The organism is Bifidobacterium kimbladii, assembly GCF_032193675.1.
Lineage (GTDB): Bacteria > Actinomycetota > Actinomycetes > Actinomycetales > Bifidobacteriaceae > Bombiscardovia > Bombiscardovia kimbladii.
In genome coordinates this window covers 576717-634387 of record NZ_JASTZZ010000001.1, presented here as the reverse complement: position 1 = coordinate 634387, position 57671 = coordinate 576717, and the positions used below count along the sequence as shown (strand labels likewise).

The window sequence follows — 57671 nt, the reverse complement described above, 5'->3', positions numbered from 1 at the left end:
TCTGATTGCGCATCTGGGCTGATTGCGTGGCATGCCCAAAGTGTCCTGTGCATCTCCTGAGCATGGGATGACCGGCTCTGCCAGGCCTCGTCTGTCTGATGGCTTTCATGTAGGGTCAGCCCTGCTTGGCCTTTGCTCGGCTCGAAACCTGTGAGGCTGGTCCGCCTGATCCCCTCTGCCGTCGATCCAGCTCAAGTATTCCCTGGGCCGTATCGCGGTCGGTGGCCAGTGCTGAGATAAGCCCGGCTCGCAGACAGGCGAGGATGCTGGCGACTTTTTGCGGCCCCCAGGCCACGCCTATGACCAGGGGGATCCGCTTCAGGCGTTCGAATTCAATCGATATAGTGCGTTCGCACAGGCTGGTTCGGATGTGGCGGCCCTGGGCATCGATGTGGTGCCCGCAGATGTGTCCCACAGCCTTGAGCTCGGTCACCTCCTTGATGAAGGCCGCATTTTCGTAGTCCTTGAAAATGTGCCCCGATCTTCCCGCTTTGACCGATCCCACTCCCACCACCGCAACGTCGGCATGTCCGCCCAGGGTCAGGGTGTCGGCTATCTGGCGTTCTTTGCGCATGGCTTCAGCCACAGGGGTTGAAGACAGGATCATGGGCACTGGCAGCGTGGAATAGCTGCCGCCCAATCGTTGGGCCAGCATGCGGCATATCTCCGGTGAATCCGTCATGGGATTGGTCGGCGACAGGGAGCCGATCATCTGCACGACCTTGGACTTTGTCCAGTTTTGCAGAGGAACTTCGCGAACCGTGTAGGCGACCGCGTTGCCATTGGAGACGGTTATCAAAGAGTCGGGCCTGGTCTGCTCAACCAGGAGAGACGCCGCGCTCCGGGGCACGACATCATACCCGGTGCATCCCTGCGGTGGCTCCGAGACCCGGGCGCAACGGAGATTGAATTGTCGGATCAGCCTGGACTCCAGGTCTTCAAGCCGTTCCAATGGATTCTCGATGGAGATCCTTACCAGCCCTCGCTCCTGGGCCTCTTTCAGCATTCGGGAGACGGAGGGGCGGGAATAGCCTGTCGCTTCGGCGATCTGGGACTGCAGCATGTGATCCTGGTAGTACATGCGGGCTATGCGAAGAAGCAGCTGAACCCGCTTGCGGGCATCCGAAGTGGTCATCATCTGTAAATCGCTGAACATATGTACATTTTATCAGACTCAGTAAAAACTGCTTATTTGCCTTTAAGTGTCAAAAAATACTTGTTTTCATGGGTGAAAATGCAATCTATCTGGGTTTTAACCCATGGTTCAAGTACATATGTTCATCAATATCCTTGTTGTTTATTTACTGCTCACATAGTCTGTCTCCTGTCAAAGGCACCGGAAGAAAAGCCTGAAGACCGGTGCCGCGAAGTCGCAAAGTACAAACAACAAAGGAGTTCACATGGCATTCGCACGAACCATTCTGGGAGATGTCGACCCGAGCACTCTTGGCGTAGTCAACAGCCACGACCATCTGATCCGGGTGGGAGCCGGTGAGGTCTACCTGGACAAGGACCATCAACTGGATTCGGTCGAGAAGGCAGAGACCGAGGCCGGCTATTTCGCCAAGGCCTCGCTGAAGTGGAGCAAGCAGGGCGGCACCGTGGTGGATATGTGCCCCATCAACTGCGGCCGTGACATCGAGAAGCTGGCCGAGGTGGCCCGCTCGGTGGAGAATCTGCAGATCATCGGAGCCACCGGCTTCCATCGTGAGCATGTCTACCTGGAGACCCAGTCACACTGGATCAACCGCTACAGCGTGGATCAGATCGCCGATTTGGTTATCGCCGATATCCGCGAGGGCATCGACCGCAACGACTACACCGGTCCCTTGGTGGATCGCAGCCCCTATAAGGCAGGCGTCATCAAGATCGGCACTGCTTACGGAGAGATCACGCCCTTCGAGCACAAGTGCATGGAGGCTGCTGCCAAGGCGGCCATCGAGACAGGCGCGCCCATCAACACGCACACCACCTATGGAACCTGTGGTCTGGAACAGGCCCAGACCCTGATCGGACTGGGGGTCCCCGCGGACCAGATCGCCATCGGCCACATTCAGCGCAATGCTGATGTCTACTACCTGGAGGAGATCCTGGATCTGGGCGTCTATCTGGAGATCGACGGTACCAACAGGATCAAGTATCAGCCCGATTCCAACAGAATGATGGAGCTCAGGGCTTTCAAGAAAGACGGCTATGAGGACCGGATCCTCCTGGGCACGGACTCCGGCAAGCGCTCCTACCAGAAGGTCTACGGCTCTGTGAGCGGTGTGGACTACAACCCGGCGGTGGACGGTCCCCGCATGATCGCCGAAGGCTTCGATCCCGACTACGTGGACAAGCTGCTCATCCGCAACGCCCACAACTTCTTCTCCTTCCGTAAGGAGGCCTGAGCGCAATGGCAGCAGACAAGACCCTGGAGCGTCCCCAGCTGCAGATCGCGCTGGACACCTTTGACATGCCTTCGGCCCTGAGGCCCCTGAACGCGGCCATCAGCCAGGTCGACGTCATCGAGTGCGGAACCGTCCTGATCATCGCCGAAGGGCTGAGGGCCGTGCGCGAGATTCGTGCCCTCTACCCCACTAAGACCATCCTGGCGGATGTCAGGATCGCCGAGGCCGGAGCGGTCATCTCCCGCGCCTGCTTCGAAGCGGGTGCCAGCTGGGTTTCGGTGGTCGCCGGCGCCAGCATGACCACGGTCGATCAGGTAGTCAAGGTGGCCCAGGAGTTCGGCGGCGAGGTCCAGATTGAGCTTGGCGAGACCTACGATCCCGAGCAGGCGCGCGAATGGCGGCGACTTGGAGCCACCCAGGTCATCGTCCACCGTTCCCGCGACGCTGAAGCGGCCGGAAAGCTGACTTGGGGGGAGGACGACAAGGACCGCATCCGCCAGTTGCATCAGATGGGCTTCAAGGTCACTGTGACCGGCGGGGTCACGGCCAAGGATCTGCCCTTCTTCCAAGGAGTTCCCGTCGGAGTGGTGATCTCGGGTCGAGGCATTGTCAAGGCTGACGACCCACTGGCCGCTGCGACCGAGCTGCGGGAGACCATCGGCAGGGTGTGGCCGCAATGAGCGGCAGCATCACCCTGGGCATCTATGAGAAGGCCCTGAAGTCCCCCGCCGAGCCGGATGATTGGGATGCGTTCATGTCCCAGGTGGCGGCCGATGGGTTCACCTTCATGGATCTGTCCATTGACGAAAGCGACAAGCGGATGGCCCGCTTGGACTGGACGGCTGCCCAGGCTTCCGCCTTCCGTCAGGCCGCTGACCGCCAGGGCGTCCAGGTCGGAGGGATCTGCCTGAGCTGCCACCGCAAGGTGGGCCCCGGCTCGGCCGATCCGGCCATCCGCCGTCAGGCCTACGAGATCTTCCTCAAGGCAATCGATCTGGCTCATGAGGCGGGCATTCCCCTGATCCAGGTAGCCGGTTATTACGCCTACTACGAGAACCCTGATCCTGGCCAGCGCGCCAGGTATGTGGAGGTTCTGGCCAAGGCAGCTGAGTATGCGGCCCAGGCCGGCGTCATGCTGGGCATAGAGAATGTGGACGGCAATGACATCACCTCCATCACCAGGGGACTGTCCATCTGCGACCAGGTCGGGTCCTCCTGGTTGAGCATGTACCCGGACATCGGCAACCTTTATGAGCAGGAGCTGGACGCCGTGGCTGAGCTCAGGGCTGGAGCCGGCAGAATGCTGGCCATCCACGTCAAGGATGTGCTCCCGGGGCAGCCGCGTCGGATCACCATGGGCGAAGGCTGCGCCGATTTTCCCACGGCTTTCGCCGAGCTGGCCCGGCAGTCCTGGTCGGGGCGGATCATGCTGGAGATGTGGAACGATGATTCGGATCAGGCCGATCAGATCGTCACGAATGCAAGGAAGAAAGTGGAAACCTGGTTGCGCGGGGCCGGCATGGAGGTGCTTGCCCCCAGAGGCTGAAGTAAAGGTCGCAGCCGTCACAGCTGTGATCTGGGGGTGGTTGTGCCGATCCTCCACCCCCTTGCCATCGGCAGGGAGGCTATGGCGCCAGCGGTTGTCCCTGGAAGGGCCGGCCCGATCGGTGCGAGTTTGAATGCAAAAGGTCGTAATACGGACTGAAACGGACGTCGTGGTCCATGCTGGAAAACGACCGTGTAGACAAGGAGCGAATGATGGCAGAACATGCATATGACCTTTCGACCATAGGAGAGGGGCAGATCAGGCTCACGGTCAGGAGGGGAGAGCGGCTGATGAACGCCCGGTCGGTCCTGATGAATCCTGCCTGTTCCGAGGCCAACGTAGCCGGAGTCCTGGCTCAGCTTCAGCGCAGGACCCTGTGGACCTCCTCACTGCCGGAGGGGGATTTGGGCGAATACATCCTGAGCGAGTACAGGTCTGTGGGCGTTGATCTGAGCACCATGGTCCGCAAGCCGGCCAGCCGGATCGCCCTCTACTTCATGGAGCCGGGCGAGCCCCCCATGCCGGCCAACGTCATCTATGACCGCGAGTACACCCCCTTCAGGTCGACGGGGATCGAGGATTACGACTGGGACCGGATGCTGGATACCCGCCTGCTCTTCCTGACTGGCATCACTGCGGCCCTGACCGATACCACGGCCCAGGTGGTGGCCTATGCTGCCGAGCAGGCGGAGAAGCGCGGCATCGACATCGCCCTTGACGTGAACTTCCGCAGCAAGCTCTGGACCGGCGACCAGGCCAGAAGGGTTCTGGAGCCCATTGCTCACAAGGCCCGCATTCTTTTCTGCTCCATCAAGGACGCCAAAAGCGTCTTCGGAATCGAGGGGACTGGCGAGGAGGTCTGCGAACAGCTCTACCAGCGCTTCGGCAATGAGTACATCGTTTCCACCAATCACCTGGATGGTCCTTACCTGAGGACCTCCAAAGGAATCAAGAAGTACGTCACCACCCCGGTTCCGGTGGTGGACCGTCCCGGTGCCGGGGATTCCTTCGTAGCCGCCACCCTCCATGGCTTCCTCTCCAATGATGTGGAGTGCGGTGTCAGGTGGGGACAGCGGGCCGCCGAGTACGCCCTGACGCATATGGGCGATCTGACCCGTATCCGCGCCCAGGAACTGGATATTCCGCTGGGCGGGGATATCAACCGTTGACCATTCCTTCATGATCCAGGTTTGCTGCAGCATTCTCCAAGGACGGAGAAGGCGGCCTGGACCCTTCCGCCAGACCCATAGCGTGGTCGAGCCGCCGTCATCATGATCATCCGAGAAAGAAAAGCAACCCATTATGAGTGATACACGTGTCACACAGGCCGGGGAAGTGCTGACCGCTTACGAGCAGATAGACGCTCGTCCCCTGACCGGACATCAGAAAAGCGTCATCGGCCTGGCCATAGCCGGCAACATATCCGAATTCTTCGATATGTTCCTGATCGGTTTCGTGGTCTCCCTTCTGACTTCGGCCTGGCACCTGACCGGGGTCTCCGCTGGAATCATCCTTGCCTGCTCCGGGCTGGGCACAGTCATCGGATCCATCCTCTGGGGACGTTTGGCCGATCGCTTCGGCCGCAAGCATGCCTTCCAGTGGTGTGTTCTCTGCTTCGTGGTCTTTACGGCCCTGTCGGTCTTCCTGCCTGACGGTGCCTGGATCCTGCTGGCCATCCTGCGCATCGGCGTGGGTATCGGCGTAGGCGGCCTGAACATCATCTCTGTCCCCTACGTCCAGGAGTTCGTGCCGGCCAGACAGCGCGGCATGCTTTCCGGCCTGGCCTCGGTCTTCATTCCTATGGGACTGCTCCTGGGATCCGTCTCGCAGAGCCTGATCGGCGACAATTGGCGCGTGCTGGTGGCCCTGGGCGTTATCCCCGTCCTTCTGCTGTTCTGGTTGGCTACCGTGCCCGAGTCCCCCCGTTTCTACCAGAGCGTGGGCCGTGACGACGATGCCCGCAAGGCCTTGGCATGGGCTCTGGAGCTTCCCGCGGACCAGGTCGGCGCCCTGCCCAAGGTCGAGCAGGAGCAGAAGGCCAGCTATCGCCTGCTCTTGTCCAGGCATTTGAAGCCGCTGATCATCATTTCGGTCGGCTCCTTCTGCTTCATTCTTGGTTCCTTCGCCATCCAATCCTGGGGTCAGACGCTGATGAAGGATGCCTTCGGCTTTTCAACGCAGATGGTGGCCTACCTGTTCATGGGCGTCTCCGTGGCCGACTGCATAGGCAGATTCGGCTCTGCCTGGCTGGCTGACATCATCGGCCGGCGCTGGACCATGTTCTCCTTCGGCATCATCGGGGCCTCGGGATGCTTCTACGCAGCCTTCTTCCATAATTCCGGTTGGCAGTTCTACATCGCCGTCCTGGTCATCATGACTTTCGCTGACGGTGTTTTCGGCATTCTCAACGCCTTCGGCGGCGAGCAGTTCCCCAACGATGTCCGCTCCACCGGGCTGGGGCTGGGATACGGCATCGGCGCCACGGCCAAGATCGTAGGGCCTATATTCATGGGGCTCCTGGTGGGCGGCGACTATGTCTCCCAGCACATCAACATTGGCGTTGTCACCACGGCGTTCACCTTCTTCGGCGTCTGCCTGGTCATCGGCGCCGTCGTATACCTCTTTGCCCAGGAGACCAAGGGCAAGGATCTGGAAAGCCTGTGAGGATGCGCAGCAAGGTCTGCACGCGCAGGTAAGCAAACCGGGCCGGCTTTTCGCAGGAAGATCCGGCCCCATATTGGAAATGGTGGTGGTTCTTATGACGTCCTTGGCTGATTTTCCTGACGAGGTGCGTGTCGAGGTAGGTCTGGTCCGTGAGCATGTTGCTGCCCTGCATGCGCAGTTGATCAAGTGGGGGCTGGTGGTATGGACGGCGGGGAATGTCTCACAGCGTCTGCATTCAGCCGACTTGCTGGTGATCAAGCCGTCCGGGGTGCGCTATGAGCAGTTGACGCCGGAATCAATGGTGGTCACGGATCTGGAGGGGCACGTGGTGGACGGATCCGCCGCCCCATCCTCGGATGTGTTTTCGCACGCTTACATCTACCGGCACATGCCCGAAGTGTTCGGCGTGGTGCATACGCATTCGACCTTTGCGACGGCCTTTGCTGCAGTGGGCCGGTCGATTCCATGCGTACTGACGATGATGGGTGACGAGTTCGGCGGTCCGGTGCCGGTGGGTCCCTTCGCCTTGATCGGTTCGGACCAGATAGGCCGCGGGGTGGTCGAAACCCTGGCGGAACATCCGGGCTGCCCTGCAGTGCTCATGCGCAATCACGGCCCCTTCACTGTCGGCGCTGATGCTGAGGCTGCGGTCAAGGCGGCGGCGATGACGGAGGAGGTGGCGCGTACGGTGTGGGCTGCTGAGCAGATTGGTACGCCCGTGCCCCTGTCCGACGAGGATGTGGCCAGTCTGAACGACCGCTACCAGCACGTGTACGGCCAGCGCTGAATCTCAATGCGATGTCCCGCCCCGGCAGGCGGGTATGGACAGTGCAGGTGCTTGCCGCGGCAGATTCGAATTAGACTGGAGGCCATGACCAGATCTTCCCAAGAAGTGCAGCGGCAACTGGATCGGATCGTGGCCCTGGGCTATCCGGATGTGGCGGACATCAGCGCCGCCGCCTTCAGAGCCTTGGCCCAACCCCTGATTTCCGCGCTGGAGTCCACTGAGCTGGGCGAGCAGATCCTGCTCATCCCCACCAGAGAGCTGGTCTCGCCCGAGTCGCTGATCGCCCGGACCAGCATCAACCGCATGGCCGGCTTCACCACCATGCCGCCGCGTGACATCGCCAGCTTCCTGCCGCAGAACGGGTTCGAGCCTCCCGAGGGTCCCTTTTACATCGTTCTGGAGCCCCATACCGGCACCTGCTACACCAACCGCGAGCCCGACGTGGCCCGCAAACTGATCGATTCCGACGACCGTCTCCCTCTGACCTTGGAGGAGGGTCTGGCCATCGCCACCCAGCATCCCGACTGGCTGGCGGTCAAGAACGGCTTCAACCTGCTGGGTTCCCACAGCGCCGATGGGCGTGTGCCCAGCATCTGGATGAGCCAGAACGCCCCCCGCCTGGGTTCGGTCTGGCCCAACTCGCGTCACACCTGGCTGGGCAACGCCTACTGCGAGGGCCGTCGCGGCGTCTCCCTCTTCCAGTGAATCCTGTCCACTGAATCTTATGAAGTGAGCACTCTATCAGCGCTTGCATCGTGTGGTATTTGCATCCTTGGCAACCTCGCGAATTATGCCAGCCTCCGCGCGCTCGCCTTCCGCTGCGTCGTAATGCGGACCCGGACCGCATGTCCCGGCCCTCCTCCGGTAAGATAATGACACCCCCGGTGCGGTTTCGACATGCCCGAACGCCTATAGCCGGGCGACATTGTGGTTTCCGACGAACGAAAGAAGGAGGAGAGATGGATCAGGATCGTGCATCCGTGTTTGATCTTGCGGCCCAGGCCGCGGCGTCCAATGGAGGGAACAACGATCTGCTGCTGCCTCCCCCCAGGTTTGTGGGTTCGCCGCAGAAGCCCAGCGCCATGCCTTACACCAAGTATGTGGCCTACAACAAGCAGGTCCCCTTTGACTATCCGCAGCGCACCTGGCCAGGCAAGACCCTGAAGCGGGCGCCTCGCTGGTGCTCGGTGGATCTTCGCGACGGCAACCAGGCCTTGGTCGATCCCATGGATTCCGAGCGCAAGCTGAGATTCTGGAATCTGCTGATCTCCATGGGCTTCAAGGAGATCGAGGTGGGCTTCCCCTCGGCCTCCGAAACCGATTACGACTTCATCCGCCTCCTGATAGAGCGCGAGCTGATCCCTGACGACGTGACCATCGTGGTCCTGACTCAGGCCCGCGAGCATCTGATCCGCCGTACCTATGAGGCCCTGCGTGGAGCCAAGAGGGCTGTGGTCCACTTCTACAACTCGGTCTCGGTCCTGCAGCGGGAGGTCGTCTTCCACAAGGACAAGGCCGGCATCAAGCAGCTGGCCACCGACGCGGCCGAGCTCTGCCGCTCCCTGGAGGCCGATGCCGGGAGCACCGATCTTTCTTACGAGTACTCGCCCGAATCCTTCTCTGGCGCAGAGCCTGAGTACTCCCTGGAGGTCTGCAACGCGGTCATCGACGTGATCCGGCCTACGCCGGAGCACCCCATGATCATCAACCTGCCCAACACCGTGGAGATGACCACCCCCAACGTCTTCGCCGACGAGGTGGAGTACATATCCACCAACCTCAAGGACCGGGATGCGGTGGTGCTCTCCCTGCACCCCCACAACGATGAGGGCATGGCTGTGGCCGCCACAGAGCTCAGTCTGCTGGCCGGGGCCGACCGGGTCGAGGGCTGCCTGCTGGGCAATGGCGAACGCACCGGCAATGTCGACATTTGCACGGTGGGGCTGAACATGCTGGTCCAGGGGATCGACCCCCAGCTGGACTTCTCCGACATGCCCGGCATCCGTCGGACGGTGGAGTACTGCAATCAGATCGCCGTCTCCGAGCGTCACCCCTATGTGGGCAACTTCGTCTTCACAGCCTTCTCCGGCTCCCACCAGGACGCCATCAAGAAGGGTCTGGATGCCAGGCAGCAGGCGGCTCTGCGTGCCAACGCCAACCCCGACGACTTCCTCTGGCTGGTGCCCTACCTGCCCATCGATCCCAAGGATGTGGGCGGCAACTACGAGGCCATCATCCGGGTCAACTCCCAATCGGGCAAGGGCGGCATGGCCTACCTGCTCAAGGCCAACCACCATCTGGATCTGCCCAAGCGCCTTCAGGTGGAGTTCGAACGACTGGTCCAGAGCTATGCCGACAGGACCAAGCGCGAGGTCAAGGATGCCGACATCTGGCGGCTCTTCAAGGACGAGTACCTGCCCGTGGAGGCCGGCGGAAGCGTGGTCGGCGGCGAGTCCATGGCCGATCAGCGCGACGAGACCCTGCAGCAGTGGGGACGCTTCAAGCTCCTGAATGTGGCAGTCACCTCCGGCGAGGACGGCTCCGACACTGTTCTCGATGCCACCCTGCTGGACCGGGGACTTGCCCCAGGCGATCCTGAGGAGCGCCGTCGTGTTCAGGGGCATGGGAACGGTCCTATTGCGGCCTTCCTGGATGCACTCAAGTCCCTGGATCAGACCGTTTCGGTTCTGGATTACGCCGAGCACGCTATGACCGGAGGCACGGATGCCCTGGCCGCCTCCTACGTGGAATGCCGGGTGGGCGAACCGGCCAGGTCCCGGGTGATCTGGGGCGTGGGCATCGATTCGTCCATCTCCACCAGCTCCCTCAAGGCCATCATCTCGGCCCTCAACCGCTTCCAGCGCGGCTAGCGGTCATAGGGGATAAAAAGCAACCCCAGACCAGCTAGACCAGCCTTACGGTCCGATCCGAGCGCAGCTGATTCGTCCGGATCGGACCGGTCTGCCCGGACAGCCTTACTGTTGGGATGACTCTGACCCGGAGTTGCCCTCGGTGGTTCCGCCGTTGCCGCCTTCGGCCCCGCCTCCATTGCCTGAGCCCGAGCCGCTGCCGGCTCCTGACTCCTCCTGCGGGACTATCTGCTGCTGGTTGCGCTGCTGAGGCACGTATTCATAGTTGTAGTTGCGCCTGGGCGTATAGGAGTAGCTCGGCTTATACCCGGTGCCCCAGCTGCCGTCCGGTCCGCCGATCTTGCCATGGTCCTCGGCCGCAGGGAAGCGCTCCACCGGGCTGTTGCCCAGGGCCGACTTCATGTACTGGGTGAACAGCTGGACCGGATAGAACTCGTTCTGATAGACATCAGGCACCTTGAGGGCACTGCCATCCTGACCTTGGTTCCAGACGGCGAACGTGGTCAGCAGCGAGGGGGTGAATCCGATGAAGGAGATGGCTGTCTGATCGTTGGCTGTACCTGTCTTGCCGGCGATGGGCCGGCCCAGGGAACGTGCGTAGGAGGCGGTGCCGTACTGAACCGTGGTGGTCATGGCTTTCTGCAGCAGGGCCACCTGGTCGGCATTGAAGACCTGGTCCGACTGGATGGCCGCGGTGTAGAGCTCCTGATCCTTGGCGTCCTTGACCTGGGCCACCAGATGCAGCAGGGGTCGCTTGCCCCCGTTGGCCAGAGTGGCGTAGCCCTGGGTCACGTCATAGACCGAAAGAGCATCCAGACCCAGGGTGTCGAAGGTGGTCGTGTCGTCGATCTTGCCGGTGATGCCGGCCGTATGTGCCAGCTGCGCCGTCTTCTGGGAGGTCACGTGCTCGCCCAGATCCATGAAGACCGTGTTGACCGAGTTGGCGAAGGCCGAGTAGAGGTTGATGTACCCGTAGCTGACCTGCCCGGCATTAGCGACGGACTTGCCCACGCTGGAGAAGGTGCGTGGAGAGTTGCCATTGAAGACCGTGTTGAGGCTGACCCCATCCTGGATGGCTCCCAACAGGGTGTAGGCCTTCATGGTCGAACCCACCTGGAAGGTGGCCTGGTCCACATTGTTGAGCTGGTGGGTCAGATAGTCGTCCCCCGCGTACAAGGAGATGATGGCGCCGGTCTTGGGGTCGACCGAGAGCCCTCCGGTCTGCAGGGTGGGCGGCTGGTGCTTGTTGCCGGTGGTTGGACTGGCCACCTGGAACATCAGATCCTGTTTGTCTTTCTGAATGGTGGTGATGATCCGGTAGCCGCCCGTGTCCAGGTCGTCTGCCGTGAAGGGGGCCTTTTTGCCGGAGGACAGCTCGTTGCGGACCATGCGCAGCAGGTAGCCGTTGGGCCCCTGGTAGACGTTCTCTGGCGAGTACTTGATGGTCTGCGGCATCTGGGCGCCGACCCGGTCTTTGTGGCTGATGTAGTGGTCCTCTTCCATGATGCCCAGCACCCGGTGGAAGCGCGATTCGGCCTGCTTGGGGTTGATCGCCGGATCCCAGGAGGCCGGGGCGGGGATGATGCCGGCCAGCATGGCCGACTCGGGCATGGTCAGGTCCTTGGCGTCCTTGCCGAAGTAATTCTGGGCGGCGGCCTGGATACCGTAGGCGCCACGGCCGAAGTAGATGGTGTTCATATAGTTGCACAGGACCGTGTCCTTATTCTCGGTCCGGGAGATCTTCAGGGAGAGGATGGCCTCGCGCAGCTTGCCCTTGTAGGAGGTGGTCTCGCCCAGATAGTAGCGCTCGGCATACTGCTGGGTGATGGTGGATCCGCCCTGCCGGGTGCCCTTGGTCACGTTGTTGAGCAGGGCCCGGCCGATGCCCTTGAGGTCGATGCCGTTGTCCTTATAGAAGGAGCGGTTCTCCGAGGCGACGACCGCATTGCCCACATATTTGGGAAGGACCGTGCAGTCGATGATTTGCCGGTTCTGGTCGGCGTAGGTGCCAATGGGGGTGGTGCCGTCCGCATAGTAGACTGTGGTCTTTTGCGCCAGGGCCTGCTTCTCAGGTGGGATGATCTCAGTGGTCAGGTACAGATAGGCGAAGGCCGCCGCCCCGGCGACCAGCACCAGTCCCAACAGGGCCAGGATCCACTTGAGCACACGATGTGACTTGCGGCGCTGTCCGCGGCGGGGCCCGTTACCCCGGGGGTTCCGGTCGGCATGCCGTGAGGTGGGTCTGTCGGTGCGATTGCCGCTCCCGCGCGACCCGGACTGGGCCCTGCGGGTGGGCGAGGTCGAACTGACTGAACGAGTCTGATTGGCCATGCCAACCACGCTATCCGGCAGGGCTGAAAACTGTTCGACCTAGGGCTGAACGTTCATCATTTTCGTACGTTTGTGCCCTCCCTGGTGGTCTGTCCTGCCAGCTGGCACGCATATGAGGCTCCATGCCACCATGCAATCCATCGGGAGAAGGTATGCTTAGGTTGGAAATAACTCAGTAAATCAGAGGAGTTTGTATGAGCATCCGTGTAGCTATAGCGGGCGTGGGCAACTGCGCTTCCTCGCTGGTACAGGGAGTCGAATATTACAAGGACGCCAAGGATGATGACAAGATCCCTGGCATCATGCATGCCAACTTCGGAGGCTACCGCATTCGTGACGTGGAGTTCGTGACCGCCTTCGACGTGGATTCCCTCAAGGTCGGCAAGGACCTGAGTGAGGCCATTTTCGCCTCGCAGAACAACACCTACAAGTTCTGCGACGTTCCCAACAAGGGCGTGGAGGTCCTGCGCGGGCCGACCGGCGATGGACTGGGCGAGTACTACAGCAAGATGATCACCGAGTCGGATGCGGAGCCCGTGGACGTGGCCCAGGTTCTGCGTGACAAGAAGGTCGACGTGCTGGTCTCCTACCTGCCCGTCGGTTCTGAGCAGGCTGACAAGGCCTACGCCACCGCCGCCATCGAGGCCGGGTGCGCTTTCGTCAACTGCCTGCCTGTCTTCATCGCCTCCGACCCCGAATGGGCCCAGAAGTTCCGCGATGCCGGTCTGCCCATCGTGGGCGACGATATCAAGAGCCAGGTGGGCGCCACCATCACGCACCGCGTCATGGCCCGCCTCTTTGAGGACCGCGGCGTGCGTCTGGACCGCACCTACCAGCTGAACGTGGGCGGCAACATGGACTTCATGAACATGCTGCAGCGCTCCCGTCTGGAGTCCAAGAAGGTTTCCAAGACCCGTGCGGTCACCTCCATCGTTCCTCACGATATGGATCCCCACAACGTCCACATAGGTCCCTCCGACTATGTGGCCTGGCTGGATGACCGCAAGCTAGCCTTCGTGCGCCTGGAGGGCACCACCTTCGGCGATGTCCCGCTGAATCTGGAGTACAAGCTGGAGGTCTGGGATTCGCCCAACTCGGCCGGCATCGTCATCGATGCCCTGCGTGCCGCCAAGATCGCCCTGGACCGCCACCTGGCCGGCCCGGTGCTGGCACCCAGCTCCTACTTCATGAAGTCCCCGGCTGTTCAGCATGAGGACAACGAGGCCCGCCAGCTGGTCGAGGATTACATCGCCGGCAGGGTCGAGGGCGACGAGAGCGCCCTGGATGCCGATGTCAAGGCCGCCAAGGAGAACGGCAAGGACGTCTGGCACGCCTGAGCCTGCAGATTCTGCCTGATTGATGTCTGGGGCGCCTCTTCCAAGGTCGTCCCGGAGGCATGAGTGGCAGATGCTTGGTCTGGAAAGAGGCCGACCGCTTTTCAAGGGCGGCCGGCCTCCTTGTATTCTGAACGGAGCAGTGGCTTCGGATTTGCTGGCTCAACCTGGCGCTGGACTCTTCAGTCTCAGACTCCCTTCAAGGATTCCCTCTGAATTGCCCCTGGAAGATCGTCAGGAGTGCAATCAGGGTTTCAGTCCTTGGTGTGGCCTACCAGGGGAGCGATCCGCTTGTCCCAGGCATCCAGGGCCGAGTTGATGACCTGGTGCATGTCATAGTAGGCGTAGGTGCCCAGGCGGCCGCCGAAGACCACCTTCGGCTGCTGGGCGGCCAGCTGCTTGTACTGGGTGTAGAGGGCGCGGTCGTCGCCCGTGTTGATGGGGTAGTAGGGTTCGTCTCCCTTGCCGGCGAACCGGCTGTACTCCTCCCAGACCACGGTGCGCTCATGGTTCTGGCGGTCGTAGCGCTCGGGGTTGAAGTTCTTGAACTCGATGGCGCGGGTGTAGGGCACGTCGGGATCGGAGAAGTTCATGACCGGGCAGCCGAAGTGGTCGTCCTCGTCGTAGCGGCGCTCCTTGAAGTCCACGGTCCGCCACTTGAGCTCGCCCAGACGGTAGTCGAAGTAACGGTCGATCGGGCCCGTGTAGACTACGGGTACCTGCCCCACCAGAGCATCCCGGTTCCAGGGCTGGGAGTCGTCGAAGAAGTCGGTCTTCAGGCTCACCTGGATGTGTGGGTCGTCGATCATCCGCTCGAACCAGGCCGTGTAGCCGTCCTTGGGCAGGCCCTCCCAGGTGTCCTTGAAGTAATGGTTGTCGTAGTTGAATCGCACTGGCAGCCGCTTGATGATGGAGGCGGGCAGCTGGGAGGGGTCGGTCTGCCACTGCTTTGCTGTGTAGTTCTTGATGAAGGCCTCATAGAGGGGCCGGCCGATCAGGCTGATCCCCTGGTCGTTCAGGTTGCCCGGGTCGGTTCCGGCAAGTTCGCCAGCCTGCTCCCGAATCAGTTCCCGAGCCTGCTTGGGGGTGTAGTGGGCGTGGAAGAACTGGTTGATGGTGCCCAGGTTGATGGGTAGGGGATAGACCTCGCCCTTGTGGGTGGTGTAGACCCGATGGGTGTAGTCAGTGAATTCGGTGAAGCGATTGACGTACTCCCAGACCTTGCGGTTGGAGGTGTGGAAGAGGTGTGCGCCGTACTTGTGAATTTCGGCCCCGGTCTCCTCGTCCATGTAGGAGTATGCGTTGCCGCCGATGTGGTCGCGCACGTCGATGATCTGCACTCGGGCTCCACTGTGCTCGACCGCCTGCTGGGCCACGGTCAGGCCAAACAAGCCAGCGCCTACAATCACCAAATCAGCATCCATGTCAGCCATTCGTCTTCTGCCATCCATCCCTTGTCGCTGTGATGCCGGGGTGCCTATTGTCTATTGTCAGGGTCCGGCATGATCCGTGATCAACCGCTGGAGTACGGCGATCCTGTTGTTTACATGCTAGCGGACGGGCCTGGTTGGGGAAACGGCGGGCGGTGATGTCAACTGAATGTGCACCTGGCACGGAGGGTTCGGTGCCTTTTAGTGGACAAGTGGAATCTGTCTGCTATCATGGTGACTTGCTCTCACGTGGCGTTATGTCACCCAATCCCCCCAGGGCAGGAATGCAGCAAGGGTAAGTGGCCTCTGGCGGGTGCGTGGGAGTTTTTCATAGCTGTTCGCCGGATGGGGTAATTATCTAGGTGTCGCACCGGGAATTCGTGCGTGTGTGTGCACGAGCGATGCTACCGATTGAGTCCTATTCCCAGCTCTCATCCCACGCTCGGTAGTTGAGCTTTTCTTGTTTGATGTTTACATCCTGTGATTGAATAATGAAGAGTTTGCTCTAGGCTGATTAGCAGCCTGGGGAGGGGAAATCAGAGGAGAGTGACGAATCATGAAGAAATGTACTTCATGCCAGGCCGAAAATCCGGATAGCGCAAAATTCTGCAGAAAGTGCGGCAAGCCCTTTGCGAAGCAGGAGCAGGATGCACCTGCCCCGGGTGCTACTACTGATTCGACTGAGCAATCGGAGGCTCAGCAAAAGCCTGGCGAGCAGACGGAGACTCAGCCCAAGGAGGGACTGACCACTGATGCTGGCGTGCCAAATAATCCTTCTTCTGGTCTTCCCCAGCCGGCCTCTAACCCGTCTGAGCAATCAGGTCAGCCTGGTCCTACCTCTGGTGTCCATCCGACGCCAGTACCGGGCGCTCAGCCACCACAGAACATCAATGTACAATCGCAATCGCCACTGGGACAACCTTCTCCAGATGCCCGCTATTCTGCTGGGCAGTCGACACAGCCGTTCCCGCAGGCGCAGCCAACCCAACCGACCCAGCAGTTCCAACAAGCTCAGGCCACCCAGCCTAACCAGCCGCCTCTCCAACAGCCTATGCCTGGCGCAGCTCCTGGCATGGCCCCGGTTCAGCAGACTGTACCTACACAGTCCAGACTCTTCTTCAACTGGCTGCTTGCTGCCTTGAAGAAGCCCAGCTTACGTATGATCAAGCCAGCCTGGTACGCATGCATACCCATATTTGTAGAAGCTATGATCATTTCTCTGTTGGTTACGATTTGGGAATCGCGGACGGTCTCTGCTGTATCGCATGCATTTAGCCCTGTGACATCGATATTTGGCTATTCGTCCTCGTCAGCTTCATCTGGTTCTTCGGGTAACTTTGGGTTCTTCTTCCGAGGCTTCATTGCTGTGGCTTTTGTGCTCTACGTCATGACCCTGTCTATATTTATAGGCAAGAAAATATATGGTGACCCTGACGGTTTTCGACAGGCACATGACGCGTTTGCACAGATTATTATTCCTTTCGCGATCCTCCACCTGGTCTTGGTTCTGCTTTCTCTGGTAGGTGCTTCGGTCGTGGCAGGTGTCATTTTCCTATTCAGCGTCGGCTTCATGTCCGCGGTTCCCTCCTATCTGATTGCTACATCCAGGAATACTCACAAACTGGATTCCTTCTGGCTTTGGCTCATTTTCATGGTTGTCGCCTTCCTCATCTTCTTGCTGGTGATGATTATCTTCATAAGCATTGCTGGCGAGGCCTTCATGAGCGCCATCTTCTCCTTGTCCTGACAACAGTCGTGACAAGCAGAAGAACAACGCAGAAAGGCTAGGGCGATTATGTTTTGCATAAATTGCGGCGCTAAGAATGAGCCTGACGCCCAGTTCTGCACGTCGTGTGGACACCTGATGACGTCGGCAGACGATCAAGTTACGACTCTGGATTCTGATGGTGAAAAAGCGAACGGTAAGGGAAGCGTCTCAACATCTACTCTTGATCCCGCCAGTGAAGAGGCTTCTAAGGCAGATGCTGATACCGATGCAGACGATTCTTACAAGGAGGCGAAGCCTGCTTCTGAGGATTCGGAGTCTTCCGACGAAAATGATGCTCAGTCTCAGCCCGTATCCTCAGGCACAGCAGATACTGATGATATGGCGGACAAGGAGCAGCCTACTGCAACTCTTTCGCAGAACGAGCAGTATATGGCCGCCGATTCTGGACCCTCAACTGTGGTTGATTCCCAGTTTCAAACGCAGGCCCTACCAAATGTCACGGCATCAGTGGAGCAACCGATCGCCGTTCCGGTCACACGTAAGGTGCAGCGAAAGACTCTCATCATCTGGGGCATCCTCATTAGTGTGGCGGTCATTCTGATCGGCGCATATTTTATACTCAAGAATATGGTCTTCACGCCTTCAGAGCAGATCAACACGTACGTCTCCGCCGTATCCAGTGGCAATTACAAGCGTGCCAATAAATTGGTTGATCCTGGCGTGGCCAACGACTCACGCATCCTGCTGACAAACGACTATGCCAAGGATGCAGATTCGCGCATCAAGAACGTCGAGGTTGGTCCTCTGGTCCGAAATCCACGAGGCTCTGGCTATCAGGTGCAAATTTCCTACACAGTCAATGGTGTCAAGCAGAATAAGGTGCTAGATATACAGGCCTCTGGCAAGCAATTTTTGATTTTCGACTCCTGGAAGATTGCGACACCCTTGACCACCACCATCAAGGTGGCTGCGCCAAAGACAGTGGACAGTCTCGTAGTTAACGGCATCAATGTCAAGCTGGCAGAAGCTGGTATGAACAAAGAGGTCGTCACTCCTCCCTCTGACTCTTCATCATCTGACAGCAGCGATGAAATGCAATACAGTTCGATGGATCAATACACCTTGCCGGCCTATCCAGGTGTGGCCAAGGTGGGGCTGCCTAGTTCCAAGTACATCCAAGCTCAGCCGGTTAAGCTCGATAATCCCAGTAAGGTCGCTTACATCGCTCCTCAGGCCACTGACGCATTAGAAAAAGGGATCATGGACAAGGTCCAGCAACGTATCAATGACTGCACGGCCTCCACAGAAACGAGTAAGACTGGCTGTTCCTTCTCCAACGGTACTTTTGAGGATTATGGCAGTCTAAGTTATACCAATATCAAACGGACTGTCAGTAGCCAGCCTTCTTTGAGTGAGTTGGATTTGAGCAATGGCGAGTTTAAAACCAGCTTGATTCAGACCAATATCACTTACCAATATCGTTTTGATTCAGACTCCGACTGGGAGGATAGCAAATCTTCTGCATCAGATTACCTGACCGGCACGTTCGTGATCAAAGATGGTGAACTGGCCGTCAAGATTGACGATTCTGGCAAAAACTACTACTGATTAGCCGATAAACTGAAAGGAGTTCCCGTCATCGTTGCATTGACGAAGATGGGAACTCCTTCTATTTCCATGGCCTGTCAGCCAAGGGGCTCAGTTGTTATCTTTCACGAAGATGATGCCCTTTGCTATGATTGCGCCATCAGGGGGTTGGGCCCCGCAACAATTCGCCACAGCAGCCTGCATTTTTTCATCCATGTTCGGTATTGCCTGCCCAGCGGGCACGAAAGTATAGGTCGTCTTCGTCAGGCCTGACCATTCGCGCAAGGAATCCGAAACACCCTTGATCGACTTGGGGTCCAGAGTCAAAGTCTTGGTGCCATCCGAATTATTGGTAATTTTGGAGAAACGGCCGCTGTAGTTATCGGTGTTGCCATCCATGAATTTGGGCCGGTCGGTACGCTCAAAAGTCATGCCAGTAAAACTGCCATCTGACTGGATGGTCATTCTACTGATCAGAGAACCATCGCCGGATTCAGCCCAAAGCCACTTGCCTGCCAAGGCATGAAAGTCTTGGCTGGCCTTGTTGCCGGAATTCGATGCCACGCCTTGGGTTACGGTGTTGCCACCTATGGCTTTCCAATTGATTGGATTTTCCACTAGGTAGTAGACGTTCCTCTTGTTCGGAGCTTCTTGGAATGGCTCGGCTTTGCCGTACTGGGTGGGCGCATAGGGGTTCTTGTTCCTGTTGCCATCGGCTGAGCGGTCTGGATACTTGCTGTTGTCGCGCTTGATCAGGTAGGGGCGGTCGGCATCCGGCTTGAAATTGGACCTGCCCGCGAAGTATTCGTCCGATTCCAGTTTGTCGAGCTTAGCGCCTACCGGCATATAGACAAAAAAGTCCTTGGCCTTCCACTTCAAACCGGAGTTTTTGAATCCCGGGTCTTCGCCCAAGGGCACAAATTTGGGAGTGCCGTTGTCGCAAAAGGCAGCGTCAACAGGCATGGTACCGCAGTTGGGCAAGCCGGCGCCTGCGTAGAGTTCGAAGGCTCCGCTCTGTCCGGAGATCAGGTGGTTCTTCATGTATCCTGCCCCTTCGTACAGGTCGGTATTGGAGGGAATGCAGCCGGATGGGTCTTGAGAGAAGGTGCACAGGCTCAAGTAATCACGCCAATTTCCGTCTGGGATAGTTTCGCCGCGCACTTTTAAATACTGCGATGAAAAGCCGAATTGACTACCGGCCTCATCTTTGCTGACTGCGTCCAAGTTCAGACAGTCGCCGTCTTCAGTGCAGTATTGTCCGGCCAAGTTCGCCTCTTTGTTCAGAATATAGACAGACTGGGGGAAACTGTCTTCTTTGGTGGCGAGCACATCGAGTTTTTTGCTGGCATCTACGCCGTAGTAGAGCGTGGCGGTTTTGGTGTCGGTGGGTTGGCCGATGGAAGGGTTGGCGCCGACGATCTTGCCTAGGTTCTTCTGACTGGAGAAGCGGGGCTGCATGGTGATGCTATAGCCTTTGGCTTCCAGCTGGCTTTGAGCCTGGTCCTTGTCCATGCCGGCGATCTCGATGGGGATGCCTGCCTTGTCAGTGGCAATGCCCACATGGATGCCGTCTTTGGAGTCGAGCACGGGCTGTCCGTCGGACGGGGAGGATGCTGCGACCTGACCGACATCGGTCTTGGATGAGACTACGTCAGCTACCGTGAGAGGCACCTCCATGGTTTTGAGTGTTTGCACAGCCTTGGCCTTGCTTTGTCCGATGGTGCCTTTGGGTACGCCTGGACCAGCGGACTCAGTGACGGTGACGTGAGCATTCTTGGGCAGGTGGCCGGACTTGTCAGCGCCAGACAGGCGGATGAAGGAGCCCTTGCGTTTGGGGCTGAATTGGAGTTGGGTCTTGGCGGGAATGCCGGCCTTCTTGAGCTGTTCGACAGCTTCTGCGGCGGTTTTGGCCTGCACATGGGGCATGGCTTTGGGTGACAGCTGCCGGTAAGCAACAAAACCGCAAGTAATTACTAGAACCAGCGCTACAAAAGCTGCTATCAGGATGTAAAGTCGCTTACGGGAGGCAACTACGCTGGCAGGAGCTGAGCCTGATGCTGAGCCTTGTCCAGGGAGGACGGATAGGGGGACGGCTTCCGTATCGCCTGGTTTTGTACCGGTTTTGTTGACCTCAATTGCATCGGTCGCCTGGTTTGAGTCTCTAGACTCAGTATTAACGGCAGAGGCTTCGGCTGTGTCGGAGGCACCGGTGTCGCTCGCTGATTGATCTAATTCATCTTCGCTGGGCTGGCGTCTATCGGTCTGTTCGGCGTCCTTGATTTGGTCGGGGGATTGGTCATCAGTTTTTACAGCTGCATCAAGCGGTTGTCCACATTGGTTACAAAACTGATCGTCGTCCTCGTTGGCCGCCCCGCATTGGGTACAGTATTTCATCCTCTTCTTCCCTTCTCCCCGCTTCCGCAGCAGTTCAGTTATTCATCTCTTTCAAAGATGATGCTGGAACCGTTTACGTCTCGCGTCCGACCTGGTTGGTGATTAGCCGTAAGTTCGCGGTAACCCTTCTGCCTTTATGCTAGCGGATGGCCCAGGTCGAAGGTGTTGCAGGTGTCTATATTGATAATTATTGAGGATTCTGTGTTTTCAATGGCAGACTGAGTCGTCCTGCGTATCGCAGTGTTTCACTTCCACGTGGCGTAATGCAGCAAGGGTAAGTGGCCTCTGGCGGGTGCGTGGGAGTTTTCCATATCTGTCCTGCCTGGGCTGGCTGAAGTCGTGAAGGGAACGCGTCCGTCGGACGGGGTGTCGGCTGTCGACCCAGGGGTTGGTTAGAGTCTTGAGGTATGACCAACAAGCACAAGCAGGGCGAAGCGCAGGAAGCCTGGTACCGGGATCCGAATGAGCAAACCGAAGCGGACGGCAGCCATGTTGACCGGGATCCCTTGACGTCTCGCCCCCGGATTTCAGCCTTGGTTCTGTGCCTGGTCGCCGGCCTGGCCTGCCTGGGTCTGGCGGCTCTGGTCTGGTGGGCAGCTGTGTGGACTGTTCCCGGGCAGACCTATGACGACATGGCCCTGACCAACTTCCGCGGTTTTCTTGATCAGGCTCCCCTTGTCGAGGCTTATCTGGGACTGTTCGCCATGCCTTACGTGACTGTGGCGATCTGCGTGGTGCTGGGCCTTGCAGCCCTGGCGGTTGTTCTGGTCAGGCGCCGGTGGTGGCTGCTCGGCCAGGTTGCCGTGTATGCTCTGGTGGTCTACGGGGCGGCGCGTATGCTCAAGCGCTTCCTGCCTCGCCCAGTGCTGATCCATGCTCAGGCTTCCACAGCCAATTCAGCCCCCTCAGGACACACCATCCTGGCTCTGGCGGTGGTTCTGGCCCTGCTCTGTGTGGTGCCGCGTGTTTGGAGGGCTCCGGTCGCCTTGGTGGGGTTCGCCTTTGACTTGTCTGTGGGCTGCTCGCTGGTGCAGGGAGGCTGGCACCGCCCATCAGATGTGGTCATGGGCGTGCTTATTCCGGTCGGTCTCTGTCTTATTGCTCTGGCCGTCACTCGTGGCACCGGGATGGACGTTCCTGGAACCAGGATGTCCTCGGCTTCGATCCAGATTGTCGCCACCTTGATGCTGGTGGCAGGGTTCCTGGGGATGCTCTATGCCTGCTATGTCATTTGGCAGGTCAGCCCTGGTCTGGAGATCGGCGCCCGGTGGACGGCCTACGGGGTTCATTGCTCGGCCGTCATAATGATGGCCTCCCTTCTGTCGCTGACCTTGGGGCTGGTTTTGGCGCTGAGGCAGATTACGGCCTCGCCACTGACCAGAATGGGCCTTGTCGGTCGGCCCCCGGCTCCTCCCCAAAATGACTGAAGCCGGTCTCTGAGCGTACTGAACGTCTTTGATTCATCCACCACCGGCCTGGGGATCCACACCCGTGCACATGACCCCTTGATTTGCATGGTGACGGAACCTCGTGAGTAAGATGGCGTGCGAAAGACCACAATATAAGGAGAGGCCATGGCATCCGGCAATAAGCTCGTCATTGTTGAGTCGCCAACCAAGGCAAAGAAGATCGGCGGGTACCTGGGCAAGGGCTACACGGTCATGGCCTCGGTGGGCCATATCCGCGACCTGGCCCAGCCATCGCAGGTCCCGGCCTCCCAGAAGAAGGCCTACGGCAAGTTCGGCGTAGACGTGAACGATGGCTTCAAGCCCTACTACATCGTGGACGACAAGAAGAAGCACACGGTATCCGAGCTCAAGAAAGCGCTGAAGAGCGCCGACGAGCTCTACCTGGCCACTGATGAGGATCGGGAGGGGGAGGCCATTGCTTGGCACCTGGTCCAGACCCTCAAACCCAAGGTTCCGGTCAAGCGCATGGTTTTTCATGAGATCACCCCAGAGGCCATCAGGAATTCGCTCAAGCACACCAGGGACGTGGATGCCCACATGGTTGATGCCCAGGAGACCCGCAGGGTTCTGGATCGGCTCTATGGCTATGAACTTTCACCGGTGCTCTGGCGCAAGGTGGGTCCGGGGCTGAGCGCCGGGCGTGTCCAGTCTGTGGCGACTCGGCTGATTGTGGAGCGTGAGCGTGAGCGCATGGCCTTTGTCAAGGCCTCCTACTGGGACCTGCTGGCGCGTCTGGTGCAGGAGGATGCTGGGGGATCGGCATCGTCAGGCGGTTTTCAGGCGCATATGATCAGCCTGGGAGAGCAGCGGCTGGCGGTCTCCAAGGACTTCACCTCCAAGGGTCAGCTGACCGAAGCTGCAGCCAGGGAGCAGGTCCTGCAGCTGGATGAGCAGCATGCCCGAAGCCTGGCTGAGACGCTGAAAAATCAGGATTTCACGGTGACGGGTATGGAGACCAAACCCTACCGGCGGCGTCCCCAGCCTCCTTTCACCACGTCGACCCTGCAGCAGACGGCAGGCAATCGGCTGGGCATGAGTTCCCGGGCCACCATGCGCGCTGCCCAGGGGCTCTATGAGAACGGGTTCATCACCTATATGCGTACCGATTCGGTCACCCTCTCCCAGGAGGCCATTGCCGCTGCTCGCAAGGGGGTCGAACGTGAGTACGGGGCCGAGTACCTGTCGGCCGAGTCCAAGCAGTATGTGACCAAGACCGCCGGCGCCCAAGAGGCCCACGAATGCATCCGGCCCGCCGGTTCCACCTTCCATAGGCCCCAGGAGCTGGCCGACCGTCTGGCCCCTGACCAGCTCAAGCTCTACACCCTGATCTGGCGTCGCACCCTGGCCTCGCAGATGGCCGACGCCACCGGGTCCACCGCCACCATCCGCCTGTCGGCTTCGACGGGCAAGGAGGGCACAGCCCTCTTCCAGGCTTCAGGTACCGTCATCAAGTTCCCTGGCTTCCTCAAGGCCATGGGTTCAGGCTCTGAACAAACCGATGAGGATTCATCCCTGCCTCCGGTCCAGAAGGGCGACGTGCTTCGTGCTGCTGCCCTTGAGCCTGAGGGCCATGAGACACAGCCGCCGGCCCGCTACACCGAGGCCTCCCTGGTCAAGACCCTGGAGGCCAAGGAGATCGGCAGGCCTTCCACCTATGCCAGCATCATCTCGACCATCATCGATCGCGGATACGTCTACGAGCGCGGTCGTGCCCTGATCCCCTCCTGGCTGGCCTTTTCAGTGGTCAGGTTGTTGGAGACCAATTTCCCCAAGTATGTGGACTACCAGTTCACAGCGCAGATGGAGAACGGCCTGGACATGATCGCCCACGGCAAGGAGCGGGGCAAGGACTGGCTGACCCGGTTCTACTTCGGCTCTGGCCCGGGCGCCGCTCAGAACGCTGACCAGGCTCATCAGGGCTTGCAGGAGCAGGTGGCCCAGTTGGGAGACATCGACGCTCGCAAGATCAACACCATCGAGATAGGCGATGGCCTGCATGTGAGGGTCGGCCGCTACGGCCCCTATCTTGAGGATACGGCTGACCTGGATGCCGATGGCAATCCCAAGCGCGCCTCGTTGCCACCGACGATGGCTCCGGACGAGCTGACGGTGGCAGCGGGCCATGAGCTGATCGCAGCCAATGCTGGCGGTCCCCGTCAGCTTGGCAAGGATCCGGAGACTGGCGGTCGGGTTGAGGTGCGCAAGGGTCGATTCGGGCCCTATGTGGCCCTGATCAGCCCAGAAGAGGAAGCGGCCGAACAGAAGAAGCCTGCCGCTAAGAATGCAAGGACGGCCAAGCGAACAGGTCCTAAGCCCAAGATGGCTTCGCTCTTCAAAACCATGGATCCAGACACGGTCACCCTGGAGGATGCCCTGAAGCTGCTCAGCCTGCCCAGGACAGTGGGCAGCATCGAGCTGACCGATGCCAAGACGGGAGCAACCAGCCAGGCCACCGTCACTGCCAGCAATGGCCGCTATGGCCCCTACCTGACGGCCACCAAAGCCGACGGCGGCACCGAGACGCGTTCGCTGACCGACGAGGGGCAGATTTTCACCATTGACCAGTCCGGGGCCAAGGCCCTCTTCGACCAGCCCAAGTACGGACGGCGTTCCCGGAGCGCGGCCAAGCCTCCTCTTCGTGAGTTGGGTACGGACCCTGACAGCGGCAAACCCGTCACCATCAAGGACGGATTCTACGGTGTCTACATCACCGACGGGCAGACCAACAGGACCCTGCCCAAGCAGTACACGGCCCAGTCCATCGAACCGGAGGTGGCCTTCCGCCTGCTGGCAGAGAAGCGCGCGGCCGGACCCGCCAAGCGGCGTGGCAGAACCACTCGCAAGTCGACCGCACGAAAGTCGACTGCCCGCAAGTCGGCTACTCGCGCCCGCAAAACCACAAAGAAGGCCGCGGCCGCCAAGACATCCAAGAGTACGGAGCATCAGGCATGAGTGATGGTTTGTTCATTTCCTTCGAAGGTGTGGATGGGGCAGGCAAAACCACCCAGGTTCAACGAGCACACGACTATCTGCAGGAGTGCGGACTGCGATCCCAAGTCACCCGCGAACCAGGCGGCACCCCTGTCGGATTGACCATTCGGGAACTCGTTCTGCATGGCTTGGCTGCTTTCCCCTCGGTTGCCGTGACCGGTGGCACTGATGTGGTTGATGCCTCCGACGATCTGGCCCCCAGGACCGAGGCCCTGCTCTATGCAGCGGATCGGGCCGAGCATGTGGCCCAGGTGGTGCGTCCGGCTCTGGATCGCGGAGACATTGTGCTCTGCGACCGCTACCTGGATTCCTCAGTGGCCTATCAGGCCGGAGGCCGTGATCTATCGGCGGACGTGATTCGTCGGCTGAGCCTGTGGGCCAGTCAGGGTTTGTTGCCCAAGCGCACCTACCTGCTGGATGCGGATCCGTCTCAGTCCAAGTCGCGTCTGGATCATGAACCCGATCGGCTGGAGTCGGCTGGCGACGACTTCCAGCAGCATGTGCGTCAGGCATTCCTGCAACTGGCTCAGAGGGAGCCTGACCGGTTCCTGGTTATCGACGCCACCCAGTCCATCGACCAGGTCTGGCAGGTCATCCAAGATGATTTGGACAAGCTGATTGAGGGCCGCGAGCCTGATCTGCCACAGGTCGATGATGAGAATGATGACGCTGACGCTCAGGACGATGCCGACGATGACGAATCGACTGCAGAATATGAGGACGACGGGCAGGATGCCGAGTCGGACTGGACTGAGGCTGCGGATAGGTCCGATCAGGCATCGGAGGCTGATGACGACCTGCAGGGTCAACTTGATGATGAGCAGGACGATCAGTCCATGGATGCGGAAACAGTCGGCGGTGATGCTGACGACGATTCGATTCCTGTGGATTCCCCGGCTCGCTGGCTGCTCCGGTCCCGCCTCCTGCGGAAGACCCGATGAGCGTCTGGGATGCCATTGTGGGCCAGCAGCCCACGGTCGATCTGCTCAAGCGGACGGTGGCCGCTCAGGCGCAGGGTCATGACGAGGTGGCGCAGTCCTGGCTGATCTGCGGCCCTCCTGGATCAGGACGCTCCAATCTGGCCCGGGCTTTCGCGGCGGCCCTGATCAGTCCGGATCAGGGCCTGAGCGACCAACCCACCCGCGTCACTCAGCAGGTCCTGGCAGGAACCCATCCGGATGTGACCATACTGTCCACCAACAAGGTCACTATCGGCATCAACGAGGTCAGGGAGCTGATCATGACCTCGGAGCAGATGCCTTCAACCTCGCGCTGGCGGGTCATCATCATTGAAGACGTGGACCGGATGCTGGAGCGGACCACCAATGTGCTGCTCAAGGAGATCGAGGAGCCGGCTGAGCACACCATCTGGCTCCTATGTGCACCCAGCGCCCAGGATGTGCTGCCCACCATTCGCTCACGGACCAGGGTGCTCAACCTGGCGGTGCCGTCCAACACCGCTGTGGCCGATTTCCTGATCGATCAGTTGGGCGTGGACCGGCCTCTGGCAGCCAAGGCCGCCCGTTTGGCTCAGGGGCATATCGGCATCGCTCGTCTCTATGCCACCAAGGATCAGGTTCTGGCCGACCGTGATGAGCTGGTGGTAGGCCTGCTGGGTCTGCGGCGCGCCTCGGATGCCGTGGTCCTGGCTGGTCGGGTGGTCGATGCGGCCCGCGATCAGGCCACCGCCACCGTAGACGACGAGGTGGCCAGGGACGAGCGGGAGTTCCGGCAGATCAACGGACTCAGGGACAAGGAGCGTATTCCCCGGCAGCTGCGCGGGGCCTACCATGCCTTGGGGGGCAAGGATCAGGTTCGTCGGCGGGTCACCAGGCTGACCCGGGATGTGCTGGACCGCAACCTGAGTACCCTGGCCAGCGTCTACCGGGATGTGGGCGTCTTGCAGAACGGCGCCGAGGAGAAGGCCGGCTTGGTCAATCTGGAGAATCGGGCGGCAATTGCCGATCTGTCCGTCAGACTTTCCAGGCAGGGGGCTATCGATCGCATTCAGCTGATCGCCCGGGCTCGCAGGAGACTGGCTGCCAATGGTTCGCCGCTCTTGGACTTCGAGGCTCTTTTCTGTACCCTGCTGGTCTGAGCGCAAACCCAAGGGTTCGTCAGGCGAAAGTGCCTGGCGAGGTCATGTTGCTGCTGCCGATCCTTGGCGACCAGGTCGATTCCCTGCACTCCAGTGCCGGCGGCAGAGCCACATGGGATGGCAGAATGGACTGTCCCTTGGCATCGACCAACCGCAGGGCCTCCTGGACGATGCCCTCCAGGGGAGTCTTGACTGCGGTCAAGGTCGGACTGCTGACCAGGCAGGCAGGGCTGTCCACGAAGGCGGCCACCTTGATTTGGTCGGGGACCTGGAAGCCCAGTTGGTTGCAGGCCATCAGAGCGCCCAGAGCCAGCGAGTCGTCCCCGCAGATAATGGCATCGGGATGGTCGTTTCCCGCGCTGAGCATGGTTGCGACGGCATCGTGGCCGCGTTGCATGCTGCATGGGCCGAACTGGACCCAATCCGGCTGAGGAGTCATCCCCAAGGTGTTGGTCAGGGTGGAGAAGGTCGTGAAGAGCTCGGAGGCAGCGCTGGTGCTCAGTTCACGGCTCAGATAGGCCACGGCATGCGCGTTCTGTTCGGCCAGGTGGGCAATGATCAGCCGCATGGAGGCGGCCTGGTCCATGCCGACCCAGCTGGTGTGGTAGGAGACCGGTCTGCCGCCGACCTGGACGATGGGCAGCTCGGATGGCAGGTCAGCCGGCATGCCGACCGGATCGTCGTCCGGCGAAGGAACGACGATGATTCCTTCGACCTGTCGGGCCGCCATTGATCTGATGGCCGCCTCGCGCTCCTGGTCGCCCCTGACGGATATGACCAGCAGGTAGCGACCCTGTTCGGTCAGCCTTCTGCTGAGCAGATCCAGAATGGATCCGTCTAGCCCCGTGGAGGTGCCGCACAGAACCAGCCCTACGGTTCTGCTGCGGTCCGAGCGGAGTGCGCTGGCAGCAAAGTTGGCCGAATAGTTGAGCTTCTCGGCCGCGGTTCTAACCCTGCGGCTGATGTCGTCATTCTTGCTTCTATGGCCGGAAAGGACGCGGGACACAGTCGCCGTGGAAACTCCGGCCAGAGCTGCGACGTTGGCAATGGAAGGCTTATTGTCCGCCGTGTGTCCCATTGGTTCCCTCGAAGATCTCTCCGCGGATGTCGGTTGCAGCTGGCGGCGGGGCTACTCGGCCTGGGTCAGCTTGGTGACCAAGGAATCGGCCACGGACTCGGCATCATCGCCGTCGACGGTCACGGTGACCTTGTCGCCCTTGGCGATGCCCAGGCTCATGACCATCAGAATGCTGCCGGCGTCCACGGGATCGCACTCGCCCTTGGCTATGGTGACCTTGCATCCGCTGGATGCGGCGGCCTGTGAGAACTCCGAAGCGGGCCTGGCGTGAATGCCGACCGGGTCGGTGATGACGGTGGAACGTTGTGCTGTTGCCATGATGACCAGCTCTCCTGAAGATATGGCCGGTTCTGTCGAACCGGCATGTCGAGTGATGAATACGCTGGTTATCTTACCACCGTCAACAAGGAATTACAGAAAACGATTACCGTTGAAAAACAAATGGATTTGTGTATACTGAACATCGTTGCTTAAAGAACGTTTCCACCGCCGTTGTGGAGCTTGCCTCAAGGGCGGCCTGCACGCAGTGGCCAGGCACTAAGGAGTGCGACATGGAGATCCAAGGCGTGGGCATTGGCCGCGGCGTTGCCGTTGGCCCGGTTATCCATATGGCGGCCGGACTGGATGTGCCCGGCGATGAGGCGAGGCCTGAGAATCTGACGGCGGATGCTGAATTCAGCAGGGTCGAATCCGCCCTGGCATCGGTCAACAGGGATCTGCTTGCGCGCGCCAAGGCCGCCCAGGATGGGCAGGGGGCCAAGGATGCTGCTCCGATTCTGACCGCCTTGGCCCAGATGGCCCAGGACCCGGCCCTGAAGACTTCGATCCGATCCCTGCTGGATGGTGGCAAGACCGCCGAGCGATCCGTCTATGAGGCTTTTGCCGACTTCGAGGGAAAGCTCCAGGCCATCGGCGGCTACATGGGGGAGCGTGCCAACGATCTGCATGATGTAGGCCAGCGTGTCATCGCCCATCTGCTCGGTGTCCCGGCCCCGGGCGTGCCGGAAAGCGACAAGCCATTCGTCCTGGTCGCCCCTGACCTGTCTCCGGCCGACACCTCCAGCTTGGACATGACCAAGGTGCTGGCCATTGTCACCATTGAGGGCGGTCCGACCAGTCATACCGCCATCCTGGCCCGGTCCAGGGGGATCGTCGCCGTCGTGGGCGCTCAGGACGCAGCCGGGCTGTCCGACGGACAGACGGTCATCGTCGATGCAGCTGCCGGCAAGGTGACTGCCGATCCCAACCAGGAGCAGATCGAGAAGGCTGAGCAGGCCCGACGTGAAGCGGATCAGGCCAAGGCTTTGCGAGGCCGCCCTGGCCTGCTCAAGGACGGAACCAGGATTCCCCTCCTGGCCAATGTCGGCAAGCCCGCGGATGCTGATCCGGCCTTGGAGTATGGCGCCGAAGGGGTTGGACTCTTCCGCTCGGAGTTCCTCTTCCTGGGCAACGAGCAGGCTCCCGGCGTCGAGGAGCAGGCCAAGGCCTACCGTGCTCTTCTTGAACGCTTCCCTGGCCGCAAGGTGGTCATCCGCCTGCTGGATGCCGGCGCCGACAAGCCTCTGCCTTTCCTGACCCAGGCCGACGAGCCCAATCCTGCCCTGGGGCTGCGTGGTCTGCGCACGCTGAAGGTCCACAGCCAGGTCCTGGAGGATCAGCTGGAGGCCTTGGCCCGGGCCGATGCCGAGACCGATGCTGACCTGTGGGTCATGGCGCCCATGGTCGCTGACGAGCACGAGGCTGACTACTTCGTCCGTCTGGGCAAGAGCAAGGGGCTCAAGCGCGTGGGCGTCATGGCCGAAGTTCCTTCGATTGCACTGATGGCCGACAAGGTGGCCAAGGTGGCCGATTTCGTCAGCATCGGCACCAACGACCTGACCCAGTACACGTTGGCCGCCGACCGCACATTGGGCTCGGTCGCCTCCTATCAGACCGCCTGGCATCCTGCCGTCCTCAGGGCCATCAAGCTCATCGCTGATGCCGGTCAGGCCAATAACATGCCTGTCGGAGTCTGCGGCGAGGCTGCTGCCGATCCGGATCTGGCCGTGGTCCTGGCCGGCATCGGTGTGACCAGCCTGTCCATGACGCCGGTCGCTCTGGATGATGTCCGCGCCGAACTGGCAAAGCACACCATGGACGAGGCCAAGGCGCTGGCCGCCAAGGCTCTGGACGGGGAGTTCTATCATCCCCAAGGGTGGTGAGCAGTCGGCCGGATTCACACAAATCCACCGGATCTAGTGCAATCGAGCAAGTCAAACAGCACGAGCAAGGAGCAGACATGACGGATTTCCAAGCCTTCCTTCCCGACACATCCTTCGCCCTGGATGTACCGGCGACTGACTGGCGGGATGCCATCCGCAAGGCGGGCGACAGGCTGGTGGCCTCCAGGTTCACCACCGATGCCTACACGGACCAGATGATCGAGACTGTCGAGAAGATGGGACCCTACATCGTCATCGCCCCCGGTCTGGCTCTGGCCCATTCCCGGCCCAGCGAGGCGGTCCTGGGAACCGGCCTGAGCTGGGTAAGGCTATCCACGCCTGTCGAGTTCGGCAACAAGGCCAACGATCCGGTCTCTTTGGTGATCGGTCTGGCCGGACGGGATGAGCAGGAGCACCTGCAGGTGATGTCCGCCATCGCCGGTGCGCTGACCGACGCGAAGAAGACCGAGCAGCTGGCCAAGGCCGGCACCCCCGGCGAGGTCCGCGCCATTCTCGAATCGTGAACAAGAAGCAGTAAAAGCAAACAAGGAACAAAGGAGCAACTCATGGATATTCTCTGCGTATGCGGCAACGGCATCGGCACCTCGGTCCTGCTCAAGGTCAACGTCGAGCAGGTGGCATCGGAGCTGGGCATGGACGTGACCGTGACCACCTCCGACGCGGGCAGCGCCAAGGGCACGGCCAACATGAACGACCTGGTGCTGACCTCGCCCCAGCTGGCGCCCGAGCTGGAGGGGACCACCACCCCGGTCGAGACCGTCCAGAACTTCATGGACAAGGACGAGATCAAGGGCATCCTGGAGCAGTACGCCGACTGATGCGTCCGGCGGGCATTCGTCATCGCCAGGCCGATGGGACGCCCGCTCTTTCGCAGTAAGAACAAGAGAGAAATAGTAAGGACAAACAATGAATGTCTTCCTTGCGGTGCTGAACTTCATCAGCCAGGAGATTCTGAATGTGCCCGCCTATCTGATTGGCATCGTGGCGGCCATCGGCCTGATCGCCCTGAAACGGAGCGCGGGCCAGGTCATCTCGGGTGCCCTCAAGGCGGCCATGGGCTATCTGATCCTGGGCGCCGGCGCCACCGTGGTGACCAACGCCCTGGATCCCTTCGGCAAGCTGGTCTTCAAGGCCACTGGCGCCCACGGGGTCGTCCCCACCAACGAGGTGATCGTGGCCCAGGCCTCCAGCCAGTTCGGCGCAGCCTCCGCCTACATCATCGTGCTCAGCTTCATCGTCATGATCCTGTTGGCACGGTTCACCCCGCTCAAGTACGTCTTCCTGACCGGCCACCATATGGTCTTCATGTCCACCCTGCTGGCCCTGGTTCTTTCGATCGGGTTCGGCAAGGGCAACAACCTGCTCATCGTGCTGATCGGCTCCCTGCTCATGGGCGTGATCATGGTGGCCATGCCCGCCTTCGCCCAGCCATACATGAACCGGGTGACCGGCAGCGACAAGCTGTCCATCGGCCACTTCAACACCTTGGGCTACGTGGTCTCGGGCGCGGTCGGCAGCGCTGTGGGCAAGAAGTCGCGTTCCACCGAGGACATCGACTTCCCCAAGGGGCTGAGCTTCCTGCGTGACTCCATGGTCTCCACCACCCTGCTCATGGTCGTCCTCTACCTGGTCTTCGCTGTCTGGACCGCCTTTGTGGTGCCGGCCAAGGCCGCTTTCGCCGTCTTCCCATCGCACCCGGCCAACTGGGGAGCCTTCTTCATGGCCGCCTTCGCCCAGGCCTTGCAGTTCGGCATCGGCGTGAGCATCATCCTCTACGGCGTCCGCATCATCCTGGGCGAGCTGGTGCCCGCCTTCCAGGGCATCGCCAACAAGGTGGTCCCCGGCGCCCGTCCTGCACTGGACATCCCCATTGTCTTCCCCTACGGTGCCAACGCATCCCTGATCGGCTTCCTGGCCTCCTTCGCCGGTGGTCTGGTGGCTCTGGTCATCATCGCCGTCTGGCTCGGGCCTGTCTGGGGTCTGGCCCTGATCCTGCCGGGCATGGTGCCCCACTTCTTCGATGGCGGCGGTGCCGGTGTCTTCGGCAATGCGACCGGCGGCCGCATCGGAGCCGTGGTCGGCGGCTTCATCAATGGTCTGCTGATCACCTTCCTGCCGGCCATCCTGATGACGGTTCTGGGCAGCTTCGGCCTGTCCAACGCCACCTTCGGCGATGCCGACTTCGCCTGGTACGGCACCGTGGTCGGCAAGCTGGCCCAGCTGGGTATCCCTGCCGGGGCCGTGGTCCTGGTGGTCCTGGCTGTGGTGATCTTCGCCCTGGCCTGGATCTGGCAGGTCAAGGTGGTCAACACCGGATGGATGCCTGCCGCCAAGCATGCTGAGTTCATCGCTGATGTCGAGGCTAAAGAGAAGGAGGCCAAGGCTCAGGCTCGTGCAGCCGCCAAGGCCGCCCGCGCCGAGGCCAAGGCCGCCAAGGCAGCAAAAGCCGAATAGGCATGTGCAAGCGCGCCCTGTAGGCGCCAGGAGAAAGGTCCTGCTGATTCCTTTCTCCGCCCCAACTCAGAGTCGCCCGTTTCCTTTCTACGTGGAGGGAAACGGGCGACTCTTGCATTTTGACCCAGCGCGATGGGCTTTATTGCTCCAAGCGTCTTTAACGGATGAACTTGACCCCGTCACTGGAGCGGGCGAGAATCGAACCATGAGGATTATCACAGATTTCGGCACCATTCCCGATCGGTACGCCAAGCGTGCCCCGCAGTCCCTTACGCGCAAGGGACGTCCTGTAGTCTCCTTCCCCTTCCGGCTTGAGGATGTACCCCAGGAGGCTCGTTACCTGCATTGGATGCTGGTGGATCCTGATTCCGTGCCGGTCTGCGGCTTCCCATGGATCCACTGGTCCTTGGCCAATCTGCCTGTTGACGCTCTGGCTGCCCTGCAGTCTGATGAGGCTGACAGCTCTGTGCTGGCCATTCCCGAGGACTTCTCCAGAAACCTGCCCAATCTGATTCCCGGCGTGCCTCAGGGCCGGACCTCGGCCGCCTCGCCCTTGGTCATGGAGGAGGAGATCGCCCACGATCCTGCCGTGCTCATGCGCTACAACGGCCCCACCCCACCAGACCAGGTCCATGACTATGTACTCTCGGTCTGGGCCACGCGGGATGCTCTTCCTGGTCTGGAAGAGGGATTCTGGCTGAACGCCCTGGTCCATGCCATTCATTCCGCTCAGCCTGTAGCCGCTGCAGCTCGGGTTTGGCTGCCAGCCGATGCATGAGAATTTGATTGAGCACACATCCTCTGATATTGGGGCGGTCTGGCACTAGAGTGAGGCCATGCCCCAAGTGCGCAGACGGCCGTCATCCCTGCCTGCCCACGCAGTCGGTTGGAACGGCATTCCCCGGCATCCGGACTGGTGATGACAGTTGACCGCAATCAGACAAAGGAAGACGCTTATATGCCCTGCACCACGCTTCTGATAGGCAAGCACGCCAGTTATGATGGATCCACCATCATCGCCCGAAATGAGGATTCAGCCAACGGGGAGTTCCGTCCCAAGCGCTTCGTCCTGGTCGCTCCCGACCAGCAGCCACGGCACTACCGCAGCGTGATCAGCCACTTGGAGATGGATCTGCCCGAGGACCCCATGCGCTACACCTCGGTGCCCAATGCCGTGCTCGATCAAGGGCTATGGGCCGAAGCAGGCGTCAACAGCGCCAACGTGGCCATGTCAGCCACTGAGACCATCACCACCAATGAGCGTGTTCTGGGCGCCGATCCGCTGGTGGAGCTCACCCCCGCCCAGGGCCGTCCGGGGGAGGAGGGCTACCTGGCCGAGGTGCCCGGGGGCATCGGCGAGGAGGACCTGGTCACCATCGTCCTGCCCTATATCCGCTCGGCCCGGGAGGGTGTCCTGCGGCTGGGTTCCCTTCTTGAGCGCTACGGCACCTATGAGATGAATGGCATTGCCTTCAGCGACGTGGACGAGATCTGGTGGATGGAGACCATAGGCGGCCATCACTGGATCGCCAAGCGGGTGCCCGATGACTCTTATGTGACCATGCCCAACCAGCTGGGCATTGACGAGTTCGATATGGACGACGCCTTCGGGGAGAAGACCGATCACCTTTGCTCGGCCGACCTGCGGGAGTTCATCGCCGACAACCATCTGAACCTTGCCGTGGAGTCGGCCTCGCCCTTCAATCCGCGTGATGCCTTCGGATCCCATAGCGATTCGGATCATGTCTACAACACGCCCCGGGCCTGGTATATGCAGCGCTTCCTCAACCCCTATGACGAGATCTGGGACGGACCGGATGCCGATCATGCCCCCACCAGCGACAACATCCCTTGGTGCCGCCAGCCCGAGCGTCTGATTACCGTGGAGGATGTCAAGTATCTGCTCAGTTCCCACTACCAGGGCACGCCCTACGATCCCTATGGGCGGACCGGCGACGAGCACACCAAGGGGCTCTACCGGCCCATCGGCATCAACCGCAACGACCAGCTGGCCCTGATCCAGCTGCGCCCCTACCGGCCTGAATCCTGCCGGGCCATCCAGTGGATGTCCTATGGGTCCAACGCCTTCAATGCCCTGGTTCCCTTCTACGCCAATGTGGATCGGACGCCCGACTATCTGGCCAACGCCACTGACCGGGTCTCCACTGACAGCCTCTACTGGTCCGACCGGCTGATCGCCGCCCTGTGCGATTCCGAATTCGCCGGCACCTCGGCGGCTGTCGAGCGTTACCAGCAGAGCATGGGAGGCGAGGGCCACCGGCTGATCGCCGCCGCTGACGAGCAGGTGGCACGGCTGGAAGGCGCCGACCAGGGCACCGACAACGCCGAGGTGCGCCAGGTGTTGGAGGCCGCCAACCAGGACATGGCTGACCGTCTGCGCAAACAGACCGATGACCTGCTTGGCCAGGTGCTCTACACGGTCAGCATGGGCATGCGCAACGGCTACCACCTGTCCGACAACTGAGCCATCCGATTTGCAAAAACCATTAAGGAGGAGAGCCTCATGAGGGGTTTCGACGATTATGTCAGGCCATACGGCTTGTTTGACAAGATCGATGCCTTCGGCTACTTGAAGGATTTGCGGGAGCATCCGGATATGCCGCGCAAGCAGGGCCGGGTGCTGTTGGTGACCGCCGACACCCCGCTCAAGGCCTCGCGAGGAGAGGGCAAGACCACAACCACCATCGCCCTGATCGACGCTCTGCGCGCCCGAGGGGTGGATGCTGCGGCCGTCCTGCGTCAGCCCAGCATGGGCATCACCGCAGCCGGGTCCAAGGGTGGCGCCTCCGGTGGCGGCAAGTCCTCCCTGACGCATCCTGAGCTGGTGGACTGGGGTCTGTGCGGGGAGATGGCGGCTATCGAATCCGCACAGAACCTCTTGGTCTCCTTCGCGGAGAAGGCTGTGGACGAGGGCCGGCTGGACACCATCCTGGTGCCCCGTGTCAGCGAGGTGCCTTCGCGGTCCTTGCGGCAGATCACCGTGGACCGAGGCAAGGGCGATCTGCCCGAGCGGACCGTGCTGACGCCAACCTGCGAGCTCATGCAGATCGTCGTGCTTTCCCGGAGCATGGAGGAGATCGAGCGGCGTGTGGCAGCCATGGTCGCGGGGACCCTGGACGGTCGCCCGGTCACCTTTGGTGAGTTTGTGGACCTGTGGCGGATCACCGGCATTCTGACCGATGCGGTCAAGCCTGCCTTCACTCAGACCCTGGAGGGTTCACCGGTCTATGTGCATGGCGGGCCTTTCGCCAACGTCTCCATCGGCATCCCCAGCCTGGTGTCCGTGGAGATGGCCTGCGCCAGACATGATCTGGTCGTCGTCGAGGCCGGCTATGGAGCCGATGCCGGCGCCCAGAAGTGGCTGGACATCGCCGCCCGCGAATGTGGGGCCCAGTGGCCTGCCGCCGCAGTGGTCGTCACCCGTGCCACCACCTGGCGGGACGATCCCAAGCTGCGCTGGCGCTACCCCTTCCATGTGCATCGTCTGGAGGGATTGGGCATCCCCACCTTCCCGCTGATCAACCTCTGGGAGGGCGAGGACGATCAGGTGGATTCCTTGCGGGAGACGGCCGACGGTCTGGGCTTCCGCAGGCCCATCGCGGGCAACCTCTTCCGTGACGGGGGCAAGGCCCTTGAGCCTCAGCTGGATGATCTGGTCAAGGCCCTGCGGGAGCCTGCGAAGGCCCAGGCGGATACAGCCAGCCTGCATGATATGTCCGTGCCGGATCGGATTCGCTGGATCGCCCAGAGCGCCTACGGCGTGCCGGCTGATCGGGTCATTGAGCGTGAGGGCTTCCAGGACAGCCTTCAGGCGGCCTCCGACCTTTGCAACAAGGCAGGCATCTCCCTCGAGGATCTGGTGGTGGTGGCGGTTAAATCGCCGGCTACCATGACCGACGACGACCGGGCCGACCAGGACAAGCGCACAGTCACCCTGAAGAAGGTCGAGGCCCATACAGGGGCCGGTCTCCTGCAGGTGAACCTGACCACTTCCTTGACCACGCCCATGCCCAAGATCGTCTAAGCAGGCCATGCATGGATTCGGCAGACCCGTGACGCGCCGTGTTGCGGGTCTGCCGAAACCGTGTATAGTATCTACTTGGCTCTTGAAAGTGCCCTGCCCCTATAGCTCAGTTGGCTAGAGCAGCTGACTCTTAATCAGCGTGTCCGGGGTTCGAGCCCCCGTGGGGGCACAGAGTCAAAGCCCTACAGCCGCAAAGGCTGCGGGGCTTTTTAATGTTCGATGGATCCGTGCGAGAGTCGAATTGGTGGATATTTGTGTGACAAAAGTCCTCGTCAAAGAAAGCTCTGGCGCAACATTCCGTGCCTGCTTGGCATGGAAGCCTGCAAGAACAGCGTTTGTGCATTCCTGACCGGCAGAAAAGCATGTGAATCTTGTGCTTACGAATCAAGCGGACAGATGTATGAGCGGGCGGGAGCTGCTTCAAAAACTGCCGAGAGTGCGAAATCCGTCTGGGACATGGATAACCGTGTGTGGTTCTCAATGCGCCATGATCAGCACTGGCTGGAATAGAATATGCATGCCGGTTTAAGTGCAGTCGTGTTGATGGTGACACGCGGTTGGGGCTGGCGCTCTATCGGATTTCAATGAATCACTTGAATCAACGGAGATCATAAGCGCTTCTCGGCCTAGTGCCATCACCTGTTTTTATTGAATGATGCTCATGCCTTGGCCCTTATATGACCGGTTGGGGAAAGTGGCGCCACGGCGGCATCGAGAGAGGGGTGAAGGATTGAATGGAATATTCGCTCATGACCAAGTTGGCCGCTGAATGTGTCGGTACCGCCATATTGATGATCTTCGGGAACGGCGCGGTCGCCGACGTGGATCTGGAGGGCACCAAGGGCCGCCATTCCGGCTGGCTCACTATTGCCATGGGGTATGGCTTCGGAGTCATGTTTCCCGTGCTCATGTTTGGCGGGGTATCCGGAGCCCACATCAACCCGGCCATGACTCTGGGACAAGCCGTCATCGGCATCTTTCCCTGGAGCCAGGTTCTGCCATATATTCTGGCGCAGCTGGTCGGGGCGGCCTTGGGTCAGCTGGTGGTCTATGCCTGCTACTTCCCGCACTACCGCATGACCAAAGACCCTTCGCCGATCTTGGGCACCTTCTGCACCACTGACGCCTCGGGCTCGTTGGTCAACTACTTCATCAATGAGTTTTTTGGCACGCTGGTGTTGGTTCTGGGAGCCCTCTGCTGTCTGCAAGGCCCATGGGGGTCTAGGGGGTTGGCTGCCGCCTCCATCGTTGTCGGCTTGATCGTCTTGGGGCTGGTCACCTCTCTGGGCGGTCCAACCGGCCCCGGTTTGAACCCCGCACGTGATCTGGTGCCGCGCTTCCTTCATTGGATTCTGCCCGTGCCCAACAAGGGAGATTCGCGCTGGAGGGAGGCTTGGATCCCAGTGGTGGCGCCCATCATCGGTGCCATCGTCGGAGCCGTGATTTTCAAGGTCCTCTTCGCCGCCTGATCAACAGGAAGCCAAGGTCCCGGGCTCCTTCTCGGAGGCCCGGGAACCGGCGTCTGAACACGCAAGCATATACATCATATTGTCATGTTGTTATAATGTTTGCGGAATTCGAGGTTGAAGATTCCGTGGGGAGGCATCCACCCTCCCGCGAACGTTCGCTACGAAGCGGATGGACTTCATTGTATGCGAGGAGGCAAATTGCTGGACGAGTATTTCCCGGAAGGCACCGTCATGTACAGGGACGGCGTGGCCGGTTGGGAGGAAGCAGTGGATGCGGTCACCGCTCCGCTGGTTGACTTGGGAAGGATCAAGCCTTCTTATGTCGAGGCCATCAAGGCTTCCATACGCAAACCAGGCGGCACCTACATTGATCTGGGTCAAGGCATCGCCATGGCCCACGCCAGGCCGGAGGCAGGCGTTGTGACCACTTCCCTGTCGGTGCTGAAGGTCGGCAGGCCCTTTTTGCTGGCCAATTCACAGGATCACCCGATCAGCACGTTCTTCTGCCTGGCCGCGCAGGACTCGAACAGCCATTTGAGCCTGATGCAATCGTTGGCGACCTTCCTGAGTGACGGCACCAATCAGGAACGGCTGGGCAAGGCCGCGAACGTTGAGGAATTGAGGACGATCCTCAAGGAAGAAAGGTAATCAATATGAAGATTCTGACGGTTTGCAGCACTGGACTGGGGTCGAGCTTCATCACCCAGCTCAACATTGACAAGGCCTTGAAAGAGCTTGGTGTGACCGGTGTCGAGACCGACCATAGCGATTTGGGCTCGGTCAACAAGGGCGATGCCGATCTTATTTTTGTCGGGCGTGATATCGCTGATGCTGCCAAGGATCTGGGAGACGTGGTTGTCCTGAACAGCCTGATCGATATGAATGAGATCAAAGAAAAGCTGGCCGAGGCCCTGAAGCGCCATGGCATGGATGTTCCTCAAGGAGGGCAGACGGCATGAACGGTGCATTAAAGGTCCTTTTGGACATTTTCCGACAGCCTGCCGTTATTGTCGCGCTGATCTCCCTGATCGGTCTGGCTTTGCAGCGCAAGTCTGCCACGGACGTCATGAAGGGGACTGTCAGGACATTCGTAGGCTTTCTGGTTCTGACCGCAGGCGCAGGCGTGGTAACCAACGCACTGACCCCCTTTGGGGATATGTTCCAGCATGCCTTCCATGTTCAGGGCGTCGTCCCTAACAACGAGGCCATCGTCGGCACGGTCCTGGTCAAATACGGCTCTATCGCTGCTCTGATCTTCTTCTTCGGGATGATTGTCAACATCCTTCTTTCAGCTACTTCATATTTCAAATATGTGTATTTGTCGGGCCACGTAGCCTTCTATATGGCCACGATGATAACCGTCATTTTCGTCACAGCTGGATTCCCCACCTGGCAGACCCTGCTTTGGGGATCCATCGCCCAAGGGCTGGTCGTGACTCTTTCCCCTGCAATTGTGCAGCCCTTCATGAAAAAAGTCACTGGCACCGATGATGTGGCCCTGGGACACACCGGCGGCTCGGGCATCGCTCTGGGCGGTCTGGTGGCCACGCTCACCCGCAGCAAGAAGCATCCCTCCAAATCGACTGAGGAGATCAATTTCCCCAAGAATCTGGGCTTCCTGCGCGATACCACGGTCATCGTAGCCCTGTCTATGGCCGTGATCTATGTTGTTGTGGCGCTCTTCGCAGGTTCTGCTTATATTGAGAGCAAGCTCAGCGGCGGACAGAACTTCATCGTCTATGTGATCATTCAGGCAGCCACTTTCTCAGCCGGCGTCTATATCATCCTGGCGGGTGTTCGTGTGGTCTTGGGTGAGATCGTTCCTGCCTTCAAGGGCATCAGCGAGCACCTGGTCAAGAACGCCAAGCCTGCCCTGGACGTTCCCGTCACCTTCACCTTTGCTCCCAACGCCGTTCTGATTGGGTTCCTGTCCAGCTTCGTCGGCGGCATCGTAGGCATGGCCATCTTGGCTTTGGCCGGTACGACCGTCATCATCCCCGGCGTCGTGTCCCACTTCATGACCGGCGGCGCCACAGGCGTGATCGGTAACGGCGCGGGCGGGCGACGTGGAGCCGTTCTCGGTTCCTTCGTCAACGGACTGGCCATCACCTTCTTGCCCTACCTGCTCTTGCCGGTGCTGGGCTCCTTGGGCAAGGGAGCCGCCACGTATTCCGGTCCTGATTTCGGCGTTGCCGGTCTTTTCCTGGGGTATCTCGATAAGGCAGGCGGGCAGATTGCCATGATTGTGGGAATCATTGTCGTGCTGGTCCTGGTCTATGTGGTTTCCTACTTCATGAACAAGCGCAAGAAGGCCATTGCGGCCGCGGCTGATGTGGCTGACAAGGCCAAGGCCACTGCCTGAGTCTGAAACCTGATCCTGCCTGAAGTCGGCAGCGAGGGCGATGAAGGGCCATGGTATTCGACGAGCTTTACGGAATCGATACCATGGCCCCTCCGCAGTAGCTGGATGTTCTATTGCAGTTTGCTGTAGCGCGAAAACACGGAGCTTGTACGATATTGTTGAGGATGACAATCCCCGGTTGGCACGGTGGCAGGATTGCAATTCATGAATGCGATGAAGTCGGGTGGGGGGTCGGTTCTGCAATGGTAGATGGAATTCCCAAGTATGTATCCGTACGGAATCATTTGCGCGGAAGCATCAAACGTATGAAGGATGGGGCGCAGCTGCCTACTGAGTCCGAACTCTGCGTACGGTACAAGGTCAGTCGGATCACGGTTCGCCATGCCATAGAAGATCTGATCCGTGAGGGGCTGATCGTTCGTAGCCAGGGCAAGGGGACCTTCAAGCTGAAGTCGCCCGCTTCCTCACGCGAGGTGATCAACGGCCGCATCAGAGGCTTCTGGCGTCAGCAGCATGACCTGGGCAGAACGGTCAAGACCCGAGTGCTGGGCAACAGGATTGTCAAGAAAGCCGATATTGCATCAAAGCTGGGTCTGGAGGCTGAAGCGGACCTGATCGAGCTGGAGCGGCTGCGCTATGTCAATGGCAACCTACAGCAATATGTCTGCACCTACCTGCCGGATGCACAGTTTCCGGAGATACTCGAGCATGATTTCTCCGACGGATCCCTCTATGATTTCATCGAAGGACGATACGACGTCAGGCTCGCCAGGAATGAGGTCGTGGTCCGCATCGAGAATGTCGATTCGCGGATTGCCGGGTACTTTCATGTGGACAAGGGTCGGCCCGTGCTGGCTATGGACTCCACCGTCTTCGACGGATTCGGCTCGGTGGTGGCATTCGGCGTGGCTCTCCAACCGCCTGCATATTCCGAAATAGAGTTCGTCATCAACAGCGTGCCGGACTCCAGGTAATCTCCAGGTGATGTTGTCTGTTCCGGGAGGCCGGCAACGGCATCCGGCAATGACCATGCATGTTTGTCCGCCCTTGGATGGCCTTTCATGTCGGTGCACGAAAATTTCGGTCCGGTTCCTGTCTGTGTGTCGTGTTTGTCGTGCTTGAATGGTTCGTCCTGCCATGGATATGATTGATCATATATGCCCGATTCCTCGCAATGAGTGTATCGGAGATGGGAAGGCAGGTGCGACCATGGGGCGTCTTCAAGGCAGGAAAGAGCGCGAGCCGTTTGTGCTCGAGCATGCCAGTATCGCGACCGGAGATGAGCAAGGCACGGTCCAGAAGGATATGTCTGTTCTGGTGTCCGCGGACGGCCGGATAGAGCAGGTCTGCCCGACCCCGCTGGCCTACGTGCCTTCCGGATATCACCGGATCAACGCCACGGGCAAGTTTGTGGCGCCTGGACTCATCAATGCCCATACCCATCTTTTTGCCGACGGCAAGCCCCTGTCTGGCGGTACGGACCTGTCGCCGCGCGTGGTCGACGCTGCTTTGAAAGTGGTGCACAGCCCTGCCGGCAAAGTCCTTATGGATGCCAGGATCAAAGGCAACGTTTCCACTCTGCTGAATTCTGGAGTGACGACCATCCGTACCCTGGGTGATGTGGGCTATGAGGCGGTTCGTCTGCGTGACAAGATTGATGCCGACGAGCTGACTGGCCCGCGCATGTTGGCTGCCGGTCCGCTCCTGGCGATTCCAGGAGGGCACGGTGATCCCTTTATCGCCCTGTCCTGCTCCTCTCCCGAAGAAGCCAGGCGTCGGACCCGGGAGAACCTGGATCATGGCGTCAATGCCATCAAGGTGGCTGCGACCGGTGGCGTCACCGATGCCACCAAGCTTGGCGAGGCCGGCAGCCCGCAGATGACCGAGGAGGAAATGGCCGCCGTCTGCGATGAAGCCCATGAGTTTGGCGTGCTCGTCGCAGCACACGCTCAAAGCCCCGAGGGGGTCAAGGCCGCTCTCAAGGCAGGCGTGGATACCATAGAACACGGCAGTGCTCTGGATGACGAGATGATTGGGCTCTTCCTTGACAATCCGCGCTCGCTTCGTGGTTTCTCGGCCCTGGACCCCACACTGTCCGCCGGACTGCCGCTGGTCAAGATCAGCCAGCAGGAGCTGGGAATCAGCGACATAGTACGCGGCAACTCCGAGCTGGTCGTCGACGGCATGGTCAAGAGCGCCAAGCAGGCTCATGAGAACGGCATTGCCGTCGGCGTTGGCACCGACACCGGCATGACCTTCGTGCCCCAGTACGGCACTTGGCGGGAACTCGACTATCTTGTGCGGTACGCTGACTTCACTCCGGCGCAGGCCTTCCACGTCGCCACCCAGGTCAATGCCCGAAACCTGGGCTTCGACAATGTCACTGGCTCGGTCGATACGGGCAAGGATGCGGATCTGATCGTCCTTGACGAGGACCCTGCCAAGAATGTGCGGACACTGGCTGACCCCAAGCTGGTCATCGTTCGTGGCAAGCCGGTCTGGCGTCCTAAGGTCAAGCACTTCGAGGAAATCGATCGCCTGCTCGACAGCTTCTGAGCATTTGCCTTGTGCGACCATTCAGGAGCAAGTAGTAGTTTGGTTGCCTGATGGTTTCCCGATGACCGGATGGTATGCAAGCATGTCGGTATGCACAAGGGAGAACCGAGAGTGGATCAGGGCGACCAAGCCAAGGTCGTAGGAAGGTTGGCACCTTCGCCGACTGGGCGAATGCACCTTGGCAATATCTATGCATGTCTGGCGGCCTGGCTGGGTGTCAGGTCGCAAGGATCTGGCGGGGTTCTGCGGCTTCGCATCGAAGACATAGATGCGCCGCGGGTGGTCAAGGACGCTGATCGTTGGATCATGGATGACCTGGCCTGGCTGGGATTGGACTGGGACGGCGAGGTGGTCTACCAGTCCCAGCGCGCCGATGCCTACAGCCAGGCACTTCAGCAGCTGGAATCGCAGCGACTAATTGGCGGACAACCTCTGATTTATCCCTGTTTTTGCTCCCGTGTCGACATCCGCGCAGCATCGGCGCCGAATGAAGGCGACGGGTTCATTGTCTATCCGGGTACCTGCCGAGGACTTTCCCCCCAGGTGGTCAGTGAAAGGCTGGCTCAAGGGCAGCGGCACAGCCTCCGAATCGCAGTCCCTGATCAGCCCGACGAGTCGGATGCCATCTGTTGCTTCGACGATCTGATCTTTGGCCCGCAGTCCTTCAACTTGCCCAGGCAGGTCGGCGATGTGGTCGTCAGACGTTCGGACGGCTTGGTTTCCTATCAGTTGGCGGTGACGGTGGATGACCTGGCCATGGGCGTCAATCAGATCGTTCGAGGACGGGACCTCCTAAGGTCCACGGCCATTCAGATGTGGATCCGGAATCACCTTCAGCCGCAGGCACCTCGTGTTCAGTATGCGCATCTGCCGCTGATCGATGGCGTGGACGGCAGGAGAATGTCCAAACGCTTCGGATCGCCGGACCTGGGGTTGCTTAGGAGAGACGGATGGACGGCCAAGCAGGTGCTGGGGATCTGCGGCTGGCTCCTGGGAATCTTGGACTGTCCCAGACCTGCAAGTGCGCGGGAACTGCTGGATGGTTTCACGTGGAACACGCTGGCCGCTGACCGCAAGGACCGGCATCTTGACCTGAGCAAACTGAACGTTTCTGACGTAAGGCCGGATCTGTGAGCTCTTCGATTTTGAATTTCCTTGCTCGTTTCTGGCATCAGCTTTCTCCCGGGCTTGTGAGCTTGCCGGTATGAGCCACTGGCTACCATGGCCTCAGTCAAGGCTTCCGGATTTTTAAGGAGGTAGCGGGTCATGGTCGCCTATATGGACCACAAGGATCTGGGCAATCGGCAGATCAGCCGGGAACGAGCGGGTCAGATCACGGATGGGGTCAAGCGTGTGGCTGACAGGATCGCCAAAGCGGAGGACTCCGCCGGCCGAAAAGAAGGCTCGGTGACTCTGCTGGCGGCCACCAAGACCCGCGATGTGGGCGAGATCATGGCAGCCATTGATGCCGGGGTGCGTCGGATCGGCGAGAACCGTCCTCAGGAGGTCACCGCCAAGGCCCGGGGTTTGCTGGAGCTCTGTCGGGACAGGGGACTGGTCCTTGGCACCGACGCTGCAGACAGGGATTCATCAAGCGCCAGCGTGGGTTTCCGCCTCATTGGGCAGCTCCAATCCAACAAGATCAATAAGATCCTGCCATATGTCGACACGGTCGAGTCGGTCGACGGGCCCTCGCTGGCTCGAAAGCTGGCCACGCGGGCACTGGCGGCGGGCAGAACTGTGGGCATCCTCCTGGAGGTCAACGAGTCCGGCGAGCAAGCCAAGTCGGGCTGCGCTCCCGACCAGGCCCTGGATCTGGCCTATGAGCTGGCCAGTATGGAGGGGATTAGGCTCAAGGGTCTGATGACCGTCGGCGCCCATGTGGATGATGAGGCCGTCATCAGGAGCGGATTCGCCCATCTCCGCGGCCTGCGAGACCGCATCAGGGATTCGGGGGAGCCGGGCACGGACACCTGCACCATGCTGTCCATGGGCATGACCGGAGACATGGAGTATGCGGTGGCCGAGGGGTCGACCGAGGTCCGTGTAGGCACAGCCATCTTCGGCCCTCGGGCTTTTATCTGACCGGCAGCTCTCTGTTCCAGGACCCGAACCTGTCAAGAGGCCCGGCCTGGGGCTAGACTGTGCCCTATGAGAATCGCGCGTTTTTCTTACAAGGACACCCCACGATACGCCTTCGTCCAAACTGACAAGCAGGACGGCAAGGACTACCTGGTCGAGCTGAGCGGCTACCCCCTGACCGGCCAGCAGGTCGAACCCACCGGCCAGCGTTACCCATTGGACGACGAGGATGTGCGGCTGCTGGCTCCGGTCATCCCCTCCAAGATTTACGGGGCAGCCAAGAACTACCGCGCCCACGCCGCCTACATGGCCGAGCATGGCCAGTCCTCGAACCCGGAACCACCGGAGAAGCTCATGCTCTTCATGAAGCCCTCCACCTCGGTCATTGGCCCTGACGACCCCATCGTCAAGCCCTCCTACAGCAAGGACATGAATTACGAGCCCGAGGTGGCCGTCGTCATGGGCAGGATGGCACGGAAGGTGAGCGTCAATGAGGCCATGGACTATGTGCTGGGCTACACATGCGTTAACGATGTGACCCTGCGCGACCTGCAGAAGAATGATCCTATGTGGACCCGCTGCAAGGGCTTTGACACCGCCTGCCCCCTTGGGCCTTGGATCGAGACCGACCTGGACTATCAGGATGCGAAGATCTCCTTCAAGCTCAACGGGGAAGAGGTGCCCGAGGCCAGCGGCACCACCGCAAACCTGATCCACTCCATTCCTGAGCAGATCGCCTTCATCTCCAGCTTCGCCACCCTGCTGCCCGGCGATGTCATCATGACCGGTACCCCTAACGCCACAGGTTCGTTGAAAAACCGGGACGAGGCCACGGTCCAGGTGGAAGGGATCGGTTACCTGCGCAATGTGGTCATCGACGAGTAGCGAATAAGGGGAGCAACAAGCAAGGTAAAAACTTGAGTCGAATGGGCTCAAGTTTGGGAATAGGTGTCCTCCTTCTGCTGTTGTAGAAGACAGATGAACCCGTGACGGGGTCTGGTCGAGTGATTCGGCTGGCCCCGCCGAAGAATGTTGGAGGATGCTCTATGAACGAAAACTTCACCACCATGGCTCAGCAGGCCATCGGCGATGCTATCCAGTCGGCTTCGGCGGCCGGCAACCCCCAGGTGGATGTGCTCCATCTGTTGGATTCGCTGCTGCGTCAGCAGTCCGGGGTGGTGCCTGGACTGATCCAGGCGGCCGGTGGCGACAGCCAACGAGTCGGAGCCGAGGTCCGTCAGGCCCTGGTGGCTCTGCCGTCGGCCAGCGGATCCACGGCCTCCCAGCCCGATGCCAGCCGTCAGCTCAGCATGGCCCTGGCCCAGGCCGAGAAGGAAATGCAGGCCATGGGGGACGAGTATGTCTCTACCGAGCATCTGCTCATTGCCATCGCTCAGGGTCCCTCGCAGGCCGCCGATATTCTGAACCGGAATGGTCTGCAGGCCGATACCCTGCGCAAGGCCGTGCCCCAGGTGCGCGGCGGCGCCAAGGTGACCAGCCCGGATGCCGAGGGCACCTACAAGGCCCTGGAGAAGTACTCCACCGATCTGACTGCCCAGGCCAAGGAGGGCAAGCTGGACCCGGTCATCGGCAGGGACCAGGAGATTCGTCGTGTCATGCAGATCCTGTCCCGGCGGACCAAGAACAACCCGGTCCTCATCGGCGAGCCCGGTGTGGGCAAGACCGCTGTGGTCGAGGGGCTGGCCGAACGTATCGTGGCCGGCGACGTACCCACCACCCTGCAGGGCAAGAGGCTGATCTCCCTGGATCTGAGCTCCATGGTGGCTGGCAGCAAGTACCGCGGCGAATTTGAGGAGCGCCTCAAGGCCGTCCTCAATGAGATCAAGAGCGCCAACGGTCAGGTCATCACCTTCATCGACGAGATCCACACCATCGTCGGAGCTGGTGCGGCCGAAGGATCCATGGACGCAGGCAACATGCTCAAGCCCATGCTGGCCAGGGGTGAACTGCGCCTGATCGGCGCCACCACCCTGGACGAGTACCGTGAGAACATCGAGAAGGACCCGGCTCTGGAGCGCCGCTTCCAGCAGGTCTTCGTGGGCGAGCCCTCCGTGGAGGACACCGTGGCCATCCTGCGTGGCCTCAAGCAGCGTTACGAGGCCCACCACAAGGTGACCATCGGGGATGATGCCCTGGTCGCGGCAGCTACGCTGTCCAACCGGTACATCTCTGGTCGTCAGCTGCCCGATAAGGCCATCGATCTGGTTGACGAGGCCGCTGCCCACCTGAGGATGGAGCTGGACTCCCAGCCTGAGGAGATTGACGAGCTTCAACGCCGCGTCACCCGTCTGGAGATGGAGGAGATGCAGCTGAAGAAGGCCGATGACCCTGCCTCCAAGGACCGCCTGAGCAAGCTGCAGGCCGAGCTGGCGGACTCCCGTGAGAAGCTGGGGGGTCTCAAGGCCCGTTGGGAGAATGAGAAGGCTGGCCATAACAAGGTCGGCGACCTGCGCGCCCAGCTGGATGCCAAGAGGGTCGAAGCTGACAAGGCCACCCGTGAGGGCGACCTGGAGAAGGCTTCCCGCATCCTCTACGGAGAGATCCCCGGCATTCGCAAGCAGCTGGCCCAGGCGGAGAACGCGGCCGAGCAGGCCAAGAACGCCGCCAATGATGCTGGTCCCGACGGAGCTGACATCGCCGGGGGCCCAGCCCAGGAGCCCATGGTTCCCGACCATGTTGATGCGGATTCCGTGGCTGAGATCGTCTCTGACTGGACTGGGATTCCCGTAGGACGGCTCATGGAGGGCGAGAACGAGAAACTCCTGCATATGGAGGACTACCTGGGCAAGCGGGTGGTCGGCCAGCAGGAGGCCATCCATGCGGTATCCGACGCGGTCCGGCGCTCGCGTGCCGGCATCGCCGACCCTGACAGGCCCACCGGATCCTTCATGTTCCTAGGCCCCACCGGCGTGGGCAAGACGGAGCTGGCCAAGGCTCTGGCCGACTTCCTCTTCGACGACGAGAAGGCCATGGTCCGCATCGACATGTCAGAGTACATGGAGAAGGCCTCGGTCTCTCGTCTGATCGGTGCTGCTCCCGGCTACGTAGGCTACGAGGAGGGTGGTCAGCTGACCGAGGCCGTGCGCAGGCGTCCCTACTCGGTGGTCCTCTTCGACGAGGTGGAGAAGGCCAACCCCGAGGTCTTCGACCTGCTCCTGCAGGTTCTGGACGACGGCAGGCTGACCGATGGCCAAGGCAGGACGGTGGACTTCAAGAACACCATCCTGATCATGACCTCAAACCTGGGCTCGCAGTTCCTGGTCCGGGACGACCTGGACGAGGAGGGCAAGCGCGAGGCCGTCATGGATGCCGTACACGCCAACTTCAAGCCCGAGTTCATCAACCGGCTGGACGACCTGGTCATCTTCCACCCGCTGACCCGCGACGAGCTGGGTTCCATCGTGGACATTCAGGTCAAGCAGGTGGCCCAGCGGCTGACTGATCGGCGCATCACCCTGGATGTCACCGACTCCGCCCGGGAGTGGCTGGCCAACATGGGCTATGACCCGGCCTTCGGCGCTCGTCCCCTGCGTCGGCTGGTGCAAACCGAGGTTGGCGATCAGCTGGCCAGGATGCTGCTGGCCGGCAAGGTCCACGACGGCGACACGGTTCTGGTGGACCAGACCGGTGGCGACCACTTGGAGCTGACTGCCTGGCCCACCGAGAATCTGGTCGATGACTCGGTCACGGTCGACGATGTGACAGCTGATGGCGATGCCGATGCTGATGCCGGCGATGGCGGACGTGATGGTGGCCGTGGCCGTCATGCCGCTCGTGGCGACGATCAGGATCAGGCCCAGTCTCACTGAGACCAATGAGGGTCGGCACACGGGGATACTTCCGGGTGCCGACCCTCTCTGTATTACAGACTGTGCCCTATGGATTCAGTGCAGAGCGGCCGCCGGATCCTTGCCCTCTTGCATGGACTCCCACTGGCTGTCGACGATGACCTGGGGGCGTCGTGCCGCGACTGTCGGAAGTAGGTCCGTGTCGATCAGGGCGAGGTGTAGCCAGCGACGGCGCAGGTGCCGCAGCCGGTGTAGACGACGAATGTTGAGCATGGCCAGAATGGTGGACAGGGCCCCTGCTGCTGCCGCGATCATGGGGTTGAGCATCCAGCCAAGGAAAGGCTGGCAAATTCCGGTGGCAACGACCAGGGCGATGATGTTGTAGACAGTGGACCAGATCAGGTTCTGCCTGATGACCTGGGTCGTGGCCCGGCTCAGTTCTATGGCCCTGCCGGTTCCGTCCAGGTCGTCCTGGTGCAGGATGAGATCCGGTTGCATCGGGTCTGTACCCTCCGCATCTGCTTGAAGTTGGGGACCCAGAGCGATGCTTACTCGGGCCTTGTCTGTCAGCTCATGATCAGCGGTTGTAGCAGCTGCCAAAGCCACTAGGCTTGTTCGGCCCCGTTCCCGGGTGGAGGTGGCGTTTTGACCAGTCCGATCCGCCGGAACCCCCCTGCTGGTCCGGGTCAGGTCGTGGTTGAGCCTATCCATGCACTCGCGTTTGCGCTCGGGGGTCAACTGGGTGATCAACATATCCACGCCCGCCTGACGGGCTGCACGCTCGATCCTGTCGTCCGGCTGGCGGCTCCCGTCCAGGATCAGGCTGCTTACCCGCAGGGCGCGTAGGTGGGTGGCGGTTCGGGTCAGGGATTCCGTATGCACTCCTTGGCCCTCCGAGTCATCGGGATCCAGCAGAGAGGAGTCGTCCAGGATCAGGGTCCGCACCCGGCCCAGACGGTTCATGGCTCGTGGCGAGGTGAAGAGCAGTCCGTGGGCCAGGCCCGTCTCCAGGCTGGTTCGGAAGGCCATGGGGATGGTCATGGCTGCGACGGCAGGGCAGGCGATGGTCAGTACGCAGACGGCATTGCCTACAGCGTGGGCCAGGTGGGGCTGCGGACCCAGCATGAGCCAGAGCATGAAGGCCCAGACAGCCAGGATCATGATCATGGCGATGGCTGTGTGGACGATCCGATCCATCCTGCGCATGTCGGGGGATCGCTCGACCAGGGCCTGGGGAATGATCTTTGCGAGCCTGGCTGCGTAGGTGTTGTCGCCGACGGCATCAACGCGGATGGACAGTCGGCCCTCTAGAATCTTGCTGGAAGCCAGGATCCGGTCGCCGGGTCCGCATGGCCGGGGTCTGTCGCCGCCTGTCAGCTCGCTGTCGTCCACCAGGGCCGACCCTGATTCCACAACTCCGTCAGCAGCTGGCCGCTCACCTGTGCGTACCAGGAGCAGATCGCCTGGGCGGATCCGGTCGCGTGCAAGGATCTGGGCGGGGACTGTCTGCGGATGCTCGGGATCGGCCACCAGGCCTGAGGCTGGCCGGATCTCCGTCAGGTGGTTCAAGGAGGCCACCAGGGAGGCTTCCATTCTGGTGCCGATGACCCGAGCCAGCAAGAGGAGGGTGATGACCACGCCGATCAGATCGAAGTAGGGGGATCGGGAGCCTTCCGGCAGCTGGGATCCGGCCAGGCAGGTGACCAGGCTGTACAGGTAGGCCAGGCTTGTGGCCAGCATGGCCAGGAGGTCGGGGCTGCAGCGGTGCTCGGTCATGGCCTTCCACCCGTCCATGAGTATTCCACGGCCGCAGTAGAAGATGACTGGGGTTATCAGAATAGCCTGCACCCAGGGGCTGGTCAGCCAAGAGGGCACCAAATCGGGGCCGAAACGATCGAACAGATCCAGAACCAGGACGGGCGCGGTCAGCAGGGCGCTGACGATGGTCGGTCTGAGCAAACGGTGGCTGCGCGAGTCCAGATCGGCCCCCCACCTGCCCCAATCCTCGGGATCGCGCCAGGGAGGGTTGGCCGGGGAGCCCGCGCCCGCATCCTGGTCACTGGCATGGGCTGACGGCATAAGGAAGTACCAGATGATCAGCCAGGTGACCGCACAGGCCACGACCAGATCGGCTATCGCCAGGAAGATATCGATACCCACGGATCTCCTTCGGTCTTGCTCCAACCCCTTGATATTCTCTATTCTGCCCGTCATCGGGGCCTGGCACTGGTTTCAAGGCCGATTCCTTGCGGAAAAAACGAATTTTCGAACTACCGTCGGCAGCCTGCCGGGCCGAGGGGCCCTGGGGTCCAGCCTTGGGGGTTTACTAGAACATATGTTCGATTCTACGTCATCAGTGGTCATGGTGGTGCTTCTCCTGCTGATCGGTATGATCCTGGGAGGGTTGGCCGGGTATGCGCTGGGTCGCACCCAGGGCCGCAGGGCCGTCGGCATGGGGTCTGATAGCCAGGTGGATGAGCTGCGCTCGCAGCTGGATCAGGCCCAGGACCGGCTCCATGGATCCGAGGCGGCCTTGGTGGAGGCGCGGACCAAGGTGGATGGCCTGAACCGAGAGCTTTCCTTCGTCAAATCCCAGCTGGCCCAGGCCCAGCAGGCCGAGCAGATCAGAATCGAGCAGGAGCGCCGCCGTGCCCAGGCGCAGGAGGAGGAGAAACGGCGCAGGCAGGCTCAGAATCTGGAGGAGCAGAGCAAGGTGCTCTCGGCTCTGGCTCCCGTGCAGAAGAACCTGGACGCCCTCCAGCACAAGGTGGCCCAGATCGAGGAGGGCCGCAAGCAGGAGATGGGCTCCCTGGGACAGCAGCTGAAGAGTCTGGGCGAGCAGCAGGGGAGGCTGGACAAGGAGACCAGCTCCCTGGCTTCGGCCCTGCGCAACAACAAGGTGCGCGGCGCTTGGGGCGAGGCTCAGCTCAGGAATATCGTCGAGTCTGCAGGGCTCTTGGAGCATGTGGACTTTGACACCCAGGTGGTGGTCACCGCCTCGGATGGACGTGTTCTGCGTCCCGACATGGTGGTTCACCTGCCCGGCGGCAAGACCATTCCCATTGATGCCAAGGCCCCCTATTCCGACTACCAGCGGGCCTGCGAGATCCCCGACACCGCTTCGGATGACGAGCTGCGCCGCCGGGACGAACTGCTCAAGGCGCATGCCCGGGCCCTGCGAGAGCACGTCAAGACCCTGGCTGACAAGGAGTACTGGAACGCCTTTGAAACGGCCCCGGACTTCGTGGTGGCCTTCATCCCCAACGATTCCCTTCTGCAGGCCGCCCTGGAGGTGGATCCCACGCTGATGGACGACGCCTTTGCCCAAAAGGTGGCCCTGACATCGCCGGTGACCCTCTGGGCTGTGCTCAAGTCGGTGGCCTACGCCTGGCAGCAGCAGAACCTGTCCGAGGACGCCCGCACCCTCTTCACGCTCACCCACGAGCTCTATGACCGCTTTGTGGTTCTGGGCGATCGTGCCAACAAATTGGGGCGCTCCATCACTGCCACGGTGACCGCCTACAACAAGTTCGCCTCCTCCTTGGAGTCGCGGGTTCTGGTCACTGCCCGCAAGCTGCAGCAGATGGATCCTGCCAAGGTCATCGATTCGGTCGACATGATCGATTCGGACAAGGGCAACATCAGGGAGCTGACTGCCCCGGAGGTTCTTTCCGACCAAGGGCAGTGAGTGCCGCTTAGGGGCCTCCGGCGCTAGTGTGATAAGCATGAACGAGGCAACGAAGAGACAAGAGGGCTCATCCTTCAGGCCCACCGGGTCGCCGGATCTGATTGGGCGCGAATCTGGAACGGACCTGCCTGAGCCGGTCGATCAGCTGCGCGAACTCCTGGCCCAGGAGATCGGCGGGCGTCCCTTCACCGAGCTCAGCGGGGTCACCTTCCACCACCGGGGGGCTGAACTGGCCGGGCATGTTCTTTTGGATACTTTGGAAGATGCGGGCTATTCAGTCGATGATTTCGATGCGGTCGGAGCCCTGACCGCCGCTGCCGTGCCGCTGGCTGATGCCATGCTCCATGCCGCAGCCTCACGCGGTCAGGATCTGGACGCTTTCGTCATGGACTTCGTCTACCCCTCCATCAAGGGCCCATCCATAGAGGGCAGGCGGGTCATCCTGCTGGATGCCTGGCTGGGCCGGAAATCCTACGTGCAGACTTCATCCCTGGTCACCCTGGACAAGAACAACGAGCTCAATCTTGACTGCGGGATCATCCAGCGTCAGGGTGCAAAGACATTGGCCATCGCATCTCTGGTGGGTGGCCGGACCGATGGCAGCATTCAGGTGGTCGATCCGGTGGACGGATCCCGGCAACGGCTGCCTTTCATTTGCGCCTACCAGGAGGATCAGTTCGTCGGCGCGGCCGACGATTCCCCGGAGCGATCATGAGGGAGCCTGATCCAGTGACCCGAGCGGCCATGGCCTCAGATGAGCCGATCTTCCGCCAGGTGGGGGTCGGCCCCTGGCAGGAAGAGCATCCTGAGCAGCCCCTGCCGACGGACCCGCGCTATGACTGCGAACTGCTGGATCAAGGGGATCGCCGCAATGTCCTGGACAGATACCGCTACTGGAAGGTAGAGGCCATCCGGGACGACTTGGATCGCCGGGGCCGTCATGATTTCGAAGTAGCTGTGGAGAACTGGACCCATGACTTCAATATCGGCTCCATGGTCCGAACCGCAAATGCCTTCGCCGCCCGCCGCGTCCATATAGTCGGTCCGCACAAATGGAACCGCAAGGGCTCGCTGATGACCGAGCTCTACCAGCACGTGGTCCACGACCCCGACGTAGCAACCATGGCGACCACCCTGCGAGAAGAGACAGCCGGGCAGGGGGAGCCCATGCCCCGTATGATCGCCATCGACAATGTCCCCGGGGCCGTCCCCATGGAAACATACCGCTTTCCTCGTCGTTGCCTGCTCATGTTCGGCGCCGAGGGGCCGGGGCTGTCCGAGAAGGCCTTGGAGCTGGCGGACGATGTGGTTTACATCTCCCAGTTCGGATCGGTGCGCTCCATCAACGCCGGGGCTGCGGCTGCCGTAGCCATGCACTCATGGATCTGTCAGCATGCCGGGGTGGCGGGTTCATGATTGTCGTCGACTCGCTGACTAAGCGCTACGGCTCCCACAAGGCACTGAACCGTGTCTCTTTCACGGCCAGGGACGGTCGGGTGACTGGGCTTGTGGGGCCCAAAGGCGCTGGCAAGTCGACCACCCTGCGCATTGCTCTGGGGCTGGTTCGCCCTGATGCAGGCAAGGCCCTGTTCGATGGCCAGCCCTTCGTCCGGCTTTCATCGCCCATGCGGACAGCGGGAGCGGTACTGAATCCACGCAACGCCCATCCTGCCTGCAAGGCCAGAGATCACCTGCTGGCCTTGGCTGCGGTCAATGGCATTGATCATCGTCGGGTGGACCAGGTGCTTGAGATGGTCGGTCTGCAATCGGTCGCTGACAGGCCGACGGGATCCCTTTCTCTGGGGATGAGTCAGCGGCTGGCCCTGGCCGCTGCCCTGCTGGGTGAGCCGCACAACCTGGTTCTGGATGATCCCCTTGACGGTCTGGATCCGGAGGGAGCCGACCGGGTGAGAGACATCTGCCGCAGCCTCGCCTCACAGGGCAAGGCAGTCCTCCTAAGCTCCCGTAAGATTGACGAGGTGGCTCAAATCGCTGACGATCTGGTCATCATCGCCAAGGGACGGATCTTAGAGAGAACGACCGTGGCCCGATTCATCGGCGAGCACTCCTGTGACTCCATTTATGCGGTGACGCCGCAGCCTGACCGATTAAAGGCCGCCCTGGCCACGGCTGCCGGAATCAGCATCACCCGTCTGCCCCCAGACAAGAACTGTCCTCCGGATGCCGCCCGCTTCCGCATCCAGGGTGCGCCTCTGGCTTCCACAGCCTCGATTCTGGCCCAGGAGGGTGTGGTGCTCTACGAGTTTCAGCAGGAGGAGGTTTCCCTGGAGCAGGCCTACAAGGGCGTCATCCACGGCAGAAAGGATGCGCGGCAGAGTGATCCGGAGGCACGTCCATGAGTGCCGACAACGGTCGCCGAGCCCGTCGGAGCCGGCGAGAGGTACCCGCAGGAACTGATTACGCAACTCCACGGCATGGTTCCGACTTCACTCGGCTGCGTCGAACCTCGGGGCTGCCCTTCCTGGATTCGCGTCGTCCATCCGGTCAGTTGACCCTTTCCGGGGCGGTCCGAGGGGAGCTGCGCAAGATGTTCTCCCTGCGATCGACTTGGGTCCTGCTGCTGATCATCACGTTGCTGCAGCCGTTGAGCACCGGCCTGATGGCTCGTGCGACCAGGGTCTTGGCTGGCCTGGATCGGCAGATCGATGACTTCCCAGCCCATCTTTTGCCTGCTTCCAGTGACGTTTTCTGGCTGGCCGTTGCTTCCGGCCTGTTTCCGGCCATGATCATGGCGGGCATTCTGGGGGTTCTGGTCCTTACGCGCGAGTTTTCTGGCGACACCATTGAGAGCACGCTGACGGCCAACCCTCGTCGAGGCATGGTCCTGATGGCCAAGGGTCTTGCCTTGGCATTGCTGACTTGGCTGGCGGCACAGGTGGGCCTGCTGTTTGGCTGGATCCTGGCAACCCTGCTTCTGCCAGGCAAATCCGGCGCCTTGCCCGCCTGCAAGCCTGGGTTTGCGCTGATTGATCTGCTGGGCGGCCCGCTCATGCTGGTCCTCTTTGCCTTGATGGGCCTGGGTCTGGGGGCCTTGAGTCGATCCAAGGCCGGCGGGATCGGCTTGTTCTTGGGGCTGACTGTGATCCTGCCGCTGATTCTGTGCCTTCTGAGGGGTTTAATCCCTCATGCCGGCTGGCTGCAGACCCTCTTCAGGCTGACCCCTGCCAGTCTGTTGGGCACCTTCCTCTCAGGTCTGGGCTGGGCGCCAGAAGCAGGCATCGGCTGGTGGCCGACCTGGTGGCAGGCGGGCCTGATTCTGACGGTCTGGACAGCCCTGTGCTGTGCTCTGGGAACCCTGGTCTTCCGGCGCGCAGACATCGTTTGACCCTGTCTTCTGCGTGTCATAGAGCACCCATATGATAAGTGGTATGCCAACTTTTACACGTGAAGAGATCAAGCACTTGGGCGATCTGGCCCGAATCGCCTTGACCGATCAGGAGGCCGACCGCCTCAAGGGCGAGCTCAATGTGATCGCCGATTCCATCACCAAGGTCCAGGAGGTGGCCGGCGATGATGTGCCCCCCACTGCCAATCCCATTCCTCTGGAAGCCTACCTGCGCCCCGATGAGGCTGAAGAGCCGCTGACCCAGGAGGCTGCCCTTTCGGGGGCCCCGGTCACCGAGTCGGGCATGTTTGTGGCCCCGCGCATTCTGGGTGAGGAGTGAGACGATGAGCGCACAGGAAGAATTGGTCAAGCAATCCGCATCCGACATGGCCGCACAGCTGCGGTCGGGGCAGGTCTCAAGCCGTGAACTGGTCCAGGCTCATCTGGATGTGATCGAGGCCGCCGAGCCCAGCATTGATGCATTTCTGCAGGTCAGCGCCGATCGGGCCCTGGAGCAGGCCGATGCCTTCGACCAGCATCTGGCTCGTGAAGGCGCCGAGGGGTTGCCGGAGCTGGCTGGCGTTCCCATTGCCATCAAGGACATGATCGTCACCGAGGGCATCCCCACCACGGCCGCCTCCAGGATCCTTGAGGGATGGGTGCCGCCTTACGATGCCACCGTTATCAAGAAGCTCAAGGCCGCGGGGATGCCCATTCTGGGCAAGACCAACCTGGATGAGTTCGCCCAGGGTTCCTCCACTGAGCACTCGGCCTTCAAGACCACACACAATCCCTGGGACACCGAGCGGGTCCCGGGTGGTTCAGGCGGCGGCTCGGCCTCGGCTGTCGGCGCCTTTGAGGCTCCGCTGGCCCTGGGCACCGACACCGGCGGGTCCATCCGCCAGCCCGGATCCCTGACCGGCACCGTAGGTGTCAAACC

Annotated in this window: 46 protein-coding genes, 1 tRNA gene, 1 other RNA gene and 2 pseudogenes (2 of these 50 cut by a window edge); 43 read left to right on the top strand and 7 right to left on the bottom strand. The window is 60.8% G+C overall.

Translation table 11 applies throughout. From position 1 onward, the window contains the following. Nucleotides 1-5, top strand: partial view of an aspartate-semialdehyde dehydrogenase gene (locus QRX41_RS02680; protein ID WP_313838522.1) — the end only. Its footprint begins 1084 nt before the window's first position; 5 of the gene's 1089 nt are visible here — the last part of the coding sequence; its start codon lies off the left edge, out of view; the stop codon is at nucleotides 3-5. Between the two features lie 110 nt (nucleotides 6-115). Here the strand turns inward: QRX41_RS02680 and QRX41_RS02675 are convergent, their stop codons facing one another. After that, nucleotides 116-1156 carry a sugar-binding transcriptional regulator gene (locus QRX41_RS02675; protein ID WP_313838521.1) on the bottom strand — a complete coding sequence of 347 codons (1041 nt, stop codon included), beginning with the start codon at nucleotides 1154-1156 and terminating at the stop codon, nucleotides 116-118. 244 nt (nucleotides 1157-1400) lie between these two features. On the opposite strand from QRX41_RS02675, the gene QRX41_RS02670 reads away from it, so the two are divergent. From QRX41_RS02670 to leuA, 8 genes are all read left to right on the top strand, one after another. Further along, a complete protein-coding gene (locus QRX41_RS02670; RefSeq protein ID WP_101432973.1) occupies nucleotides 1401-2390 on the top strand; it encodes a phosphotriesterase family protein in 990 nt (329 codons plus the stop codon). A 5-nt stretch (nucleotides 2391-2395) separates the two neighbouring features. Next, complete coding sequence (locus QRX41_RS02665) at nucleotides 2396-3070, top strand: 3-dehydro-L-gulonate-6-phosphate decarboxylase (RefSeq protein ID WP_313838519.1); 675 nt, start codon at nucleotides 2396-2398, stop codon at nucleotides 3068-3070. Further along, nucleotides 3067-3936 (top strand): L-ribulose-5-phosphate 3-epimerase, encoded by an 870-nt coding sequence (locus QRX41_RS02660; RefSeq protein WP_313838518.1) that lies wholly within the window; start codon nucleotides 3067-3069, stop codon nucleotides 3934-3936. Before QRX41_RS02665 ends, QRX41_RS02660 begins: the two co-directional genes overlap by 4 nt. A 212-nt stretch (nucleotides 3937-4148) precedes the next feature. After that, nucleotides 4149-5105, top strand: coding sequence for a sugar kinase (locus QRX41_RS02655; protein ID WP_045925161.1), 957 nt, complete (start codon nucleotides 4149-4151; stop codon nucleotides 5103-5105). A 133-nt stretch (nucleotides 5106-5238) separates the two neighbouring features. Continuing rightward, complete coding sequence (locus QRX41_RS02650; protein ID WP_313838514.1) at nucleotides 5239-6600, top strand: MFS transporter; 1362 nt, start codon at nucleotides 5239-5241, stop codon at nucleotides 6598-6600. A gap of 94 nt (nucleotides 6601-6694) precedes the next feature. Beyond that, on the top strand, nucleotides 6695-7387 hold the full coding sequence (locus tag QRX41_RS02645) for an L-ribulose-5-phosphate 4-epimerase (protein WP_313838513.1): 693 nt from the start codon (nucleotides 6695-6697) through the stop codon (nucleotides 7385-7387). Nucleotides 7388-7471: 84 nt separating this feature from the next. Beyond that, nucleotides 7472-8092 (top strand): DUF5701 family protein, encoded by a 621-nt coding sequence (locus QRX41_RS02640; protein WP_024626962.1) that lies wholly within the window; start codon nucleotides 7472-7474, stop codon nucleotides 8090-8092. Between the two features lie 254 nt (nucleotides 8093-8346). Further along, nucleotides 8347-10257: a 2-isopropylmalate synthase gene (leuA, locus tag QRX41_RS02635; protein ID WP_313838511.1), complete on the top strand. Its 1911-nt coding sequence runs from the start codon at nucleotides 8347-8349 to the stop codon at nucleotides 10255-10257. A 105-nt stretch (nucleotides 10258-10362) separates the two neighbouring features. Here the strand turns inward: leuA and QRX41_RS02630 are convergent, their stop codons facing one another. Continuing rightward, nucleotides 10363-12588: a transglycosylase domain-containing protein gene (locus tag QRX41_RS02630; protein ID WP_313838510.1), complete on the bottom strand. Its 2226-nt coding sequence runs from the start codon at nucleotides 12586-12588 to the stop codon at nucleotides 10363-10365. Between the two features lie 194 nt (nucleotides 12589-12782). On the opposite strand from QRX41_RS02630, the gene QRX41_RS02625 reads away from it, so the two are divergent. After that, entirely contained in the window at nucleotides 12783-13925 is a 1143-nt protein-coding gene (locus QRX41_RS02625; protein WP_313838508.1) for an inositol-3-phosphate synthase, read from the top strand. Between the two features lie 251 nt (nucleotides 13926-14176). On the opposite strand, the gene glf is transcribed toward QRX41_RS02625, so the two are convergent. Next, nucleotides 14177-15355: a UDP-galactopyranose mutase gene (gene glf, locus QRX41_RS02620; protein WP_313838506.1), complete on the bottom strand. Its 1179-nt coding sequence runs from the start codon at nucleotides 15353-15355 to the stop codon at nucleotides 14177-14179. Nucleotides 15356-15591: 236 nt separating this feature from the next. On the opposite strand from glf, the gene ffs reads away from it, so the two are divergent. The 4 genes and pseudogenes from ffs to QRX41_RS02605 all read left to right on the top strand — a co-directional run bounded on the left by ffs (nucleotide 15592) and on the right by QRX41_RS02605 (nucleotide 18689). Further along, an RNA gene (ffs, locus tag QRX41_RS02615) (signal recognition particle sRNA small type) lies at nucleotides 15592-15682 on the top strand. A 226-nt stretch (nucleotides 15683-15908) separates the two neighbouring features. Next, entirely contained in the window at nucleotides 15909-17099 is a 1191-nt protein-coding gene (locus QRX41_RS02610) for a DUF6574 domain-containing protein (protein WP_313838504.1), read from the top strand. 48 nt (nucleotides 17100-17147) lie between these two features. Further along, nucleotides 17148-17210: pseudogene (locus QRX41_RS08470) on the top strand (zinc-ribbon domain-containing protein); the annotation flags it as partial. A 6-nt stretch (nucleotides 17211-17216) separates the two neighbouring features. After that, entirely contained in the window at nucleotides 17217-18689 is a 1473-nt protein-coding gene (locus tag QRX41_RS02605) for a zinc ribbon domain-containing protein (protein ID WP_313838502.1), read from the top strand. Nucleotides 18690-18779: 90 nt separating this feature from the next. Here QRX41_RS02605 and QRX41_RS02600 read toward each other — a convergent pair whose 3' ends face one another. Next, the gene (locus QRX41_RS02600; protein WP_313838501.1) at nucleotides 18780-21062 is read right to left on the bottom strand and encodes a zinc-ribbon domain-containing protein; all 2283 of its coding nucleotides are present in this window, start codon (nucleotides 21060-21062) and stop codon (nucleotides 18780-18782) included. A gap of 407 nt (nucleotides 21063-21469) precedes the next feature. Here QRX41_RS02600 and QRX41_RS02595 point away from each other — a divergent pair, with 407 nt between their 5' ends. From QRX41_RS02595 to QRX41_RS02580, 4 genes and pseudogenes are all read left to right on the top strand, one after another. Beyond that, on the top strand, nucleotides 21470-22489 hold the full coding sequence (locus QRX41_RS02595) for a phosphatase PAP2 family protein (protein ID WP_313838499.1): 1020 nt from the start codon (nucleotides 21470-21472) through the stop codon (nucleotides 22487-22489). Between the two features lie 147 nt (nucleotides 22490-22636). Further along, nucleotides 22637-25483 (top strand): type I DNA topoisomerase, encoded by a 2847-nt coding sequence (topA, locus tag QRX41_RS02590; protein WP_313838498.1) that lies wholly within the window; start codon nucleotides 22637-22639, stop codon nucleotides 25481-25483. Further along, nucleotides 25480-26133: pseudogene (gene tmk / locus QRX41_RS02585) on the top strand (dTMP kinase); the annotation flags it as partial. The gene topA and the pseudogene tmk, both read left to right, overlap by 4 nt. Before the next feature lie 326 nt (nucleotides 26134-26459). After that, nucleotides 26460-27620, top strand: coding sequence for a DNA polymerase III subunit delta' (locus QRX41_RS02580; RefSeq protein WP_313838497.1), 1161 nt, complete (start codon nucleotides 26460-26462; stop codon nucleotides 27618-27620). 19 nt (nucleotides 27621-27639) lie between these two features. On the opposite strand, the gene QRX41_RS02575 is transcribed toward QRX41_RS02580, so the two are convergent. Both QRX41_RS02575 and QRX41_RS02570 read right to left on the bottom strand, forming a co-directional pair. Next, a complete protein-coding gene (locus tag QRX41_RS02575; RefSeq protein ID WP_313838496.1) occupies nucleotides 27640-28698 on the bottom strand; it encodes a LacI family DNA-binding transcriptional regulator in 1059 nt (352 codons plus the stop codon). Between the two features lie 51 nt (nucleotides 28699-28749). Continuing rightward, nucleotides 28750-29016 carry an HPr family phosphocarrier protein gene (locus QRX41_RS02570; protein ID WP_313838494.1) on the bottom strand — a complete coding sequence of 89 codons (267 nt, stop codon included), beginning with the start codon at nucleotides 29014-29016 and terminating at the stop codon, nucleotides 28750-28752. A gap of 233 nt (nucleotides 29017-29249) precedes the next feature. Between QRX41_RS02570 and ptsP the strand changes: the two genes are divergently transcribed. The 18 genes from ptsP to clpB all read left to right on the top strand — a co-directional run bounded on the left by ptsP (nucleotide 29250) and on the right by clpB (nucleotide 49718). Beyond that, complete coding sequence (gene ptsP, locus QRX41_RS02565; RefSeq protein ID WP_313838492.1) at nucleotides 29250-30899, top strand: phosphoenolpyruvate--protein phosphotransferase; 1650 nt, start codon at nucleotides 29250-29252, stop codon at nucleotides 30897-30899. 77 nt (nucleotides 30900-30976) lie between these two features. Further along, complete coding sequence (locus tag QRX41_RS02560) at nucleotides 30977-31423, top strand: PTS sugar transporter subunit IIA (protein ID WP_313838491.1); 447 nt, start codon at nucleotides 30977-30979, stop codon at nucleotides 31421-31423. A 42-nt stretch (nucleotides 31424-31465) separates the two neighbouring features. After that, nucleotides 31466-31738: a PTS sugar transporter subunit IIB gene (locus QRX41_RS02555; protein WP_024626949.1), complete on the top strand. Its 273-nt coding sequence runs from the start codon at nucleotides 31466-31468 to the stop codon at nucleotides 31736-31738. Between the two features lie 88 nt (nucleotides 31739-31826). Then, nucleotides 31827-33374, top strand: a complete 1548-nt coding sequence (locus QRX41_RS02550; RefSeq protein ID WP_144084940.1) for a PTS ascorbate transporter subunit IIC — start codon at nucleotides 31827-31829, stop codon at nucleotides 33372-33374. 205 nt (nucleotides 33375-33579) lie between these two features. Beyond that, entirely contained in the window at nucleotides 33580-34152 is a 573-nt protein-coding gene (locus QRX41_RS02545; RefSeq protein ID WP_313838489.1) for a YbhB/YbcL family Raf kinase inhibitor-like protein, read from the top strand. Nucleotides 34153-34332: 180 nt separating this feature from the next. Next, nucleotides 34333-35859, top strand: coding sequence for a C69 family dipeptidase (locus QRX41_RS02540; protein WP_313838488.1), 1527 nt, complete (start codon nucleotides 34333-34335; stop codon nucleotides 35857-35859). 39 nt (nucleotides 35860-35898) lie between these two features. Further along, nucleotides 35899-37419, top strand: coding sequence for a formate--tetrahydrofolate ligase (locus QRX41_RS02535; RefSeq protein WP_313838487.1), 1521 nt, complete (start codon nucleotides 35899-35901; stop codon nucleotides 37417-37419). Nucleotides 37420-37514: 95 nt separating this feature from the next. Continuing rightward, nucleotides 37515-37588 (top strand) — tRNA-Lys (locus QRX41_RS02530). Nucleotides 37589-38153: 565 nt separating this feature from the next. Continuing rightward, nucleotides 38154-38888 carry an MIP/aquaporin family protein gene (locus QRX41_RS02525; protein WP_313838486.1) on the top strand — a complete coding sequence of 245 codons (735 nt, stop codon included), beginning with the start codon at nucleotides 38154-38156 and terminating at the stop codon, nucleotides 38886-38888. A 198-nt stretch (nucleotides 38889-39086) separates the two neighbouring features. Then, nucleotides 39087-39536 (top strand): PTS sugar transporter subunit IIA, encoded by a 450-nt coding sequence (locus QRX41_RS02520; RefSeq protein WP_313838484.1) that lies wholly within the window; start codon nucleotides 39087-39089, stop codon nucleotides 39534-39536. A gap of 5 nt (nucleotides 39537-39541) precedes the next feature. Beyond that, on the top strand, nucleotides 39542-39847 hold the full coding sequence (locus tag QRX41_RS02515; RefSeq protein ID WP_198199565.1) for a PTS sugar transporter subunit IIB: 306 nt from the start codon (nucleotides 39542-39544) through the stop codon (nucleotides 39845-39847). Next, nucleotides 39844-41250: a PTS ascorbate transporter subunit IIC gene (locus tag QRX41_RS02510; RefSeq protein WP_313838482.1), complete on the top strand. Its 1407-nt coding sequence runs from the start codon at nucleotides 39844-39846 to the stop codon at nucleotides 41248-41250. Before QRX41_RS02515 ends, QRX41_RS02510 begins: the two co-directional genes overlap by 4 nt. 242 nt (nucleotides 41251-41492) lie before the next feature. After that, nucleotides 41493-42224: a GntR family transcriptional regulator gene (locus tag QRX41_RS02505; protein ID WP_396176778.1), complete on the top strand. Its 732-nt coding sequence runs from the start codon at nucleotides 41493-41495 to the stop codon at nucleotides 42222-42224. A gap of 235 nt (nucleotides 42225-42459) precedes the next feature. Then, the gene (locus tag QRX41_RS02500) at nucleotides 42460-43806 is read left to right on the top strand and encodes a metal-dependent hydrolase family protein (RefSeq protein ID WP_313838478.1); all 1347 of its coding nucleotides are present in this window, start codon (nucleotides 42460-42462) and stop codon (nucleotides 43804-43806) included. Nucleotides 43807-43896: 90 nt separating this feature from the next. Continuing rightward, a complete protein-coding gene (gene gluQRS / locus QRX41_RS02495; RefSeq protein ID WP_313838476.1) occupies nucleotides 43897-44940 on the top strand; it encodes a tRNA glutamyl-Q(34) synthetase GluQRS in 1044 nt (347 codons plus the stop codon). Nucleotides 44941-45072: 132 nt separating this feature from the next. Next, nucleotides 45073-45891, top strand: coding sequence for a YggS family pyridoxal phosphate-dependent enzyme (locus QRX41_RS02490; RefSeq protein ID WP_313838474.1), 819 nt, complete (start codon nucleotides 45073-45075; stop codon nucleotides 45889-45891). 66 nt (nucleotides 45892-45957) lie between these two features. Then, on the top strand, nucleotides 45958-46773 hold the full coding sequence (locus QRX41_RS02485; protein WP_045924918.1) for a fumarylacetoacetate hydrolase family protein: 816 nt from the start codon (nucleotides 45958-45960) through the stop codon (nucleotides 46771-46773). A 161-nt stretch (nucleotides 46774-46934) separates the two neighbouring features. Further along, nucleotides 46935-49718, top strand: a complete 2784-nt coding sequence (clpB, locus tag QRX41_RS02480; RefSeq protein WP_313838472.1) for an ATP-dependent chaperone ClpB — start codon at nucleotides 46935-46937, stop codon at nucleotides 49716-49718. A 75-nt stretch (nucleotides 49719-49793) separates the two neighbouring features. Here the strand turns inward: clpB and QRX41_RS02475 are convergent, their stop codons facing one another. After that, a complete protein-coding gene (locus tag QRX41_RS02475; protein WP_313838470.1) occupies nucleotides 49794-51857 on the bottom strand; it encodes a P-type ATPase in 2064 nt (687 codons plus the stop codon). A gap of 175 nt (nucleotides 51858-52032) precedes the next feature. On the opposite strand from QRX41_RS02475, the gene rmuC reads away from it, so the two are divergent. The 7 genes in view from rmuC to gatA are tightly spaced (at most 43 nt apart) and all read left to right on the top strand, a layout consistent with a single transcriptional unit that may run on beyond the window. Then, complete coding sequence (gene rmuC, locus QRX41_RS02470) at nucleotides 52033-53385, top strand: DNA recombination protein RmuC (RefSeq protein ID WP_313838468.1); 1353 nt, start codon at nucleotides 52033-52035, stop codon at nucleotides 53383-53385. 37 nt (nucleotides 53386-53422) lie between these two features. Beyond that, the gene (locus QRX41_RS02465) at nucleotides 53423-54100 is read left to right on the top strand and encodes a type I phosphoribosyltransferase (RefSeq protein WP_045924914.1); all 678 of its coding nucleotides are present in this window, start codon (nucleotides 53423-53425) and stop codon (nucleotides 54098-54100) included. Next, entirely contained in the window at nucleotides 54097-54801 is a 705-nt protein-coding gene (locus QRX41_RS02460) for a TrmH family RNA methyltransferase (protein ID WP_313838466.1), read from the top strand. The genes QRX41_RS02465 and QRX41_RS02460 overlap by 4 nt, the downstream gene beginning before the upstream one ends. Then, on the top strand, nucleotides 54798-55745 hold the full coding sequence (locus tag QRX41_RS02455) for an ATP-binding cassette domain-containing protein (protein ID WP_313838464.1): 948 nt from the start codon (nucleotides 54798-54800) through the stop codon (nucleotides 55743-55745). Before QRX41_RS02460 ends, QRX41_RS02455 begins: the two co-directional genes overlap by 4 nt. Continuing rightward, nucleotides 55742-56731: an ABC transporter permease subunit gene (locus QRX41_RS02450; RefSeq protein ID WP_313838462.1), complete on the top strand. Its 990-nt coding sequence runs from the start codon at nucleotides 55742-55744 to the stop codon at nucleotides 56729-56731. Before QRX41_RS02455 ends, QRX41_RS02450 begins: the two co-directional genes overlap by 4 nt. 43 nt (nucleotides 56732-56774) lie before the next feature. Then, nucleotides 56775-57071: an Asp-tRNA(Asn)/Glu-tRNA(Gln) amidotransferase subunit GatC gene (gatC, locus tag QRX41_RS02445; protein WP_015022515.1), complete on the top strand. Its 297-nt coding sequence runs from the start codon at nucleotides 56775-56777 to the stop codon at nucleotides 57069-57071. A gap of 4 nt (nucleotides 57072-57075) precedes the next feature. Beyond that, nucleotides 57076-57671 carry the 5' portion of an Asp-tRNA(Asn)/Glu-tRNA(Gln) amidotransferase subunit GatA gene (gatA, locus tag QRX41_RS02440; RefSeq protein ID WP_313838460.1) on the top strand. It continues 958 nt past the right edge of the window, so 596 of the gene's 1554 nt are visible here — the first part of the coding sequence; its start codon is at nucleotides 57076-57078; its stop codon lies off the right edge, out of view.

What these genes read in the sequence shown, in the direction of transcription:
- QRX41_RS02675 (WP_313838521.1), bottom strand. Translation starts at nt 1,156, where the DNA reads ATGTTCAGCGATTTACAGATGATGACCACTTCGGATGCCCGCAAGCGG.
- QRX41_RS02670 (WP_101432973.1), top strand. Translation starts at nt 1,401, where the DNA reads ATGGCATTCGCACGAACCATTCTGGGAGATGTCGACCCGAGCACTCTT.
- QRX41_RS02665 (WP_313838519.1), top strand. Translation starts at nt 2,396, where the DNA reads ATGGCAGCAGACAAGACCCTGGAGCGTCCCCAGCTGCAGATCGCGCTG.
- QRX41_RS02660 (WP_313838518.1), top strand. Translation starts at nt 3,067, where the DNA reads ATGAGCGGCAGCATCACCCTGGGCATCTATGAGAAGGCCCTGAAGTCC.
- QRX41_RS02655 (WP_045925161.1), top strand. Translation starts at nt 4,149, where the DNA reads ATGGCAGAACATGCATATGACCTTTCGACCATAGGAGAGGGGCAGATC.
- QRX41_RS02650 (WP_313838514.1), top strand. Translation starts at nt 5,239, where the DNA reads ATGAGTGATACACGTGTCACACAGGCCGGGGAAGTGCTGACCGCTTAC.
- QRX41_RS02645 (WP_313838513.1), top strand. Translation starts at nt 6,695, where the DNA reads ATGACGTCCTTGGCTGATTTTCCTGACGAGGTGCGTGTCGAGGTAGGT.
- QRX41_RS02640 (WP_024626962.1), top strand. Translation starts at nt 7,472, where the DNA reads ATGACCAGATCTTCCCAAGAAGTGCAGCGGCAACTGGATCGGATCGTG.
- leuA (WP_313838511.1), top strand. Translation starts at nt 8,347, where the DNA reads ATGGATCAGGATCGTGCATCCGTGTTTGATCTTGCGGCCCAGGCCGCG.
- QRX41_RS02630 (WP_313838510.1), bottom strand. Translation starts at nt 12,588, where the DNA reads ATGGCCAATCAGACTCGTTCAGTCAGTTCGACCTCGCCCACCCGCAGG.
- QRX41_RS02625 (WP_313838508.1), top strand. Translation starts at nt 12,783, where the DNA reads ATGAGCATCCGTGTAGCTATAGCGGGCGTGGGCAACTGCGCTTCCTCG.
- glf (WP_313838506.1), bottom strand. Translation starts at nt 15,355, where the DNA reads ATGGCTGACATGGATGCTGATTTGGTGATTGTAGGCGCTGGCTTGTTT.
- QRX41_RS02610 (WP_313838504.1), top strand. Translation starts at nt 15,909, where the DNA reads ATGAAGAAATGTACTTCATGCCAGGCCGAAAATCCGGATAGCGCAAAA.
- QRX41_RS02605 (WP_313838502.1), top strand. Translation starts at nt 17,217, where the DNA reads ATGACGTCGGCAGACGATCAAGTTACGACTCTGGATTCTGATGGTGAA.
- QRX41_RS02600 (WP_313838501.1), bottom strand. Translation starts at nt 21,062, where the DNA reads ATGAAATACTGTACCCAATGCGGGGCGGCCAACGAGGACGACGATCAG.
- QRX41_RS02595 (WP_313838499.1), top strand. Translation starts at nt 21,470, where the DNA reads ATGACCAACAAGCACAAGCAGGGCGAAGCGCAGGAAGCCTGGTACCGG.
- topA (WP_313838498.1), top strand. Translation starts at nt 22,637, where the DNA reads ATGGCATCCGGCAATAAGCTCGTCATTGTTGAGTCGCCAACCAAGGCA.
- QRX41_RS02580 (WP_313838497.1), top strand. Translation starts at nt 26,460, where the DNA reads ATGAGCGTCTGGGATGCCATTGTGGGCCAGCAGCCCACGGTCGATCTG.
- QRX41_RS02575 (WP_313838496.1), bottom strand. Translation starts at nt 28,698, where the DNA reads ATGGGACACACGGCGGACAATAAGCCTTCCATTGCCAACGTCGCAGCT.
- QRX41_RS02570 (WP_313838494.1), bottom strand. Translation starts at nt 29,016, where the DNA reads ATGGCAACAGCACAACGTTCCACCGTCATCACCGACCCGGTCGGCATT.
- ptsP (WP_313838492.1), top strand. Translation starts at nt 29,250, where the DNA reads ATGGAGATCCAAGGCGTGGGCATTGGCCGCGGCGTTGCCGTTGGCCCG.
- QRX41_RS02560 (WP_313838491.1), top strand. Translation starts at nt 30,977, where the DNA reads ATGACGGATTTCCAAGCCTTCCTTCCCGACACATCCTTCGCCCTGGAT.
- QRX41_RS02555 (WP_024626949.1), top strand. Translation starts at nt 31,466, where the DNA reads ATGGATATTCTCTGCGTATGCGGCAACGGCATCGGCACCTCGGTCCTG.
- QRX41_RS02550 (WP_144084940.1), top strand. Translation starts at nt 31,827, where the DNA reads ATGAATGTCTTCCTTGCGGTGCTGAACTTCATCAGCCAGGAGATTCTG.
- QRX41_RS02545 (WP_313838489.1), top strand. Translation starts at nt 33,580, where the DNA reads ATGAGGATTATCACAGATTTCGGCACCATTCCCGATCGGTACGCCAAG.
- QRX41_RS02540 (WP_313838488.1), top strand. Translation starts at nt 34,333, where the DNA reads ATGCCCTGCACCACGCTTCTGATAGGCAAGCACGCCAGTTATGATGGA.
- QRX41_RS02535 (WP_313838487.1), top strand. Translation starts at nt 35,899, where the DNA reads ATGAGGGGTTTCGACGATTATGTCAGGCCATACGGCTTGTTTGACAAG.
- QRX41_RS02525 (WP_313838486.1), top strand. Translation starts at nt 38,154, where the DNA reads ATGGAATATTCGCTCATGACCAAGTTGGCCGCTGAATGTGTCGGTACC.
- QRX41_RS02515 (WP_198199565.1), top strand. Translation starts at nt 39,542, where the DNA reads ATGAAGATTCTGACGGTTTGCAGCACTGGACTGGGGTCGAGCTTCATC.
- QRX41_RS02510 (WP_313838482.1), top strand. Translation starts at nt 39,844, where the DNA reads ATGAACGGTGCATTAAAGGTCCTTTTGGACATTTTCCGACAGCCTGCC.
- QRX41_RS02505 (WP_396176778.1), top strand. Translation starts at nt 41,493, where the DNA reads ATGGTAGATGGAATTCCCAAGTATGTATCCGTACGGAATCATTTGCGC.
- QRX41_RS02500 (WP_313838478.1), top strand. Translation starts at nt 42,460, where the DNA reads ATGGGGCGTCTTCAAGGCAGGAAAGAGCGCGAGCCGTTTGTGCTCGAG.
- gluQRS (WP_313838476.1), top strand. Translation starts at nt 43,897, where the DNA reads ATGCACAAGGGAGAACCGAGAGTGGATCAGGGCGACCAAGCCAAGGTC.
- QRX41_RS02490 (WP_313838474.1), top strand. Translation starts at nt 45,073, where the DNA reads ATGGTCGCCTATATGGACCACAAGGATCTGGGCAATCGGCAGATCAGC.
- QRX41_RS02485 (WP_045924918.1), top strand. Translation starts at nt 45,958, where the DNA reads ATGAGAATCGCGCGTTTTTCTTACAAGGACACCCCACGATACGCCTTC.
- clpB (WP_313838472.1), top strand. Translation starts at nt 46,935, where the DNA reads ATGAACGAAAACTTCACCACCATGGCTCAGCAGGCCATCGGCGATGCT.
- rmuC (WP_313838468.1), top strand. Translation starts at nt 52,033, where the DNA reads ATGTTCGATTCTACGTCATCAGTGGTCATGGTGGTGCTTCTCCTGCTG.
- QRX41_RS02465 (WP_045924914.1), top strand. Translation starts at nt 53,423, where the DNA reads ATGAACGAGGCAACGAAGAGACAAGAGGGCTCATCCTTCAGGCCCACC.
- QRX41_RS02460 (WP_313838466.1), top strand. Translation starts at nt 54,097, where the DNA reads ATGAGGGAGCCTGATCCAGTGACCCGAGCGGCCATGGCCTCAGATGAG.
- QRX41_RS02455 (WP_313838464.1), top strand. Translation starts at nt 54,798, where the DNA reads ATGATTGTCGTCGACTCGCTGACTAAGCGCTACGGCTCCCACAAGGCA.
- QRX41_RS02450 (WP_313838462.1), top strand. Translation starts at nt 55,742, where the DNA reads ATGAGTGCCGACAACGGTCGCCGAGCCCGTCGGAGCCGGCGAGAGGTA.
- gatC (WP_015022515.1), top strand. Translation starts at nt 56,775, where the DNA reads ATGCCAACTTTTACACGTGAAGAGATCAAGCACTTGGGCGATCTGGCC.